Raw genomic sequence first — 57,671 nt, forward strand, 5'->3', positions numbered from 1 at the left:
ACAGGCGTCGAGGAAGCGGCCATCTTCCTCGAAGCCGTGCGGTTCACGGCCCAGGATCGTCGCGAGATCGAAGCGAAAGCCGTCGATCTGAACCTCTTGCGCCCAGTATCGCAAAGAATCCGTGACCATCTGGAGTACACGAGAGTGGCTGAGGTTCACGGTGTTCCCGGTTCCCGTATCGTTGATGTAGTAGCGTGGATCAGGGGCGAGGCGGTAATAGGAGGCGTTGTCGATGCCCCGGAAAGACAGGGTTGGCCCCAACTCATTGCCTTCGGCGGTATGGTTATAAACCACATCCAGGATCACCTCGATCCCGGCATCGTGGAGATGGCTCACCATCTCCTTCACTTCGTTGATGAAGGGTGTTGCGAGGTAGCGCGGCTGCGGCGCAAAGAAGCCGATCGAGTTGTAGCCCCAGTAGTTCTTCAGCTTCTTCTCGACCAAATAGCTGTCATCCACGAAAGCATGAATTGGCAGCAGTTCGACTGCTGTGACGCCGAGATTCTTGATGTATTCGATCACCTCATGCTGCATGAGACCCGAGAACGTGCCACGAAACTCCTTTGGCACCGCCGGATGCTGCATGGTGAAGCCGCGCAGATGGGTCTCGTAGATGATAGATCGCTCCCACGGGATCTGTGGCCGGCGTGCCCGCGCCCAGGTGAAAGCCGACTCGACAACTCGACATTTTTGCATGAAGGGCGCGCTGTCGCGTTTGTCGAAGGAGAGGTCGGCGTCAGGCGAGCCGAGAGTGTATCCAAACAGGGCCGGGTTCCACTTCAGGTCGCCGATGAGCTGCTTGGCATAGGGGTCGAGCAGGAGCTTGTTGGGATTGAATCGGTGGCCGGCCGTGGGTTCGTAGGGTCCATGAACCCGGTAGCCATAGGTCGCTCCCGGCCGCGCGTCTGGCAGATAGCCGTGCCAGACCTCGTCGGTATATTCCGGGAGTTCGACCCGTTCGATTTCCCGCTCTCCGTCCTCGTCGAAGAGGCAAAGCTCAACCTTCGTGGCATTTGCGGAAAAGATCGCAAAATTCACACCCAACCCATCCCAGGTGGCTCCAAGGGGATACGGAAGTCCTTCCCGGACGCGGGAGGTGCGCCGCACGTTCGGCGCGACGATCTGAGGCGGCGATTGCTCACGGGTATTGACTTTGTCATTCATTGGAAATCTCGGAAGCCAAGCGAGGCAAAATGTCTGTGCTCGTCAACGCGCAAGCCCGCAGGAAGTCCCCGGCAAGCTGAACTATATGTTCAGCGTGTCATCCACACAGGAGAATTTTGTCCCTTATGAGGGGCCCCGCCTTAGAATGGCGAAGGGAATCTCCTTCATCAGATTGGAGACTTTTGCCCGATCTCGTTCGATGAGGATCTCGTCTCCGGTTAACACATTCAGCCAAGTGCCCTGGGCGAGCTCAATGCTTGTGTCGCTCCAGATTGCGGCGTCGACGGATGGGTCATTGCTCTTGATCAGGTTCGCCCAAAGACGCGGAACGACGATGGCAAGAGCATCGGTCCCATGCCGCCTGACATAAGACAGAAGATGGTCTGTGTGAGCACCTTCAACTTCGAGCGTCTGATAATCGCCTTCGGCATAGAGCGCCGGTGATTGGGCTCGGTCTTGCAGCAGAACAGCAATAATCCTCTGCTTGATCCGCCCATCGCTCCAAGTCCCCATCAAGGAGTTAAGTGTATCAGCCTTCTCCAGAGCCTTTGCCCGGGCCGTATAATCCACGGGACGCCGGTTGTCGGGATCGACCAGGGAGAAATCCCAGAACTCCGTACCCTGGTAGATGTCAGGCACCCCCGGCAGGGTTAGCTTGAGAACCGTGCGGGTCAGCCCTTTCAGCATCCCCAATGTGGAGAGGCGCCGGATCAGGTCGCCGAAGCGTTCCAGGAACAGGCTCTTCGGGTCGAGTACAGCTCTCAGGAGTCCAAGAGCAGCATTCTCATAGGCTTCGTTCGGGGCAACCCAATTCGTATGCCGCTTGGCTTCACGGAGCGCCTTGATGAGGTATCCTTCCATTCGCTCTTGGAACGAGGCCAATTCTTTGCGACCGGCTTTCTCCATGATTTCCAGAGGCCATGCGCCGAGAAGGGCTTGGAGCAGGATGACCTGATCATTGGCATCCGGTGCAGGAATGCCGTCGATCTCAGATAGGTGGAGTGATACTAACTCCTTCCAAACGCTTAGGGCATTCGCCCATTCTTCTGGCATCTCGGAGAGGGCGAGAAGTCGGGCGCGCGCATCCTCGCCGCGCTTCGTATCGTGCGTGGCGGTGCCGATCATGGCGTAAGGCCAGTTTCGGGCACGGTCCATGTTTGCCTGATGAAAGGCAGCTGGCGTCAGCCCGAAGTGACTAGGGTCGCCGCCAACCTCGTTCAAGGCGATCAGGCGTCCATAGCGGTAGAAGAGCGTGTCTTCCAGGCTCTTGGCCATGACCGGACCCGTGAGTTGCTGGAAACGGCGGCAGAAGCGGCGCACGTCTTCCGGATTGCTATCTTGAGACCGCCCGAGAAGAACAGAGGCGATAAAGTCATGCACGGTTTGATCGGGGAGGGTGCTGGAGGTCCTGGCAGCCTCAATCGTTTTCTCGATCAGCCGCACATCCTCGGCCGCAGGCTCACCGTCCTTCAGGTAACTGCGGTAGACAGGAAACGTGGCGACGATCTCCACCAGAGCCTGACGCAGGGCAGACGTCGTGTAGTCGCGTGTGCGGCGGCTGGCATCGGCGATAGCCTTGATATCGGATACCAGAACTCCGAGTTCGCTGGCGAAATTCTTCTCCGTGATCTCGACCTTGGCTTCCTTAAGGAGATCTTCATATGAGCCCTGTAAGCCCGACGCCTCGCGGTAGATCTTCTCGAAGGCATCGCCTGCTCGTCCGTCCACCAGCACGCCGTCAACCAGATTGAGCGTGTCGTAGCCCGACGTTCCGGCCACGGGCCAGGGACGCAGCTCTTCGCCAGGCTCAAGGATTTTCTCGACCACCACATAGAAACCGGGACCAACCTTCTCTTGAAGGGCACGAGCGTAGCCCTCCGGATCGGCGAGACCGTCGATGTGGTCGATCCTGAGACCATGAACGAGCCCCTCGTTCACGAGGCGGAGGATCAGCTCATGGGTCTTCTCGAAGATGTGCGGGATTTCAACACGAATACCGGCCAGGGTATTAATGTCGAAGAACCGGCGATAGTTGATATCGCTGGATGCCACCCGCCAGTAGGAGAGGCGGTAGGCCTGCGCCTCCAGGAGGCGATGCAGGGCCTCGAAGCTCTCCGGATCGTCCGCGTTGCCGTTGATGGATGCGATGGCCCTGTCGATGGCTCTCTGCAGATCCGGCGAAGCAGCAACTACCTGTGCTAGATCATGCTGCAACCCCTCTGCTTCCTTCGGAAGTGATGAGGAACTCTTGCTAGAGGCCTGCTCTCTCATGGCTCGCAAGCGCTCGGTGATACTCCGCAGCTTTCCAGCTTTGTCGGGATTGCTCAGCGATGCCAGCGCGTGGTCCAGGATCTCGGGATAAGTCGCGGGGCAGATTGGGAAGCGATGCTCCCAGTGCCACACGCTGAAAGAGCCATCCTCGGAATCGAATTTCAGCTGTAGTTCGCCCCTTTCGAGAACCTCGCCATAAAGGCCGCCCATTGACGGAACGATCAGCTTGCCGCCGGCTCCGGAGCGTTCCCAGTCGATGTCGAATGCATCGGCCACGGGGGAGAGACGCCCCCATTCCAGCACAGAGAGCCACCAGCCGTTGGACTGGCCACCGACACCCATGTGGTTCGGCACGATATCGAGCACGAGTTTGAGGCCGTGCTCTTTGAGAGTCTCCGAGAAGCGGCGGAACTCGTCTTCTCCTCCGAGCTCCGGATTGATCACGGAATGGTCGACGATGTCATAACCGTGGGTGGACCCGGGAGCAGCCGCCTGGATGGGAGAGGAATAAACATGGCTGATGCCGAGTTTCGCCAGGTACGGCACGATCTTCACGGCATCGTCGAACGTGAAGTCCTTGTGAAATTGCAGGCGGTAAGTGGCCCGGGGCGGCGGAGCCGCGAGAACGCTCCTGCGGGTGCGCACGTCCCGGCCCTCTTCGGTGAGGGCGACGGAAAGCTTCGCCAGCAGGCTGCCGGGGGCCGCCATATCTTCAATTGTGTTCGACAGCCTACGGCGCCAATTGGGATGACCGACATCCATGCCCGGCATGTTGGGCTGATTCAACTCGCCGGATGCGTCCTCGATCTGCACGGCCGTGAGTACCGAGGACGTGCGGGCGAGGTAACGGATGGTCGCATCCAGCGGCGGCTCCTCCGGTACCTGCGTTGAGGGCAGAAGGCCTTCCGCCGCAAGCGCCTCGACAAAATGGCCCTTGTCCATCTTGCGTGCGACACGCTCCCGATCAGAGGTCTTCCGGTCGAAGATGCCCAGCGTCTGGCGCAGGTCGACATCGAGGCTGCGCCACCACCCGGTGAAGGTCGGCAGGTCGTGGGTGGTAATCACGGCAAGAGCCGAACGCGGATACTGGTCCGGCTTCTTGAAGGCGGATTCACTCCGCTCGAAGGGGAGCACCCTGTAGCTGAGGACACCGGATTCCATGATCGCGTCGGAAAAGCCTTCCGGAGCCGTGCCAAGGTCTTCCGCGATTACCAGACAACGGGCGCGGTGGCTCTCGATGCGCAACACCCCCATCATGGCCTCGAACGGGTAATCCACGTAGGCTCCCTGCGAGGCGGGAGCGCCGGACGGGATCAGGAAGAGACGCTGGAGCTGGAAGGCGTGGTCAATGCGGATCGCGCCAGCATGGCGCATATTGGACGAGACTAGATCGCGGAAGGCGGCAAGGCCCTGCTCCTCAAGGGTGAGCGGGTTGAATGGCGGTAGGCCCCAATCTTGTCCTTGTGGTCCGAGCGGATCCGGTGGTGCTCCGATGGATAATCCTGGCGCATAGCGTTCCGGTGTCGACCATATCTCGGATCCGCCGCCATCAGATCCAACGGCGAGGTCGCGGTAGAGTCCGATGGGAAGTCCGGCAGCGCGGGCCCGTTCGGCCGCCTGACCCAACTGCCAGTCGGTCTGCCATTGCAGCCAGGCGTGGAAGGCGACACTCTCCGCTTCCTGCGACCGGAAGTGTCTGACGTCGTCCGAACTGACAGATCGAAAGGCTTCGGGCCACTCACCGATCCAGGATCGTCCTTGCGCTCGGAAATGCTCGGAGAGCGCCTCGAAGGTGGCGTGCGCCTCCAGGGCCTCACCGCCCTCTTGGCGAAACGCCTCGAAGGCAGCCTTGTCCCCAGAGGCTTGGAACCAGGACCAGAGTGCATCGAGGACGGGGCGCTTGATGGCCCAGACTGCGGCGTAATCGATAAGCGAGGCGCCACGCAGTTTGTCGAGATGCTGCTGCACGTCCGAATTCTCGAGCAGCCGCTGCGCGCCGCACGCCGCATAGCCTTCGACAATTGTTGGGTCGATGTAGAGAGACTCGAGGAACAGGCGTGAGGATGGCGAATAGGGGGAGATCTTGGAGCGATCAGCTGCGAAGAGTGCGTGAACCGGACTGAGGCCCAGGAACGCGCCACCAAAGCGGCCAACGGCTTCTGCGGTGAGAGCCACGTCCGAGTAATCTCCGATCCCGAGGTCGCGCTCTGAGCGCAAAGAATAGACCTGGGCCGTCAGCCCCCAAAGCCTTGTGTCCCCTTTCATGGCATCGGGCTCCCAGCACTTGCCAGGAGCGGCGATGATCGTCGTCTCATGATCGCCCAACCGAAGCCGGTGATAGCCCATCGCCAGGGAAGGGAGATCGAGGGTGCGGCTGGTTTGGGTGAGGCGGCCTTCGTGAGTGGTTCCACCTTCCTCAATCAGGGTCCATGCCGATGCACCGGTAGCGCTGCGCAATTTGCCTGTCGCAGGCACCTCGGCTTCCACTGTCAGGACTGCAGGCAGCGGGCCTGACTTCAACCGCTCCAGTCGCTCGAGACTCTCCTGCGCCTCTTTTATGGATGCGACGCCGATCCCAAGAGCGGCGAGCAGGGCTTCTCGCGTGTTGGAACTCGTCTCGACCCTCTTTCCGAAGGCATCGCTGTAGTCCGGGGAAATGCCGACGAGCGCGGCCATCCGCTCCAGCAGAGCGTCCAGCTTGCTCATGCTGAAATTCCCTTCATGACGACTGCTGACCACGGTGGAAGCTTTAGGCGACCGTCTGAAATCTTGGCTCCCCCGCTCGACCAGAGCAATCGTGTGTTTTCATCCATCATCCCGCCTACGATTCCGTCGCCGAAATTGGCCAGCACGCGAAGCGTGCCGGCCGAGAAGGTCCAGGTTACGTCGAGGGATTTCTCTGATGAGATCGCATAGTTCGAACCGCGATACTGGCTCTTCAGGAGGAGCACAATCTCCGTCTGTCGCAGGTCGAGCAAGTGACGGGTTTGCGCGAGAAACTCCTGATGAGGCGATTGCGGAATCTCTGACCAGTTGATCTTGGACCCTTCGAACGTCGCGCGATCAGTCGGATCGGGAATGCGCTGCGACATCTCCGGATCCGTGAAGGCCCTGAAACGCTTGAACTCGCCGCGTCGTCCGTCACGTACGGCCTTGGCCAGATCCGGCTCGCTCTCGAAATCCACGAAAAACTGGAATGGCGTCGAGGCGGCCCATTCCTCACCCATGAAGATCAGCGGGATGTTCGGCGAGAGGAGGAGGATACCTTGCGCGAGAGCCAAGCGCTCGGGTGAAATCAAATGCGAAAGACGCTCACCGAAGGCACGATTGCCCACCTGATCGTGGTTCTGAAGGAAGGACACGAAAGCCGTTGGAGTCAGATGGCCCGAGGGCTCGCCACGGACGACACCATCCTTATGCGGTGACGGGTCGCCTTGATAGGCGAAGCCTTCCGCCAAAGCCCGTCCAAGATGCTCAAGAGGGCGATTGGCATAATCCTCGTAATAGCCTTCGTTCTCTCCGGTTAGAAGGGCATGCCACGAGTTGTGGATGTCATCGGCCCATTGCGCCGTGTGGAGTGTCGGCTGCCCCCCGGAATTGCGGCCGAGCCAGCGCGCTTGGTTGGCTTCGTTCTCAAGCACCAGATGAACGTGGCGATCTGGGATGGTCTCACGAATTCTGTTTGCCAGCTCCTCGATGAAGTGCGGCTTGCTGTCATCCACGATGGCATGGACGGCATCGAATCTAAGTCCATCGATATGGAACTCTTCCAGCCAGTAAAGCGCGTTGTGAAAGAAGAAGTCGCGTACGTTCCGGCTGCCTTCTCCATCGACGTTGATCCCTGCTCCCCAGGGCGTCGGGTGGCGATCCGTGAAGAAGGTCTTGGCATAGGCGTGGAGATAATTCCCTGACGGGCCGAAATGGTTGTAGACTACGTCGAGGAAGACCATGAGACCGAGCGCATGTGCGCGCTCCACGAGGCGTTTCAGGTCGTCGGGGCTGCCATAGGCTGCATCCGGCGCGTATGGCAAGACGCCGTCGTAACCCCAGTTGCGCCGTCCCGGGAACTCACCGATGGGCATGAGCTCGATGGCCGTGATGCCGAGATCGCGCAGGTCTTCCAACTTTGCCATCAGGCCCGCATAGGTGCCCTCCGGCGTCGCAGTTCCCACATGCACCTCATAGAGGACGGTCTCTTCCCATGCGCGTCCGGTCCAGGCTGTGTCAGACCACTGATATGTTCCAGGATCGACGACGAGGCTCAGGCCGTGGACGTCATCAGGCTGAAATCTGGAAGCTGGATCGGGCACTGCAAGGGTTCCGTCGATCCGATAGCCATAGCGGCTGCCTGCACGGGCCTCTTGTGAGACAAACCGATACCAGCCATCGTCACTGGTGGTCATTTGAAGCTCGGCAGTATCGAGCACGAGCTTCACGTCCTTGGCAGTAGGCGCCCACAGGGCAAAACGAATACCCTCGGGGGCTATCTCAGCCCCAAAGGGCATGGAGTGAACGCGCCGCATCTGAACTCCGGAAAACATGGGGAGGCACTTGCGAACGAACATTGCAGGGCAATGTTCCGGAGCAAAAGCAAAAACAGCCAAGCTGTTGCTGCAGGTCTTCCATCGAGCACCGTGCTTAGCCAAGCTGGCCGAAAGAGTTAATCAAAAATTTTGCAAATTTTCAGTGGAACCACACCCAGGGTGAGTGAGTTAAAAGCCCGACTGCCTATGGCGCGGGGAGTCGATGGGGATCGCGCCTCTGAGCTAATATGCTGGACTCATCTCAACTGGACACTGTTTCAGGTGTCTCGACCTTGGCGCATGCCGAACTTCTGAACGGCTCCCAAGCTTCCGTTTCCATTAAGCGCCGTCAGTCAATTCTTTTCGTTACATCCGAGATCGCCGATTACATCAAGGCTGGCGGCCTGGGTGAAGTCTCGGCAGCGTTACCGCGCGCGCTTCGCCATCATTACGATGTACGCATTCTCATTCCAGGTTATCGTCAGGTTCTCTCACAGATCGGCGACCTGGAGGAGATCGCCCGTCTACCGGCTTCATTCGGCATACCGGCCTGCGGCCTTGGACGGGGAACGACTCAGGACGGCCTGACCGTCTATGTGCTTCTGTGCCCGGACCTCTACGACCGTGACGGGTCACCCTATGTCGACACCTTTGGTGCCGATTGGAGTGACAACGACATCCGCTTTGCGCGTCTCGGCTTGGCGGCGGCCGACATCGCCTGCGGTAATAGCGATCCGTTATGGCGCGCCGATCTTCTGCACCTCAATGATTGGCCATCAGGACTTGCGTCAGCCTATCTTGCCTGGCGCGGGCAGCGCATCCCGACAATCCTGACAATTCACAATCTTGCCTATCAGGGGAACTTTGACCGCAATCGCTTGTCTCATCTCGGCATTCCCGATGCTGCCTTTCAGATGAACGGCGTCGAGTTTTACGGCAAGCTCTCATTCCTGAAGGCAGGCATATACTATTCTTCTCATATTACGACTGTGAGCTCCACCTATGCCCAGGAGATCACGCGACCTGAATTCGGGTGTGGTCTCGATGGCCTCCTCAGAACCCGCGCCGAGGAAGGGCGTCTCGACGGCATCATCAACGGCATCGATGCGAGTTGGGATCCGAGTACGGATCCTTACTTGGTCACCCGATTTTCCTCCGATAATTTCCGAGGCAAGCGTGCGAACGCCAATATTGTGCGCAAGAACTTCGGCCTTGACCTGTCCTCCGGGCCACTCTTTGCCGTGGTGTCGCGCCTCGTTCACCAGAAAGGTGTCGACCTTGCCATTTCGGCGGCGGAAACCATCGTTTCTCAAGGGGGACAGATCGCGGTCATCGGGCAGGGCGAGGCTCGGTTCGAGGCCGAACTGAAGGCTCTGTCGAGCCGCCATCCCGGTTCCGTCGGCGTCAAGATTGGGTATGACGAGGGCGACGCCCGTCGCATGTATGCGGGCAGCGATTTTCTGCTCATGCCATCCCGGTTCGAGCCTTGCGGTCTCAGCCAGATGTACGCCCAGCGCTTTGGCTCCTTGCCGATCGCGCATAAGACAGGTGGATTGGCCGACACGATTGAGGACGGCGTCACCGGCTTCCTGTTCGGTGAGCCCTCGCTCAACCGTTTCAAGGACGCGATTAGACGAGGTCTTGAAACATTCCGTTCTCGTTCACGCCTCACGAATATGCGTCGCGCTGCGATGAACAGGCCTCACGGTTGGGACCGTTCAGCTTCCCGCTATCACGAAGTCTACGAGCGAGCCTGCCAAGCGGCTCTGGTTTAATCACCCTAAAACCGATCTGAGTGTGCTCCGCTTTTATGATCTGAATGTCATTCAACTCCTGGTGTCGGGTGATCAGGGCGGTGATGAGCAATCATCGTTATGATACCAGAAAGAAAAACCCCGTGGCTGGATCGCAGCCACGGGGTTTTGTTGAGGTTCGATCAGACTAGTTTAATCCTTGCCGCCGCGCCCGTTTCCGTTGCCGCCGCCATTGCCATGGCCGCCACCGTTCCCGTTTCCGCCGCCGGCTGGGCCGTCCGCGTCCGTTCCATCACCGTTGTTCGAGCCGCCTGGGTTGGACGAATCGTTTCCGTCAGGGTCATTGCCGTGGCCGTTGTTGCCATGGCCGCCACCATTGCCGTTTCCTTTGCCGCCACCGTTTCCGCCGGAGCCATCCTGGTCGGTGCCGTCGCCGTTGTTGGAGTTGCCTGGGTTCGACGAGTCGTTACCGTCGGCATCATTACCATGGCCATTATTGCCGTTGCCCGATCCGACGCCTCCATTGCCGCTCGTGCCACCATTATTCCCGGTTCCACCAGTGCCGCCGTTGCCGCCGTTGCCGCTGGTTCCGCCATTGCCACCAATGCTGCCCGTACCCCCAGGGGTCTGACCATTGTCGACAGACCCGCCGACGCTGCCGGTACCGGAGTTGCCGCGATCCGCAACAGCGCCGCCGCGGCTGGGGCTACGTCCGTCGTTAACGCCGGAAGGTGAACCAACCACAGGATTTCCGGCACCGGGCGCGATAGCAGGATTGCGGCTGATTGAGCCGGTCATAGCATCGGTCTGATTCCGGTCACTGGTCGGATCCATTCTGCGGAGTGCCTGAGGACGGACGGCACAACGGCAGACTTCTTGGCCCTGCACGACATGCAGGCGGCAGTTGCCGTACATGGATGGATTGGCAACAGCCGGGACACATTGCGGCACAGGTCTGAGATTTTGGGCAGAGGCTGGGGAGCCGACAGCGAGGAAGAGGGCTGCGCTAGACAATGCAAGAGCGTGTGAGCGCTTCATGTGTTCACCTACAAAATTAGCCAATTGTGATGTTTAGCTGCCTCATGACAGCCTGCTTGGCTAATAGACGCATGTATATGAATAACGTTCCTGGGTTATGATAAAAATCTATTCATTCCAAAAGGGGAACTTTCCTGGGTCATGCGCTATGTTAGGCTTAAATAGCTCTGCTTCATGTGGTTGCAGGTTGGTTATTCGTTGCTTGTAGCTTGACCATTGTGGCTTTAACCCGGAGCGCAGGATATTATTCTGAGAAGATCACAGGGGCTGGTAGGCCTCTGCCATTGTCCGGATATCTTCAAGTTTGGTAGCAAAAAGCGACCAGTCGTCCTCAGCGGCAATAGGTGCCCATATGGCCTCGACGTCATCGATAAGCATTGTGCAAGGCGTAGGCCGCTCGAAGTAGGAATGTCCCAGCCGGATGTCATGCGAGGGTGAGAATTCACTGAAAATCGTTCTGAAAGCTTGAAAGGCCTCGTGCGAATAGAATCTTGCTGAACTGCTCTTCTCAGCACGTCTAATGCTCAGGGTGCCTCCATACCAGTCGAAGAACGTCTGCTCGAATGGAGCGCGAGTCTCGTGAAGGAAGGTCCAAAGAGCTTTGGCCAAAGCTCCGTCGTGTTCGTAGCCTCTGGATTGGAGACCCAGGCGACGCAGGATTGCCTGTGCGAACTCTCGGTGGAGGGCAGGCTCGAAAGAGGCGAGCGCCTGCTCCAGCACATCCTGCGGAGCTAGGGGAAGCAGGCACTCAGCCAAGCGGTAGAGGTTCCAAAGCAGTGCATCGGGCTGCCGTCCGAACGCGTAGAGGCCGGTCTCGTCGAAGTAAGCGGCCGTGAAGCCGGGATCGTAATGGGGCAGAAAGCGCCATGGTCCGTAGTCGAAGCTTTCTCCAGTGATGTTGATGTTGTCGGTATTGAGCACACCATGTACGAAGCCCGCGGCCATCCACTGCGCGCCCATACGGGCCACGCGTTGGCTGACCTGCTCGAGAAAGGCGGCCGCACGGGCCGGCTCCCCGTCGCGCCAAGCCTCGGGCAGGTAGATTCGAACGCTGTGGTCGAGCAGTTTTCGGAGATTGTCGGCCTCATTGAGATAAAGAAATCGCTGAAACGTTCCAATGCGGATATGGGAATGGCTGAGGCGCACCAGAACTGAGGAGCGGGTGGGGGATGGCTCGTCGCCTCTCTCGAGTTCCTCGCCCGTTTCGATCAGGCTGAAGGATTTGGAGGTTTCGACTCCGAGAGCCTCCAGCATCTCGGTTGCCAAGACCTCTCGCACGCCGCCCTTGAGCGTGAGTCTGCCGTCCGCATGACGCGACCATGGGGTCTGCCCGCTCCCCTTGGTTCCAAGGTCGAGAAGCCGTCCATCCTCAGCGTCCTTCAGTTGCGCAAAGAGGAAGCCTCGCCCATCGCCGAGATGAGGATTGTAAGTCCTGAACTGATGGCCGTGATAGCGCAGGGCCAGCGGCTGCTCGAAGCTTCCAGGCAATGGCCTGAAACGGCCAAAATGGTCGATCCATTCCTGATCGGACAAAGCGTCGAGACCAACCCGCTCTGCCCATCGCTGGTTTCGGTAGCGCAGAACATGCTGCGGAAAGCTTGCTGGCTCGACGATATCGTAGAAAGGAAGCCCAAGCTCCTCGTGATGCTTCGAGGGAGAAAAGGAAGGCGAGTAGGGCATTCGAGCAATCCTGTTCAACCAATGATCAAGTCCAACAAGGCTGAATTGTTCACCTGATCAGTCGGGGTGAGGCAGCGCAGCATGGGTGAGAGGGTTATCAGAGCCGCAGGTTCGAATCTTCAGCGAAACTTTTCAATACATTGTTGCATATGATGCGGGCGGGGGCACTGTTCGCACCTGAACCCAAAAATTTTTACGGCAAGGGTCCGATTCCGAAACTGCTTTGGTTGCCGTATGTTCGGGCAAATTGCTTAGGCATTAGCATTCGCTGTTCGAGCGATCTTATGCTTTAGCCTATTGGCGGCAATGGCACCGTCTTCTAAGCTTCATCCAACGAAGCAAGCGGGAGGCGAGTCCATGTCATTGAGAGATGTGCTGAGCCTTTGTGGCCGAATAGGCTTGATCGTCATTGCATTCACGTTCGTAGCCGGGATCGTTGCCGGTCCTATCCTTGAAAAAATTCTGTTCTCCCCAGTTGCGTTCACCGAGCGCAGTATTCAGCCCGCATTGTCTCCAGCTGGCACTCCTCCTGAACGCCAGATCGGAAAGCCAGGCTAACACCTTATTAGAGATCGGTAGGGCATAACGCCCTTCATCGCCCTTTCAGGCAGGAATGCAGCTCCATATCCGGGGACGCGCGATGAGCAGTGATACGGTATTAAGGCAAGAAATTCGTTACTCGCTCGGTTACATCCGCAGCATGATCGATAGCTATTCAGGCTTGTACTCGGGCGAGAATCTTGCACGCGATGTTCTGCGTTTCTGTGACGAGATGACCGGTGCCGAAACATCACATCCGCGCCTGCAGGAGGCGAAGCGCCTTGTGGAAGATCGTTGCAGGCGGCTTGTTCAGGACACAGATCGTTTCGCCCTGCGCGATCCTACCGCGATCGCGGCCTCACGAGCCCAAGCCATAGCCGCCATTGACATGCTTCAGGATGTAGTTTTCGAATGGCGTAAGGCCAGGGTAACAGTGCCGTCGTCAGGAGGCCTGTTGCGCCGAAAAAGCTTGTGAGACATCAGAAATCCTGCGCTTCGAAGGCTTCACAGGCGTTTGGTTTTGATGGATGCAGTTGCTGGCACGTCGATAGCCTCCTGTTCAGATACAGGATCTGTTCTCGGCATATCGAGCCCATACACATCGTTCCGGAAATGCACCGTGCCATCGGCCGTTGCGTACCCGGTCAGATAAACCCAGGCAACCGGAACGGGCTTGTCGAGGCGAATGTCCTGACGCGCTGTGCTGGCGATGGCTGTGTCGATATCTGCTTTCGTCCACGCACCTGAGGATCCGTTGGTGCCGCGCAGCAGCCACTCGGCAAAATCGCCCACATCGGCTACACGGACGCAGCCCGAGGAATGGAAGCGGATGTCCTGAGCGAAAAGTTGCTTCTTAGGCGTGTCGTGCATATAGACCGCATGCTTGTTCGGCATGTCGATGCGGATTTGCCCAAGCGAGTTGATCGCTCCCGGATCCTGCCTGAGCGTGTAGTTGACGGCGCTCTGCGTCGACCAGTCAATCGCTTTCGGGTCGACCTCTTGTCCCTTCGCATCCAGGATGCGGATCTTCATCTTCTGCAGATAATCCGGATCGTTGCGCACATGGGGAATGATGTCTTTCTTGATCAGGGAGACCGGCACCGTCCAAGTCGGATTGAGATTGACGGCCGTAACGCGCGTTTCAACAGTAGGCGAGGGCCTGTCGACCTTACCGACGATAGCGACGTAACGCCGGGCAACCTGACCCTGCTCGACAGCTTCCACGGCAGCTGAGGGAATGTTGACAACCGCATATCTGTCGCCGAAGGAGAATGTGGAGCCCGCCAGTCGCTGCGCCGACGCGGTGAGCTGACGATGACGCGTTACTGCGGAAACGTTGAGAGCCTCCAACGTCCTTGCTCGCACTGCACCGGATTCTGAAAGACCGTGCCGCGCCTGAAACCGCTTGACCGCGCTGAGGAGGGCAGTGTCGAAGGTCGTCCCGCTCGCGAATTCGGGAGAGAGATCTCCTTCGGCGATAAGACGCTGCCTGAGAACTGGAACGAGTGGCCCCTTGTCGCCCACTTTCATGATTGTCCCGTCCGGGAGCGAGGGCCAGCCTCCGGCTTCGGCAATGCGCTTGTAGGTCCAAGCAGCCCGCATCGTGTTAATGAAAGTGTTGGCATCCAGCGTCGGCCGGGAATCCTGTGAGATCGTTGCCACCGGAACTTTTGGAAGAGGCGCTGGTGGACTGAGCTTGGTCTCAGCTGGAACTGCAGTCTTCTGTCGCAGATCCGGCTCCGATGAGGGCGCGGCGAGACTTGGCGATTGTCGGACTGCAGCGGTTGCAGGCGTGGGTTCGACCGCCCATGCGCCGCCCAGGCTGCTCAATGCCGAGCACGAGAGGATCAGGCTTACAGCGAGGTGGGTCGCATTCCGATAGGTCATGGGAGAACTATGGCCGAGGATGGTTTACAAAGTACTGCTCCAGAGCTGAGTATGACAGTCTGCAACTGGTCTGATGGCCTGGGCGTTGTCTCCGCCTCAGCCCTCTTGCCGCACGAGTTCCTGCATGCACATGAAGCCCGCTCCTTCCCAGGATATCCGGCGGATCGACCTGACCTTGCCGTCGTCCACAGGGCTTCATGCGGTTCACCTGATCGAGCAGGTATTTAACAAGGATCAGAGGCAGCTCATTTATCTGGCAGGAGGGGAGAGCAGGGCCGAGCAGATCGCTATGGCTTTGAAGGGACTAGCCCCAGACTTGGACGTTTACCTCTTTCCGCCATGGGATTGACTTCCCTATGATAGCACATCGCCCTCCCGGGAGGCGATGGGACGGCGGATGTCGATTCTGCGGTGCATGAGCGAGCCGGCGAAAGGCAAGCGGCTGCTGATCACGAGCAGCGCCGCCATTATCCAACGTGTACCCCCACGGAGCATCTGGAAACAGGCCTGTCTCCATCTCACGACAGGCGGAGCCTTCTCGCAGGATAGTCTAGAAGCATACCTTCATCACACTGGGTATATCCTGGACGAGAGGGTGGACGAGCCCGGCGAGGCTGCCATCCGCGGGCAGGTCATCGATCTCTTTCCAGCAAGCAGTCTCCTGCCTTACCGCATCGAACATGATGGACATTCCGTCACTGCCATCCGCTCATATGATCCCGTTTCGCAACGGACAGAGACGGAAATTGATAGCCTCCTGCTCGATCCTGCTTCCGAAATCCTGCTCGAAAGAGCGGACGATGGGTCTTTGCCAGAGCGTTTCGACGGAATGGAGCATCGGTTGCCGGAGCATTATGGATCTCTCGCAACGGTTTTTGACTACTGGCCGGATGCTCCCATTGTGATTGCCTCCGGAGCTGAGGAGCGCCGTCAGCTGGTCATGGAACAGGTTGCCGATGCTTATGAAAGTCGCATGTCGCTGCGAGGAGAAGTGAGCGGCAGTGCCTCTGCATTGGCAACCGAACGGTTGTTCATAGGCGATGACGAGTGGCAGGAGATTTTGCGTGAGCGCCGTCTGACCGTCATTCAGGCTCCATCGGAGGGAGAGGCCCAAAAGAGCACTGTTTTGTGCTTTGCCGCTACAGCAAGGCCGGCGAAAGCATTTGCAAGTTTCGTTCAGGCGCAGCAGGGAAGCGATCACAAACTCGTTCTGGCGGCTGCCACAAAAGAGGATCTAAGCCGTATGAGACGTCGGGCTCAGTCCCTGCAACTGAACTCTGTCATGATCGAGCGCTGGAGCGACGCAGTCGATGGCCCTCCGAAGGGAATCTTCGCCCTTCAGGCAGACATCAGAAACGGGTTTATCGATCACCGCAATGGCATTGCCGTTGTTACAGCGTTTGATCTCCTGGGTAGCCGCGCGTCGAGTGGACGGGAACAGGATATTAGATCCGCTGCCCATCAATCCACTGACATGCAGTTTCAAGTCGGCGATGCGGTTATCCACGTCGATCATGGCCTTGGACTTCTGCAAGGAACCGAAGCCATCAGCACAGACGAGGAAGGAACGAGCGATACCATTCGCCTCATCTACGCAGGCGACACGATACTCATGATTCCTGCAACTGATATGGGCCGAGTGTGGCGATATGGACGAATGTCCGAGTCGCTGCAACTCGACAAGCTGAAGAGTGATGCGTGGATCACGAAACTCGCAGCCATCGAGGTGGAGACACGCGAAACGGCCGCCCGCTTGAGCCAGTTGGTCAAGGATCGCGAAGCCGTGAAGCTGGAGCCAATCGTTCCTCTAGGACGCGACTACGAACGTTTCGTCGCCCGGTTTCCCTTCTCTGAAACGACGGATCAGTTGCGGGCTATAGAGGAGGTTCTTGAGGACTTGGCCTCGGGACATCCTATGGATCGGCTGATTTGCGGCGATGTCGGCTTCGGCAAAACGGAGGTCGCCCTGCGGGCTGCAGCAGCAGTGGCGCTTTCGGGCAAACAGGTTGCCGTGCTAGCACCTACGACGGTTCTCGCTCGTCAGCACGTGCGCAGCTTCCAAAGGCGCTTAGCTGGTTTCGGCCTCGAGGTCGCACATCTGTCCCGCCTAGTGACAGCATCTGAAGCGCGTGCCGTGAAGAATGGCCTGGCAGACGGATCGGTGCGGATCGTGATCGGCACGCACGCCTTGGCTGCTAAGGGCGTAAAATTTAAAGATCTTGGTCTCGTGATCATCGACGAAGAGCAGAGGTTCGGTGCCGCCCAAAAGGCGAAACTTCGCGCGATAGCTTCACGCGGACATATCCTTACGTTAACCGCAACGCCCATTCCGCGCACGTTGCAATCGGCCTTGGTGGGTTTGCAGGAACTGAGCGTGATTGCGACGCCTCCGGCCCGGCGACAGCCCATCCGTACCTTCTTGACGGAGTTTGATCCTGCGACTGCGCGGCAGGCTCTTATGCGTGAGCGCCGCCGTCAGGGGCAGAGCTTCGTGGTCTGCTCCCGCGTGGAGGACCTCGATCCAATGCGCGAGCAGCTTGCGAGAATCGTGCCCGAACTGAAGGTCATCGTTGCCCATGGACAGATGCCGCCGGCCGAAACCGATGACGTGATGGTTCGCTTCGCGGATGGGGAAGGCGACATCCTGCTCGCCACCAACATCATCGAAAGCGGTCTGGATGTTCCCCGCGCCAACACCATGCTGGTGTGGCGGGCCGATCGCTTCGGCCTGTCGCAGCTTCATCAGCTTCGTGGGCGCGTGGGACGTGGTCGTATCCGCGGGACTACCTATCTGTTGACGGAGCAAGGGCAGCAACTGCCGAAAGCGACGGAGAAGCGCCTGCGCACGCTGGAAGCGCTCGACCGGCTTGGAGCTGGGTTTGCCATCAGTGCGCAGGATCTCGATCAGCGTGGAGCCGGCGCCCTTCTAGGGGAGGAGCAGGCGGGGCATATCAAGTTCGTCGGCGCAGATTTGTACCAGCACTTGCTCAAGCGTGCCCTGCGTGGAGAGACTTACGCGGAGGATTGGGCTCCTGAACTTAATATCGGTCTGAAAGGCTGCATTCCGGCCGAGTACGTGCACGAACCTGAGGTGCGGATCAACCTCTACGCTCGCATTGCACGCATCGATGTCTCTGAGTCGATTGACGACCTTGAGGAGGAAATCGAGGATCGCTTTGGGCCGCTTCCGGAAGCTCTAAGGCATCTTCTGCGCTTCACGAGCATGAAGCAAATCTGTCACAGGATGGGTATTGGTCGCATCGATGCGGGACCTCAAGCGATTGCCTTGAGCTTCAGGCCGGGAATTGCGGATAATCTGCCCGTAAAGGACGTGATTGCAGAGGCTCAGGGAGCGCTTCGCTGGAGCGGGGAGCGACTCGTGTTAGCGGTCGCGGAGGAGCAGACGGATAAAAGGGAGAAGTGTGTCCTTGATCTCCTGGCCCGGCTCGAACAGTGAGACGGGCAATGCCGATCCGCTCATCCGTGAACGGATTGCCCCTGTAAGACTTATCCCTTGGAATGACTTTCAGCGTGAGGAGCCGATGACCTCGGAAGAGATCCAAGAGTTGAATGCAGCACGAGAGAGCCTCGTGAAGCGTCGCAGAGAAATGGCCAGGCAGTTGTCCGAGGCACCTCTCCCTTCCGTTGAAATGGCCGAGGAGCTGACGAAGATCCTTGTTGCCATCGAGGCTTTGGACCGCGCCCTCAATGAAGCGGGCCACCCCTACATGAGCCAGGGCGTAGTCGATCAGCTCAGGGCAGAAGACTAGATCCTAGAATCCTACGCGTCCGACAACATCAAAGCCCGAGCCTGCCCGTGGCCTGAGCACGAGCATTTCGCCCTCGCTTGGAAAGATGCCCGTCAACGCCGTGATGTTGACCTGATGGGTTACCAGCACCAGAACGCCGGTCGAGCGCCACTCTTCTATGATCCTGTGCAGGGCCCGCGTCTGGGCAGGTTCCTGTTCGCGCCCTGAGAAGAATGAATCCAGCGGAGCCGATGACTGTACCAAGGCCCCGAAGGCTAGGCGGGCCGTATCTAAAGCACGGCACCAGCGACTGGACAGCACGCGCTCAACTGGCACGTTTCGGGTTCTGAACTGATCACCAATGCGTTGCGCCTGTTGCCGTCCCTCTTCGGAGAGATTGCGCTGCGTCGAGCAATCATTCAGCCGGAAGTTGGCCGGGTCCCCCGTTCCTGGCGCTCGCGTGTGGCGAAACAGGGCCACTGTGCCTCCCTGCTGCAAGGTCTGCCAAGCCTCATCGGATGCCCGAGCGGCGTGGGTCCAGCCCGTCAGCATGATAATCACCAGAGCTACAGGCCAACGCATGGAAAGCTCCTGAGTCGAACAGCCAAGCTGCCTCAATGTTGTCTCATAAAACGGCTCTACAGGTAAGCAACAACAATCAGAACTGAAGCGGATCTGCAGCTTCGGTCGAATCCGACAAGTGGCACAGGGGCATGTTCAATGATTTCCAAAGCACAGAGAGCTGCGCTCGGCGTGGCTGCGAGTCTTATTATTCTGCCAGCTGCCTCTGTTCAGGCGAAGCCCAACCGTACGTTTGTTCTGACTGCTGACCGGATGTCGCAATTGCAGCAGATCAACAGTCATGTGAACAGCACCATCCGCGAAGTCTCGGACTTGGAGCAGTATGGCCGCGATGATGTATGGGCGCTTCCTACCAGCGGCAAGGGTGATTGCGAGGACTTCGCGATGCTGAAGCGCAAGATGCTGATCGAGCGCGGCTGGCCCTCCTCGGCACTTTCAATCTCGGTAGGCGCTACCGCACAGGGTGAAGCTCATGCCGTGCTTCTGGTGTCGACAGCCCAGGGACAATTCGTCCTCGACAATCTCACCTCGTCGATCCTCAGCCCGGAGAGAACGGGCCATGTGTTTCATGCCCGGCAATCGGGGCGCTCGTGGATCTCGGCTTCAGGGGAGAAGACCAGCGAGCCCGTTGCGGACCTGCCAGTTGCTCAGATTGTCTCGCGTGGACGACGCGGCTGATCCTAAAAGCTGAGGCGTCAGGCTTTAGCGGCCAATTCGTCGAGAATATCCACGAGAGGATCCGCCGGATCAGCAAGGCCGGCGATCACATCGAAATGGTTGGCGGCAGGCACTTCGTGGTAACGGGCCGTCACTCCAGCCTGACCCCATGCGTCCACGATGGAACGGGATTGACGCAGAAACTCGCTGCTTTCCGCTCCGCCGACAACGGCGACAAGGCTTCCAGAATTTGGTGCTGTCCATTCAAGCGGGCTCAGGCGACGCGCCTCATCGGTTGTGAGGCCGAGGGCCTTATTGATCGAAGTTCCTACAAGAGGAGGGAGATCGAACAGACCGGAGATTGGCATAGCTGCTCTGACAGGGCGCTGTTGCGGTACAGTGCGCACCATGAGGCAGGCGGCAAGGTGTCCACCGGCCGAATGACCGGTGGCTACGATGGAGCGTCCTGTTCTCTGCATGACGAAGTCTGCAGCGGCTCCAATTTCGGCGATAATCTCGGCCAATGTACCTGTCGGGGCGAGGGTGTAGCTCGGCACCGCCACTGTTAGTCCGCGCATATTGGCGCCACGAGCGAGATGGCTGGAGGACGATTTGTCGAAGGCCTGCCAGTAGCCGCCATGGATGAACAGCACGATGGGTCCGCGGCCATCGCCGTTCTCCGGATGGAACAGGTCGAGCCGGCGCCGTTCGCCAGGACCATAGGATAGGTCGAACTCGGCGCGAGCCGTCTCGCGATAAGCGGCGGCATCCCGTTGCCAGCCGGCGATATGAACGGGGTGATCAGGCACCCGCGCCCGGTTGTTGTACTCAGCCTCGAAATCGAGTTTCTCGGATGCCATGGTGCCTGTCCTTAGACGTGCAGATACCGGTCCTTGAGGCTGGCATCCGTCATGAGTTCATTACTGGTTCCCGTCCAGACCGAGCGACCTTTCTCGATGATCACGTGGCGGTCGGCAAAGGTCGCCAGAACGCCCACGTTTTTGTCGATGACCAGGATCGACTGACGCTCGCCCTTGAGACGTTTGAGGCAGGTCCAGATCTCGGCGCGGATGAGCGGCGCCAATCCTTCCGTCGCCTCGTCCAGAATGAGCAGCTTCGGGTTCGTCATCAGAGCGCGGCCAATGGCGAGCATCTGCTGTTCACCGCCCGAAAGCTGCGTCCCGAGGTTGCTCCGGCGCTCCTTCAAGCGTGGGAACAGATCGTACACCGCATCCAAGGTCCAGCGGCGCGAGCCGGTTCTGCTAGAAGCTGTGGCAACGAGATTCTCCTCGACCGTCAGAGTCGGGAAGATCTGCCGTCCCTCCGGCACGAGGCCGATGCCTGTCTGGGCAATGCGATAAGGAGCAAGTCCGGTTACGACGGCACCATTGAAGTGCACTTCGCCGCCGCGCGGGCGCAACAGCCCCATGATAGAACGCACCGTTGTTGTCTTGCCCATGCCGTTGCGCCCGAGCAACGTCACCACCTCCCCGGCGCCGACATCGAGAGAAATATCGAACAGAACCTGGGCGGCGCCGTACGATGCCTGAAGCTGCCGGACGGAAAGCATCAGACCAATTCCTCTTCGCCAAGATAGGCAGCACGGACATCGGGATTGGCTCTGACCCGTTCCGGCGTGTCGGTGGCGATTACGCGGCCATAGACGAGAACCGAAACGCGGTCGGCGAGAGAGAAGACCGCTTCCATGTCATGTTCGATGAGAACAATGGTCAAACGGCTCTTCAGTCGGCGCAGGGTCTCGACCACCCGCTGAGATTCGTCGTGCCCCGTTCCGGCCAGGGGCTCGTCGAGCAGGAGCAGCTTCGGGGCTGTTGCAAGGCCGACGGCAAGCTCCAGCTGGCGCTTCTCGCCGTGGGACAGAAGCCCGGCCGGGATCCGGGCGCGTGCGGCAAGACCGACCTCACCGAGGCACTCCATTGCCAAGCCGTTCAAGTCATTCTCCCGCGAGGCATTGCCGAAAAAGCGGAAGCTCGAACCGGAGCGGGCCTGAACCGCAAGCGCTACGTTCTCCAATGCGGAGAAGCCGGGCAGGATGGAGGTGATCTGGAACGAGCGCGCTAGCCCACGTTCTACCCTCTGCGGCATGGACAGTTGGCTGATGTCCTCACCGATGAATAGAATCTGGCCCGAATTGGACGGCAACATCCCTGAGATCTGGTGGATCAGGGTCGTCTTGCCTGCGCCGTTTGGCCCGATAATGGCATGGAGCTCACCCGGCTGGACCGAAATGTTCACGTCATCGGTGACGACAAGCGCGCCGTAGCTCTTCCGCAGGTTACGGAGTTCAAGCAATGGCTCAGCCATGGTGTGGCCTCCGCAGCAGGCCCATGATCCCGCCTCGAGCGAACAGCACGATCAGGATCAGCAGTGGGCCGAACACCATCTTCCAGTTCTCGGCAAGATGTGCCCTCGTCTCCTCTGCGAGAAAGAAGCTCGCCATATGCAGGATCTCGGGCAGAAATTCTTCAAGCAGCAGAAAGGCCGCCGCTCCGATGATTGCTCCATGTAGGGAGCCGAGCCCGCCGAGCACCACCATGAAGATCAACTCGCCAGAACGCTGCCACGTCATGAAGGACGGGCTGATGAATTCCGCCTGATTGGCCAAGAGGCATCCAGCGAGCCCTGCCATTATGCCGCTGATCACATAGGCAGCAAGCTGAAAGCGGAAAGGCCGGAAGCCGATCGCTTCCATGCGAACAGCATTCTCCCGTGTGCCGCGTAGGACACGACCAAATCGCGAGACAACGATCGACCGCGAGAGCGCATATGCACCCAACAGGCAGAGCAGGCAGATCCAGTAGAAGGTGAAATCATTTTTGAGCCAGGCTGATCCCGCAATGAGGCTACGGGATGCCAGGGTCATCCCGTCGTCTCCGCCATAAGGCGCAAGGGAAGTCGCGAGGAAATACAGCATCTGCCCGAAGGCGAGGGTGATCATGATGAAATAGACACCCTTCGTCCGCAGGGATATGGCGCCTGTGACAAAAGCGAATGCCGCCGAGGCAGCGAGCGCGATAGGAATCTGAACGAGGGCATCCTCGAAGCCGTGGCTCGCCAGGATGCCGACCGCATAGCCGCCAAGACCGAGGAATGCTGCATGGCCGAAGCTCACGAGCGCGCCATAGCCGAGGATGAGATCGAGCGCCATGGCGGCGATTCCGAAGATCATCACCCGCGTGAGCAGGGACAGGACATAGCCCTCCGCACCGGAGTAGGCCGCGAGAAGGGGTGCCGCTGCAAAGGCAGTGAAGAGCACAACAGGGACGATTTCGAGCCGCGTCGTAAGAGACGGAGCCGGAGCGGACGGGGTTTCAGCAATCTCGGTCATGACTCCGCCCTCAACGCTTTACAGGAAATAGGCCGGAGGGACGGAAGAACAGCACGGCAGCCATAAAGATGTAGATCAGCATCGGCGCAATAGCGCGCCCGGTCTGGCTTGCCGCTGCGGGGTCAAGGACGAGCCGCAGCAGGTTCGGCGCGAAGGACCGGCCGACCGTATCCACGAGGCCGATGAGGAGCGCGGCTAGGAACGCGCCCCGGATCGACCCAATGCCGCCGATGACGATCACCACGAAGGCCAGGATGAGGATGTTGTCGCCCATCCCAGGCTCAACGGAAAGGATCGGTGCAACCATGGCACCGGCGAATCCCGCCAGCATGGCGCCGAAGCCGAACACCACCATGAACAGCCTCTGAATGTTGACGCCAAGCGCCGAGACCATGGACGCGTTGCTAGCGCCTGCGCGCACCAGCATGCCGACGCGTGTGTGGTTCACAAGGACGTAGAGCAGGGCTGCGATCAACAAACCAGCGGCAATGATGGCAAGCCGATAGACCGGATAGAGCAGGCCGTTTGCGATTTCCACCGATCCCGAGAGCAGTTCGGGCACGGAAACGCTTAAAGGCGCCGCACCCCACACGAACTTCACGCCCTGGTTCAGGAACAGGATCACGCCGAATGTGGCAAGAACCTGGTCGAGATGATCGCGGTCATAGAGATGGCGGAAGATCAATACCTCGAGCAGAAGTCCGAAGACCAGCGCCGATGGAAGTGCAAGGAGGAGGGCCCAGCCGAAGCTTCCGGTCCAAGCGCTGAATGCCGCGACCAAGTAGGCGCCGACCATGTACTGCACGCCATGTGCCAGATTGATAAAGTCCATCACTCCGAAGACCAGTGTCAAGCCTGCGGCGATGAGAAAGAGTATGAGGCCGAACTGAAGACCGTTCAGAGCCTGGACGAAAAAAAGAGTTGCTGTCATCGGCGTGTCACTGGCTGCAGGCCTCCGTCAACCGAGCCTCCGCTCGCATGCCCTCAAGCGAAGGCATCATGAAAAGGTGCATCGAAAGAGACGGCCTGCCCCAGAGGTCTCCGAGACAGGCCGGGTCAGCTCAGTGAACTTAGTTCGTCGGCGCGCATTCCTTGGCATAGGCGTCCGTGTAGTTGTCGAACACCTTTTCGGCGATTTCCGTCTGCAGTTTACCGTCGGGACGCTTGACCGCTTTCACGAGATAGAAGTCCTGGATCGGGAAGCCGTTGGCGCCGAACTTGAAGTCGCCGCGCAGGGACTTGAACTCGGCCTTCTGAATGGCTGCGCGCAAAGCCTCCTTGTTATCGGTCATGCCGCCTGTTGCCTTGAGAGCAGCATCGATCAGGAGAGCCGCGTCATAGGAGTGCATGGCATAGGAGGCCGGCACCGTGTTGTATGCGGCTTCAAAGGCAGCGACGAACTTCTTGTTTTCCGGCGTATCCATGTTCGGAGCCCAGTTCGAGCCGCTGAGCATGCCGATGGCGGCATCCTGCTGAGCCGGTAGGTTCGTCTCGTCTACCGTGAAGGCGGAGAGGAACGGGATGCGGTCGGCCAAGCCCGCTGCGCGGTACTGCTTGACGAGGTTCACACCCATGCCGCCCGGCATGAAGGTGAAGATGGCGTCCGGCTGCATAGAGGCGATCTTCGCAAGCTCGGACTGAAAATCGAGGGTGTTGAGTGGGGTGTAGGATTCCTCGACGATCTCGCCCTTGTAGTGACGCTTGAATCCTGCCAGAGCGTCCTTTCCGGCCTGATAGTTTGGCGCCAGCAGATACACCTTCTTGTAGCCGCGGTCCTGCGCCACCTTGCCGAGAACCTCATGGTTCTGGTCATTCTGGTAGGAGGTGGCAAAGAAGTACGGGTTGCAGCTCTTGCCAGCGAGGTTCGACGGGCCGGCATTCACGCTGATGTAGAAGGTCTTGGAATCCACGATCGGTTTGTGAGTGGCGACCGCCACGTTCGAGAAGATCGGGCCGACCACGAAGTCGACCTTGTCACGCTCGATGAGGCCTTTGACCTTCGTGACGGCGACATCGGGCTTCAGCTCGTCGTCGACGACAATCACTTCGACGTCGCGCCCACCGAGCTTGCCGCCGAGATCCTTCATGGCGAGCTGGAATCCGTCTCTCGCATGCTGGCCGAGCACAGCGGAAGGGCCGGAGAGGGTGAGGAGAAGGCCGACCTTCAGCTTCTCCTGTGCCATGGCCGGTGCTGCAGCCAGAGTCACGGCCGCTGCAAGGCCAAGGGTCTTAATTGTTGCGTTCATTATGGTCTCCCGGGGGGCTGTTCCCTGCGCACGTTTGCCGTGCTTTACGTGATTGTTCCCGGCGGGACGGAAAGCGCCTCGACGGAAGGGGCGGCGCTACTCTGCCGCAAAACGTTTGTGGCGAACACTCCCTTTATCGGGGTCCTCGCGCTGGCATCCCCAAAATTGGGATTGCCAATGATTGTTTTAAGTTTAAAATAATTTCTGTCTTCTTCAAGTGGATTGTTTCGCAGGGGAAGGCGAGTGGGATGACAGCTACGTGAAAGGCGGGACAAGGGAGCCTGAGGAGCGCGTTCGTGTGCTCCGTACGGCTGGTTCGAAGCTCCCCAGGCCTGCGCGACATTGCTCTCCTGCTCCATAATCGAACGGAGGTGCGGACGATGGCGGACACGGCACATGTGGATACCTTCGCGAGAGACAACCTTCCGCCTCGGGACCAGTGGCCGACATTCCTCTTCACCCGGCCCGAACTTCAGTATCCCGAGCGTCTGAACTGCGCCGTTGCCTTCCTTGATCGCTGGATCGAGGAGGGTAGGGGCGACGAGCCCTGCCTCATCAGCCCAATCGAGACGCTCACCTACCGAGCACTTCAGGAGCGGGTGAATCGGATCTGCAACGTGCTGGTCCAGAGGCTAGGCTTAGTTCCCGGCAGCCGGGTTCTCCTGCGCTCAGCCAACAATCCGATGATGGTGGCGGCCTATCTGGCGGTGCTGAAGGCTGGTGGCATCGTTGTCGCCACCATGCCTTTGCTCCGCGCCCGGGAGATTGCCTATCCGCTCACCAAGGCCAAGATTACCATTGCGCTCTGCGACCACCGCCTCTCGGAGGAGATGGAGCGCGCCAGGGCTTTGGCGCCGGATCTACAGCACGTCGTTTATTGGGGTGCGGACAGGTTGGACAGCTTGGAGGCCATGATCGTCACAGCTTCACCGGATTTTGCAGCCGTGGACACGGCCGCGGACGATGTGTGTCTGATCGGCTTCACCTCAGGCACCACAGGCGAGCCGAAGGGCACCATGCATTTCCATCGCGATATGCTGGCGATCTGCGATGCTTATTCGCGCAATGTGCTGCGACCCGAGCCGAGCGACCGCTTCATCGGCTCGCCCCCGCTCGCCTTCACATTCGGACTCGGTGGCATCGTACTGTTTCCGATGCGGGTGGGCGCCTCGACCGTGCTGCTGGAGAAGGCCGGTCCTGACGATCTCCTGCCAGCGATCGTGCAATACAAGGCCACGATCTGCTTCACAGCGCCCACGGCCTACCGCGCTATGCTGTCAACGCTGGAGGGCTATGACATCTCATCCTTGCGCAAATGCGTCTCGGCCGGCGAGCCTCTGCCAAAGGGCACTTTCGAGGCATGGCGGAGCGCGACGAACATCCGGTTGATGGACGGAATCGGTGCCACCGAGATGCTGCACATCTTCATCGCTGCCGCCGAGGAGGAGATCCGGCCTGGCGCCACCGGCAAGCCTGTTCCCGGATACGAGGCGAAGGTCATCGACGAGGAAGGTCGCGACCTGCCGCCCGGCAGCATCGGCCGTCTGGCTGTGCGCGGGCCGACCGGGTGCCGATATCTCGCCGACGAGCGGCAGGGTAAATACGTTCAGGATGGCTGGAACGTCACCGGAGACACCTACCTCATGGATGAGGACGGGTACTTCTGGTACCAGGCCCGCTCTGACGACATGATCATCTCCGCGGGTTACAATATCGCGGGACCTGAGGTGGAGGCGGCGCTCCTTACGCACCCTGCAGTGGCTGAATGCGGTGTCGTCGGGGCTCCGGATGACAGACGCGGTACGGTGGTGAAGGCTTATGTGGTCCTGCGCCCGGACTATGCTCCCAGCGCAGAGCTCACAAAGTCCATTCAAGACCACGTGAAGCAGGAGATCGCACCATACAAATATCCGCGCCTGATCGAGTTCGTAGAGGTCCTTCCGCGGACTCAGACCGGCAAGCTCCAGCGTTTCGAGCTGCGCCGCATTGCCCAAGAGGTAGCCAATTCACCTGAGGTCGTAAGTGCTTGATCATGCCCGACTTCTGGAGAGCGGCTTTCAGGTTGATCAAAAATTACTTTAAGCTTAAAACAAATTGAAATCACCCGGTAGGAAACCAATGAAGACGGCGATCATCGGCGGCGGCCCAGCGGGGCTTTACTTCGCGATTCTGCTGAAGAAGCTTCGGCCGGAATCCGACATCACGGTCTATGAGCGCAACCGGGCCGACGAGACCTTCGGCTTCGGGGTTGTCTTTTCCGATGCGACTCTCGACAATTTCGAGAAGTACGATCTGCAGAGCTACCAGCGGATCATCCGCGAGTTTGCCTATTGGGACGACATTGCCATCCACTTCAGAGGAACCGAGCACCGGATCGGCGGCAACGGCTTCTGTGGCTGCTCACGGCGCATGCTTCTCCTGATCCTGCAGGATCGGGCGGAGGAACTCGGTGTCACGTTGCTCTACGAAGCGGATGTCGATGACGAGCGCGTGTTCGCGGATGCGGATCTTGTGGTCGTGGCAGATGGCATCAACAGCCGCTTCCGTGAGCGCAATGCGGATCACTTCCAGCCCGAAGTTGACCTGAGGCCCAACAAGTTCACCTGGATGGGCTCGACCAAGCCGCTCGACGCCTTCACGTTCATCTTTCAGGAGACGGAGTGGGGTCCCTTCATCGCCCATGCCTATCAATATGAGGCAAACCGCTCGACCTGGGTGTTCGAGACCGACCCGGAGACGTTCGAGCGGGCCGGGCTGAAGGACAAGAGCGAAGCGGAATCCGCCGCGCTCATGGAGCATATTTTTGGCTGGTTCCTCGGGGGGCACCGCATCCTCACCAACCGTTCGATCTGGCGCAACTTCCCGATGATTCGCAACAAGCGCTGGGTCATGGGCAACAAGGTGCTGCTCGGCGACGCCAAGGCTTCGGCGCATTTCTCCATCGGCTCGGGCACGAAGCTCGCCATGGAAGATGCCATCGCGCTCTATGAAGCCATCCGCCGCGAGCCGAGCGTCGAGGGAGCCTTGGTGCTCTATGAGACGGGACGGCGCGAGGAAGTCGAGAAAACCCAGCATGCGGCTGACGTGTCGCTGGTCTGGTTCGAGCATGTGGCCCGCTTCTGGGACTTCGACCCGGTACAGTTCGCTTTCGGCGTGATGACACGCGCCAAGGCGATCACTTACGACAATTTGCGCCTGCGAGCCCCCGATTTCGTTGCCGCCGTCGACCAGACCTTTGCGAAGAATGTGCAGCGACAGGGTTTCGATGTTTCGGTGGAGAGTCCCGCGGTCCCTATGTTCCAGCCCTTCCGGCTGCGCGACATGACGTTCGCGAACCGTGTCGTGGTATCGCCGATGGACATGTATTCGGCCAAGGACGGAGTGCCGAACGACTTCCATCTCGTGCATTATGGCTCGCGCGCCACAGGCGGGGCAGGGCTCGTGTTTACGGAGATGACCTGCGTGTCTCCGGAATCGCGCATCACCCTCGGCTGCACCGGATTGTGGAACGACGAGCAGGAGATCGCTTGGAAGCGGATTGTCGACTTTGTTCATGCGAACTCGGCCACAAAGATCTGTCTGCAACTCGGGCATGCGGGTCGGAAAGGCGCCACCAAGCTCATGTGGGAGGGCATCGACCGGCCGCTGGAGGAGGGTGCCTGGGACATCTGCTCCGCGTCGCCCATCCCGTATTTCCCGGACAGCCAGGTTCCGCGTGAGGTGACACGGGCGGAACTCGACACCATCAGGACGCAGTTCGTCGAGGCTGCCATCCGTGGCGAGCGTGCCGGCTTCGACATGCTCGAACTCCACTGCGCTCATGGATACCTGCTGGCGAGCTTCATCTCGCCGCTCACCAACCAGCGCACGGACGAGTATGGCGGCTCCATCGAGAACCGCCTGCGCTATCCGCTGGAGGTGTTTGACGCCATGCGCGAGGTCTGGCCTGCGTACAAGCCCATGTCGGTCCGCATTTCCGCAACCGACTGGGCCGAGGGCGGTGTCACCGGCGATGATGCGGTGGAAGTCGCGCGCGCCTTCGCCGAGCACGGGGTCGATCTCGTCGATGTCTCGACCGGCCAGACCGTGCGCGAGGCGCGGCCCATTTATGGACGCATGTTCCAGACGCCGTTCTCCGACCAGGTGCGCAACGAGGCACGCGTTGCAACCATGTGCGTCGGCAACATCACGACAGCCGATCAGGTGAACACGATCCTGGCCGCAGGACGGGCGGATCTCGTCGCCCTCGGTCGCCCGCATCTCGTCGACCCGTTCTTCACCATGAAGGCTGCGGCCTGGTATGGTGCTGCCGGCATCCATTGCCCACCGCAATATCATGCGGGACGGGATCAGATCTTCCGAAACTCCGTGCGCGACCGGCAGGATCTGGAAGAGCTCAAGATCAAGGCCAAGCCCAAGACCCGGGCCGAGTTGAAGATGGAGGCCAGAGAGAAGCCTCTCGCGGCAGAGTGAGATGATCATGACAACTCTCAAGGGCCGGCATGCACTGGTTACGGGCGGTGGCCGCGGGATCGGCCGGGCCATCGCAGCTTCGCTCGTCAAGGCGGGGGCGACGGTGACCATTGTCGGGCGCAACCCCGCGACGCTCGAGCAGGCCATCATGCAGGGCGATGCCCACGCTGCTGCCGTGGCGGATGTCTCGGATGCCCAGAGAGTAGGGGCCGCCGTGCAGGAATCGGTTTCTCGTTATGGGCCGGTCGACCTGATGATCGCCAATGCCGGAGGGGCGGTTTCCGCGCCCTTCATGAAATCCGGCCCTGATGTTTTTCGGCAGATGCTCGACGTGAATCTGCTGGGCGTCACGAACATGGCTCATGCAGTGCTGGATTCCATGACGAAGCGAGGTTTCGGGCGCATCGTTGCCGTTGCTTCGACGGCGGGTCTGAAAGGTTATCCTTATGTGAGCGCCTATTGTGCCGCCAAGCATGCGGTCATCGGCTTCGTTCGCGCCCTGGCGCTTGAGACAGCCAGAACCGGCGTGACCGTCAATGCCATCTGTCCGGGTTTTGCCGATACCGATCTCGTGGCAGAGAGCCTCGGGACTATCATGGCAAAGACGGGCAGGACCCGGGAAGAAGCCTTGGGAGAGTTCGTGAAGCATAACCCTCAGGGCAGATTGATCGACCCAACGGAGGTGGCCGGTGCAGCGCTCTGGCTCTGCAGCGAGGAAGCACGGTCCGTCACAGGACAGGCCATCGTGGTGGCCGGGGGAGAAATCTAAAGATGGACGATCAGGCGATTCCGCTCGATGCCGAAACCAAGGCTGTCGAGATGCCGGACGATCACCGGGAGGAACTGCGCCTCTGGCTGCGCCTTCTCACCTGCACCACCCTCATCGAGGGAGAGGTGCGTAGCCGCCTGCGCGAACAGTTCGGTGTCACCTTGCCGCGTTTCGACCTGATGGCGCAGCTCGACAAGGCGCCAGGCGGCATGACCTTGTCCGATCTCTCGAAACGCATGATGGTCTCGAATGGCAATCTCACCGGGCTCGTCGACCGGCTTGTCACATCCGGCCATGTCGTACGCACGGCTTCTCCGACGGACCGCAGGGCCTCGGTGATCAGCCTGACGGAAAGTGGCCGCGCTGAGTTTCGCGCCATGGCCACCAAACATGAGCACTGGATCGCCGATCTGTTCGGCGATCTGACAGAGAGGGATCGCGGCGAGCTCATGCGGCTTCTTGGTAAAACCAAGCTGTCGGCGCGGCGCGCCATCCAAGGAGAAGGCTAGTGATGCAGGTTGCCAATTCCGTCACGCTACCGCTCGCAACTTATCAGCCGCGCCATTTTCTCCTCACAGTCGACGGACCCGTTGCGACGGTCACGCTCAATCGCCCGGAGAAGAAGAACCCCCTCACCTTCGAGAGCTATCGCGAGCTGGCGGATTTCTTCCATGCCTGTGCGAAGGACGAGGACGTCAAAACTATTGTCATGGCAGGCGCTGGCGGAAATTTCTCGTCGGGCGGCGATGTTTTCGAGATCATCGGCCCGCTCGTCGAGATGGACACGAAACGCCTCACCGCCTTCACGCGCATGACCGGAGAACTGGTGAAGGCCATGCGGGCTGCGCCTCAGCCGATCATTGCAGCCGTGGAGGGCATCTGCGCGGGCGCGGGCGCCATCGTCGCAATGGCGTCGGATATCCGTCTTGCCGCCCCTGGTGCGAAGGTAGCATTCTTGTTCAACAAGGTGGGTCTCGCAGGCTGCGATATGGGCGCCTGCGCGATTCTTCCCCGGATCATCGGTCAGGGACGGGCCTCAGAGCTGCTTTACACGGGCCGCTTCATGAGTGCCGAGGAAGGCGAGCGCTGGGGCTTTTTCAGTCGCATCGTCGATACCGGCGAGCTGCTGGGCGAGTCCTATAACCTTGCTCGGATGATCGGCACCGGACCGACCTATGCCAACACGATGACAAAGCGCATGCTCGCCATGGAATGGGCGATGTCGGTCGAGGAAGCCATCGAGGCTGAGGCCGTGGCGCAGGCGCTGTGTATGACGACCGAGGATTTCGCCCGGGCCTATCGCGCCTTCGCGGCCAAGGAAAAGCCGGTCTTCAAGGGAGATTGACGTGGTCGATACGAGCTTTCTCTCCTGGCCTTTCTTTGAGGCCCACCATCGGCAATTTGCCGAGGGTTTGCGCGACTGGGCTGCACGGGAAATCCACCCTCTTATTGATCACCATGACGTTGACGAATCCTGCCGCCATCTCGTCCGCCGCCTCGGCGAAGGCGGATGGCTCAAGGCCGTCGTGCCGCAGGCCAATGGCGGCCTATCACCGACATTCGACGTTCGCACCCTGTGCCTTGCTCGCGAGACACTGGCCTATCAGGACGGTTTGGCGGATTTTGCCTTCGCCATGCAGGGACTGGGCACGGGTCCGATCACCCTGTTCGGATCCGAAGCTCTGAAGGAAAAATACCTGCCGCCGGTCGCCCGCGGCGAAGCCATTGCGGCCTTCGCGCTGTCGGAACCGGAGGCAGGTTCGGATGTCGCCGCCATGAGCACGACGGCGACCCCAGATGGGCCTGATCATGTGCACCTCGATGGCGTGAAGACATGGATTTCGAATGGCGGTATCGCCGATCACTACGTGGTGTTCGCGCGGTCCGGCGAGGCTCCTGGGGCGAAGGGTCTGTCGGCCTATATGGTCGATGCGCAGACGCCAGGGCTGACGGTCGAGAACCGGATCGATGTCATTGCGCCCCATCCCTTAGCAACCCTTCGGTTCGAAGGCTGCCGGGTGCCGCTCTCGCAGCGCGTCGGAGGGCCAGGTGAGGGGTTCAAGGTGGCCATGGCGACTCTCGATGTCTTCCGCTCGACGGTGGGAGCCGCGGCCCTTGGCCTAGCCCGCCGCGCACTCGACGAGGCGCTGCAGCACGCTTCCTCCCGCAAGCTCTTCGGGGCTCCCTTGGGCGAGCTTCAATTGACGCAAGCCTCCCTGGCCGACATGGCAACCGGGGTCGATACCGCTGGACTGTTGGTCTACCGCGCAGCATGGACCAAAGATCAGGGTGCGGAGCGCGTCACCCGCGAGGCTGCCATGGCGAAGATGCATGCCACGGAAGAGGCGCAGCGCGTGATCGACCGGGCGGTCCAAATCTTCGGTGGCCTTGGCGTGACCAAGGGTGTGAAGGTCGAGGAGCTCTATCGCGAGATCAGGGCTTTAAGAATCTACGAGGGAGCGACCGAAGTGCAGAAGATCGTGATTGCACGGGAGCTCCTGAAGATGCACGCACAGCAATCCAAGCATCGAGAGGGAGGATGCCGATGACAGCCGCTGTTGGAGGGGCTCCCTTGCCCGCCACCGATGATGGTCCCGAAGTTCTCAACCCGAAGCACTGGCCGACGCCGAAGGGCTATGCCAACGGCATGATGGCGGAGGGCAGGATCGTGGTCACTGGCGGCATTGTCGGGTGGGATGAGACCTATGCTTTCGCCGATGGCTTCGTGGCTCAGGCGCGTCAGATCTTCGAGAATATCCGGGCGATCCTGGCGGAGGGAGGGGCTGAGCCCCGGCATCTGGTGCGGCTGACCTGGTATGTCGTCGACATCGATGAATACCTTACGAATCTGCGCGAACTCGGTCGCGCCTATCGCGATGTGTTCGGCACCCATTATCCGGCGATGGCGCTCGTCCAGGTCGTGCGTCTCGTGGAAAAGGTTGCTCGCATCGAGATCGAGGCAACCGCGATCGTGCCACGTCGGACAGCAACCTGACTTCCGTCCTTAGGGAGGAGTGAGGTCCTGCAGCCGGTTGGAAGATCCTGCCTATTGGACTAGGATGGCGGGCCTTGGATCCCCATGGCCAGGAAAGCGCAATGATCGGCTCCTTGCGACAAGCCCTGCGCGAGATGGCAGTCCCGCTGATCGGCGCAATTCTAGTGGCCCTGTTCATGGCCTTGCAGGTTCTCGGGACGCAGCAGGCACTCGGAGGGCTCGTCTTTCTCTCTCCGGCTCAGACCTCGAGCCCCCGGAGGACACTGGAGGGCTTCCGCGTCGACGCATCTCGTGCGACGGCTCTGCTCATGGGGGCTTATCGGGAGAGCCGGTCCGAGCCTGGCTTGTTCTTGAGTGAACGCGTCACCCGAAAGGCCGCAGAGGCCGATGCTCTACTGGCCAGAGCCGCCCAAACTCTTGATCTGCGGGAGATTCCCCCGGTCGAACTGGAGCATCGGCGGCTTGAGTCCGTCATTCTCCTGAAAGAGATTCTCGACCGTATCCCGTTGCCGGACTTAAGTGTCATCCCGGGTGACAACGAGGTCGCGACGAAGACGCCGGCAAGCTGGAATGTACCCGGTACGGACCTTCGGATCGTGCGCATCCCTGAGGGGCCAAGAGCGGGAGAGTATCTGTTCTCGAGTGGAACGGTCCTGCGGCTTGAGAGCATCTATCAGGCTATCCGCAACCAACCCAATCTGAGCGGCGCGGAGACCGATTTCTACAATTTCTTCAGTCAGTCTCCTGGCCATCTGCTGCCGCCGAAATGGTTCAGCGTGATCGAAGCCCTTCCGGCATCCCTGAAGGTGGAGATCGAGGGGCAGGCGGTCTGGCAATGGATCGCGTTCTTTCTCGTGGCAGGCCTCGCCACTGGGGCGGTCGTGCGAGTGCGCTCCCTGGCACGCAATGCCGCCTCCTCTCAGAGCGGAACGGTGCAGGTCCTGTCGGATGTGATTGTGCCCGGCGCGGTCGCAGTGGCTGCTTTGTTTGTGCGCTACATGAGCGACAACCAGATCAACCTGACAGGCCAAGTTAACGACGTTGTGGAGCAGGTTGCCGAAGGCATCGCCTATATCGCCATGATCTGGGCCGTCATTGCCTTCTCCAACGCCGTTGCCGGAAGGCTCTATCTGTCTGCGACCAAGAGTATTGACGCTCATCTGGCACGAGCTGCCATTCGCATTGGCGGCCTTGCCGTCGCCATATCACTTCTCATCTATGGCGCCTCTCATCTGGGCATTCCGCTGGCTGGCCTCCTGGCAGGCCTGGGGGTCGGCGGTCTGGCGGTTGCGCTTGCGGCCAAGCCGACCCTGGAGAACTTCATCGGCGGCTTGATCCTCTATGCGGACCGGCCTGTCCGGGTCGGCGATCTCTGCCGGTTCGACAAACTCGAAGGCCGGGTCGAGGAGATCGGGATCCGCTCGACCCGGATCAGGGGGCTCGACCGGACCCTGATCACGATCCCGAACGCAACCTTCGTGAACATGAACATCATCAACCTGACCAACCGGGACAGGATGCCATACGACCGAGTCCTTGGGTTGACCGCTACGAAAACCACTGCGATCCGCCACGAGATCGAAGCCATGGCCGCCCTTGTAGCGGAGCACCCGAGGATTGAACGCGGTTCCGTGCAGGTGAGGTTGCGGGAAGGGCATGAGGAGAAGCCGAAGGTCGAGATCTGCGCCCTGATCACGACCTCAAGATGGAGCGAGTTCCTTGAGATCCAGCAGGAGCTCGATCTCATGCTGCGGGACAAGCTCCTGGCTTCTGCATCTGCCGACGAGGCTGCCCCTGGTGCGGCGGGCAATGTGGTGCCGCTCAAGGATCCGGCATGAACGAGGATTAAATCTCAGGTAGTGATCGAGACGATCTCGGCCTGACCTTGCCCGACGGTGATGGTATCCCCGACCTCCTTGCCCATAAGGGCCTGAGCCAGGGGAGAGACGTAGGAGAGGCTGCCTTTCGCCGGATCGGCCTCATCCTCGCCGACGATGCGGTAGGTCTGCCGCCGTCCATCCTCGCGCTCGAAAGTGACTTCGGCTCCGAAGCGAACATGGGACGTGTCGGTGGGCGGAGGGACCACCTCGGCCGAGACCCTGCGGGCGGACCAGTAGCGCAGATCGCGGGAGAGGCGGGCGACCTCGGCCTTATCATCCCTGACCTGGGCGTCTCTTAGGCGCTTCTCAAGCGACTCGATTTCAGCGTCCATGCGGGCCAGACCCGCCGGCGTGACGAGATGGTGGGGGCTGATCGACCGGTCAGGCAGGTCCTCGAAGGCTTCTCCGCCTTCGGCTTCACGAACAAAGGCACGACTCATGGCGTTTCCTCCGCCTGGGAGGAGAACGTCCGAAACCGGCTAAGTTTCCCTGCTTGGCCTTTAGGGCTTGCCTTGCCTCAGGCGGCCGACGATTCCGCCAGGAAAGGCATAGACGCTGATGATGAATAGAGCACCGAGCCACAGCAGCCAGCGATCCGGATGAATGAGGTTGGGCAGGAGCGGGATTCCCGCGAGTGCAGCGCTTCCGGCACCCATGAGCACCTGCAGGTAACTCTGGGCCAGCACGAACACGGCCGCCCCGATGACGGCCCCGTACATGGTGCCCATGCCGCCGATTACGACCATGAGCAGGATGTCGATCATGATCGCGAAGGACAGGGTGGTGTCCGGCCCGTTATAGCGCAGCCACAAAGCCATCAGCGCGCCGGCGATCGTCGCGGCTAGTGCCGAGATGACGGAAGCGACCGTGCGGTAGGCCACGACCCGGTAGCCCAGGGCCTCCGCCCGGAACTCGTTCTCGCGGATCGCCTGGAGCACGCGGCCGAAGGGCGAGTTCACGATGCGCAGCAGGAGCAGGAAAACGATGAGCGAGACGACGAAGACCAGATAATAGGCGAGCAGCCGTCCGTTGATCATGGTGCCGAAGACCGGCTCAGAGAAAAGCCGGAAGGCCGGGCGAAGGGCCGGCGGCAGCTGGAACGACAGGCCGTCCTCGCCGCCGGTGATGTCGGACAACTGGGAGGCCAGAACGGCCGCCGCGGAGGCGACCGCCAGGGTGATCATCGAGAAGAAGATGGCGCGCACCCGAAGTGACAGCAGACCGATGGCAATTGCCAATACGGCTGATAGGGCGAGGGCTGATGCCAGGCCGATGGCGACCGAACCCCAGGTGGGGCTGACGCGCTCCAGCGCGATGGCGATGCCATAGCCTCCGATGCCGAAGAACATGGTGTGGGCGAATGAGACGATGCCGGAATAGCCGAGCAGCAGGTCGTAGCTCGCGACCAGAACGATGAACACGCAGATCTTCGCCGCCGTGCCCACGGGCTGGCTGCCGGAGAACAGGAACGGGGTCGCGGCCAGAAGAACGAAGATGGCAAGCAGGATGAGGCTCAGCGCCCGCGAGCGGGGCAGGTCGGAGGACAGGAGCCCGGTCAGGATCCCGCCGCGCCGGCGGGTCTCGTCGAAGGCCAGAGGGAGGGCGGGAGAGGTGCTCATCGGCGTGCTACCGGAAACAGGCCCTGAGGACGCCAGATGAGGACGAGGGCCATGACGAGGATGTTGGAGATCAGCGCCAGCTTCGGTTCGATGAAGCCGACATAGTTGGCAACGAGCGCCACGAGGATGGAGCCCACGAAGCAGCCGCCGACGGAGCCGAGACCGCCGATGATGATGACGATGAACACCAGCACCATCACTTCCATACCCATGCCGGCGGTGAGCGTCTGGCGGTAGAAAGCCCACATGACGCCGCCGAGACCGGCAAGGGCCGAACCGGCGATGAAGACGCTGACGAAGAGGCGGCGGATGCGGTAGCCCAAAGCCTCGACCATCTCCGGGTTCTCGACACCGGCGCGGATGAGCAGGCCGATCCGGGTGCGGTTGAGGATCAGCTGCATACCGAGAAACACCACGAGCCCGATCACGACCGCGATGACCCGGTATCGCTCCATGACGATGTCGCCCAGCACGAAGGCGCCGCGCAGGGATTGCGGCAGCGGGATCGGGATGGGCGAGGCGCCCCAGATGGCGTGGATGAGCTGCTCGGTGACGATCAGGCCGCCCATGGTGACGAGGATCTGCTTGAGATGGCTGCCATAGACCGGACGCACGATCACGCGCTCGAACACGGCTCCGGCGAGGGCCGTCACAGTCATGGCGACCAGGATGCACAACCCCAGGAGAGCCAGGTTCAGCCCGATGGAATCCGACAAGGCCCAGCCGGCCAGGGGACTCAGAACGAGAAGGGTCGCGTAGGCGCCGAGCGAGATGAAGACCCCGTGCCCGAAATTGATGATGTCCATGAGGCCGAACACAAGGGTGAGCCCCGAGGCCATCAGGAAGATCATCATGCCCATGGCGAGCCCTGCCACCGTGAGCGTCACCCAGGTCGAAGGATTGCCGACGAAGGGCAGCGCCAGAAGGGCGAGAGCCGGAACGAGCAGCAGAGGCAGCCAGTCGGTCTTGGTGCGGGGGAGTTCGGCCGGAGCCGAGGGTTGGGCAGCCATGTCACTCATTGGTGGGCATCCAGAGAGAGGCCGAGCAGGCGCTGCTGCATGTCCTTGTCCGCCACGAGGTCGCTCATGGCCCCGGAATGCACGATGCGTCCATCATCCATCACGACCACATTGTCGCCGAGCGCCGAGGCTGCATAGAAATTCTGTTCCACGAGCAGGATCGTCTCGCCTGAAGCTTTCAGCGATTTGAAGGCCTCGATCATGCTGCGCACCATCACGGGAGCGAGGCCCTTGGTGGGCTCGTCGATGAGCAGCAGGCGGCGAGGTTCTGAAATAGCACGGGCGATCGCCAGCATCTGCTTTTGCCCCCCAGACAGATTGCCGGCGGGCAGGTTCCAGAAGCGCTTGAGGGCAGGAAACAACCCGAGGAGCCAATCGAGGCGGCTTTTATCGACCGGGCCACTGCGGGCGGCGAGCACGATGTTCTCGCGCACTGTCAGGTCGGTGAAGATGCCCATGGATTCCGGCACATAGGCAATGCCCGCGCGGGCGATGTCCGGCGTCGACCGGGTGGTGATATCGCTGCCATCGAAGCGGATGTTGCCCGAGGAGGCCTGCCACAGGCCCATGATGGTGCGCAGGGTCGTGGTCTTGCCGGCGCCGTTGCGGCCGAGCAGCATGGTCAGTTCGCCGGCCGGAACGGCGAAATCCACCCCGTGGAGAATGTGATAGGGGCCGATATGCGTGTGCACGCCGGAAAGCTGCAGCAGAGGCTCAGTCACGGGCGACCTCCACGCCGAGATAGGCTTCCTGCACCACCGGCGAGGCGATGACCTCGGCGGGATCGCCGTCAGCCACGAGGGCGCCGTTGTGCAGCACGATGATGCGGTCGGAGAGCGAGCGCACCACGTCCATCTTGTGTTCGACGAGGAGCACGGTCGCGTCCCCGCGCTGCCTGATGTCGTTGATCAGTTCGAGCACGGTCGGCACCTCGTCCACGCTCATGCCGGCCGTTGGCTCGTCGAACATGAAGACCTTGGGCTCCATGGCGATGAGAAGAGCAACCTCGAGCTTGCGCTGGTCCCCGTGCGAGAGCGCTTTCGGCGCGACGTGGCGCTTGTCGGCCAAACGCACCCGCTCCAGAACAGCTTCTGCCTGCTCGATCAGATCGCGGCGGGTGTTCCACACCTTGAGCAGCGACCAGCCCGCATCGGCACGGCTCTGCACGGCCAGGCGCACATTCTCGAGTGCGGTGAGCTGCGGAAAAAGATTGGTAAGCTGGAAGGCGCGTCCGAGCCCGCGCTTGGTGCGAGCCGAGGGCGCAAGGCCTGTGATGTCCTCGCCGCCGACGATCACCTGACCCGATGTGGCGCGCAGCTGGCCAGAGATCAGGTTGAAATAGGTGGTCTTGCCGGCGCCGTTGGGGCCGACAATGGCCGTGAGCGTGCCGGCGGTGAAGCGGCACGACACGTCGTTGACGGCCACATGGCCGCCGAAGCGAATCGTAAGCCCGCGCGTTTCAAGCGCGGGCGTCGTTGTTGCGGATGTGGTCACTGGTCTGTTTTAGCGCTTGTTCCGAACCGGGACCGGCATCTTGTCGGCCGGGATGGTGGCTACGAGATCGAGCAGGTCGTTCGCGTCCTTGCCGTTGGCCTTAACCTTGAAGTGATACATCTCCTGCATGGCCTGGTGATCTTCCTTGCGGAAGGTCATCGGACCCTTCGGCGTCTCGAAGGTCATGCCCTCCATGGCCGCGATCAGCTTCTCGGTGTCGGTACCGCCGGCCTTCTGGATGGCCGTGACGGCAGCGGAGGCCGCAGCGAAGCCGCCCGCGGTGAAGAAGTCCGGCGGCGCGTTGAAGCGCTTCTGGTGCTCGGCCACAAGCCAGTCGTTCATCGCATTCTTCGGGAACGCGTAGTAGTAATACACTGCGCCTTCCATGCCGGGGTAGTTCTTATAGATCTGCATGGCCGGCAGGATGTTGCCGCCGGGCGCGATCTCGATGCCGAAGCGCTCAGGCTTCAGGTCGGCGATCTTCGGCAGCGGATGCTGGCCGGCCCAGATGATGTTGATGATCTTCTTGCCCGGCTTGTCCTTCAGTGCGTCGAAGATGCGCTGAGCTGAAGCGGTGAAGTCGGTGGCGTTCTGCGGAGCATATTCCTCGAACACGACCTTCGCGTTCGGACGGATCTGAGCGAGCGCGTTCTTGAGCGCCGCAACGCCGTCCTTGCCGAAGGCATAATCCTGCGCGAGCGTCGCGATGGAGACATCGCCGCTGGTCGGAACGGCTGCCGCCGCGCCATAGGCGTCCTGCGTCGAGTTGCGGGCGGTACGGAAGATGAAGCGGTTCCATTTCTCGCCGGTGATCGCATCTGCCACGGCGGGCTCCACGATCAGAACCTTGCCGTTCTCCTCGGCGACGGGGAGCATGGCGAGAGCTGCGGCTGACGAGGTGGTGCCGACCGCGAGGTCAACCTTGTCATCGTTGTAGGACTGCTCCAGCAGGGTCTTGGCGAGATCCGCCTTGAGCTGATCGTCCTTGACGATCACGTTGATCTTGCGGCCGTTGATGGCCATCGTGCCCTTGGTCAGGTACTCGAGGCCCATCATGAAGCCGGCTTCGGTCTGCTTGGCGTAGGCCTCCAGCGGACCGGTCTTACCGGCGATCAACGCGATCTTGATGTCTTGAGCAAAGGCTGAAGATGCAAAGAAAATTCCTGCCGTAGCGGCAGCGATTTTGAGTCCCAGGCGCATCGGTCTCCCCGTTCTGTTATTGCGCCATTGACGGCTTTGCGGTGCAGCCTGTCAAGCGCTGGTCCCGCGCCGTCCCTAGTCAGAAAGGATGATGGAACAGCCCTGGCTCAAGCTTCCGGCAGAACCGGCGTCTCGATGTCCTTGGCCTCGCGCCCGCGCCGGGCCGCCTCGCGCTCAAGCAGCAGAAGAACCAGTCCTGCGCCGCAGATCACCGCTGCACCCACGAGCGTCCAGAACCCCACGACATCGCCGAAGAAGATGTAGCCGAGCACGATCGCCCAGACGATAAGTGTGTACTGATAAGGGGCGACGACGGATGCCGGCGCAATCTTCAAGGACCGGTTCACGCAGACATGCGCCGCCATGGACACGATACCGAGCAGGAAGAGGCCGGCGAGATCGAGCGGGCCGGGCGTCACCCAGTCGAGCGGCGCCGCGACGAGGCCGAAAATCAGGGCTCCGAGGATCTGGCCGAGCACCAGGGTGGCATCGTGGGTGTCCCGCAGCTTGCGGGTCGTGATCATGAGAAGCGAGTAGAAGAGACTTCCCGCGAGCGCGATGAGCGCGGGCAAGGACAGGGTGGCGCTCGACGGGCGCAGGGCGATCAGCACGCCGACGAAGCCGCAGGCGATGACGAGCATGCGCGGCTTGTCGATCTTCTCGCCGAGCCAGAAGGCCGCAAACGCCGCCACATAGATCGGCCCGGCCAGGTAATAGGTCATCACGTCCGCGAGCGGCAAATAGGTGACCGCCCAGTAGAAGCAGGCGACCTCCAGGGTCGAGAGGGTGATGCGCAGTGCGTGCAGCCCCGGCTGCGGCGGGATCTCGAACGGAACCTTCTGCCGGCGCATGAGCGGAAGGAGAACCATGAGGGCCGCGACGCTGCGCAGGAGCAGGACCTGGCCGACGGAATAGGTGGCGACGAGCCACTTTCCCATGACGTCGTTCATGGCGAACATGAAGACGCCGAGCAGCATGAGGCCGATGCCGACGAGGACGCCTGACCGAACCTTGTGGGCGGGGGAGGAACCGGAATGAGACATGGGCCGCATTCATGAGCGAAGCGGCCTTAATTCACAAGCTCCGCGCCTGTAACTTTCAAAAGGTTTTCGCCCCGTTCACGGGCAGCATAATGGAATAAAGCGACGTCGTGGCGCAGATGTAGAGCCGGTTGCGCTTCAGACCGCCGAAGACGACGTTTGCCACCGCTTCGGGCACAAGAATTTTGCCAATCAGCGTGCCGTCGTTTTCGTAGCAGTGCACGCCGTCCCCGGCGCTCGTCCAGATCCGCCCGGCCTCATCCAGCCTGAAGCCGTCGAACAGGCCTTGCGTGCAGGTGGCGAAGACATTGCCGCCCGAGAGGCCTCCTTGGTCGTCCACATCGAAGACCCGAATATGGCGGGGGCCATCCTTCACATGGGTGGCGCCGGTATCGGCCACATAGAGGCGCCGCTCGTCGGGCGAGAAGGCAATCCCGTTGGGGCGCACGAAATCATCGGCGACGCTGCGGACATCGCCCGTGTACGGATCGATGCGATACACATGGCAGGCGCCGATCTCGCTTTCCGCCTTGTGCCCTTCGTAGTCCGAGTCGATTCCATAGGCCGGATCAGTGAACCAGATCGAGCCGTCGGACTTCACCACCACGTCGTTGGGGCTGTTGAAGCGCTTGCCCTGGTGATGGCTGGCGAGCACCGTGATCGAGCCATCGTGCTCGGTGCGGGTCACGCGCCGGTTGCCGTGCTCGCAGGTGACGAGCCGCCCTTGTCGGTCGACGGTGTTGCCGTTGGAATAGCCCGATGAATGGCGAAAGACACTAACAGTGCCCGATGTCTCGTCGAAACGCATCATCCGGTCATTGGGCACGTCGCTCCAGATCAGGTAGCGGCCGGCCGGGAAATAAGCCGGACCTTCCGCCCAGCGGCATCCCTCCGCCAGCTTCTCCAGGCGTGCGGATCCGATGTGCAGGCGCTGGAAGCGATCATCGAGGACGACGGCGACATCCCGAAACATAGCCAGAGCAATATCCTGTCAGTGAGCCATCAGGACGGGTATGGTCGTGTTGCCTAGGATATGGCTGGTTGCCCCTCCGAAGAACATCTGCCGCAGGCGGCTCTGGGTGTAGGCACCCTTCACCAGCAGATCGCAGCCAAGAGCGGCCGCCTCCTTCAGGATCGCTTCGCCCGGCCTGTTGGACGGGTCCGCTACCGTGATGGCTTCCGCCGGCAGGTCGTGCATCCGAAGATGGCGGGCGAGTTCCGAGCCGGAGGGGCCGGGAACGCCCCAGTCGTCGAGTTCGAGAACGACGATTCGCTTGGCCTTGCGGAGCAGTGGCATCGAGTCCAGCACCGCACGGGCCGTTTCCGTGCTCCGGTTCCAGGCGATGACCGCCGTCTCGCCGAAGCTGCGGGTCGGGACAGGCGGAGCGATCAGGACGGGCCGTCCGGCCTCGAAGAGGGCTGCCTCCGCCGTGGACAGGCGGGTCTGGCCGTTCGATCCATCGGGGCGTCCCACGACGATGATGTCGAAAACCCGGCCATAGGCTCCCAGGAAGGCATCCTCCATCAGCCCATCCTGCCGCCAGCCGGAGCTCAGACCCGCCAGACCGGCTGCAGCACGGGAAATCTGCTTTGCGGTCATGAAAGCCTCGAAGCGCTCGCGGCATGCGCGGGCCATTTCCAGGCGGTTCTCGGGGGTGATCGGGGAGGGAACGCCGATGGCGATGTCCACCGGCAGGACCACCGGATAATCCGGCGTGATGGCGATCCCCTCGATATAGCTGTCGAACAGCTGGGCGAGCTGCAGCGCAGCTTCCAGCTGGGGCTCAATGACGCCGTGGTCTTCGATCGGGACAAGGATGCTTTTCATAAGGATTATTGTCGCGCTTTAACGCCCCGTCGGCAAGACCATTCGAAAGTTCATCCCTACCTGTGGACGGGATCGGATTTGACATCCGGTTGTCGGCGGCTCCAGCTTGAACGCGCCGGCAAATCAGGGAGCCTCCATCATGCGTAAGATCGCAATACTTGGCGCAGCCACGTTCCTCAGCCTGTCCACATCCTTCGCAGCGAGCGCCTTCGAGCCGGGCAATACGGGCCGGATCAAGACCCTCGTGGATACGGGGATGCAGTATTACTGGTCCGGCGGCGACGTGAAGAAGGCGGAGGCCGAGGTTTTCAAGGGCATCACCCTGCACGGCCGCTACGATGTGGTGGAGAAGGCGTTCGCCGAGGCTTCCTCATTGGCGCCCGAGCGGCTGGACTTCCGCTTTGCAGTCGCCTCGTCTCAGATCCTGCAGAAGAACCTCACGGGCGCCCGCGCCACCTACGAGGACATCCTTGGCAAAAGCCCCGCATCCTTCGACGCTCAGGCCTGGCTCGCCGCTCTGGCTCGAATCGAGGGCAATACCGACGAAGTGTCCTTGAGGGAGCAGGCTCTCGCCGGTCTCGACCGGGCGCGGGCGGAGGCTTACCGCCAGCGCTTCGCTCGGGCCGAAGCCATCATGGCCGAGCGTCCCAACACCGAGGTGCCGACACTGCCGGGTCGGGTGATGATCGTCACCCTCGGCTATGCGCTGGCGAAGGACGGCACAGCCGAAAAGCCGCTCCTCGACCGCCTCGATGTCGCTCTGAAAGCCGCGCAGGCTAATCCGACCGCCCGGATCATGGTCACCGGCGGCCAGCCTCAGGCAGGCGTCACCGAGGGCGACGTCATGATGAAGTGGTTGGTGGAAAAGGGCATCGATCGGGACCGCATCCTGATTGAAGACAAGTCGAAGGACACAGTCGGCAACGTGCTCAATGTCGCCAATCTCCTGAAGCGCCATACAGCCGACGCGGTCATCCTCGTGACCAGTTCCAGCCACATGCGCCGCGCCCGCACGCTGCTCGAGGACGCTTTCCGGCAATACGACCTGAGCGCACAGATCGTCCCTGTGGTGGCGCTCGATGCGCCGTCAGTGGAAGAGGCCGCCAAAGTCTCGAAGGATGAGCGCATGGTCGTGTATCGTGACCTCATGCGCGTCTCGGGGCTCTGGGCCTATCCAGGCATCCAGCAGTAATCCGCCGCTTCATTCGACGTGGAAATCTCCTGGATTCCAGGAGACTTTCGGATATTGCGGGTTCATCTCCTCAAGGGTCGCCTTGACGATGTTGGCGATGGCGGCGTTACGAACCCATTTGCGGTCGGCCGGGATGACGTACCAGGGCGCCCAGTTGGTCGAGCAGCGATGGAGCATCGTCTCGTAAGCGTCCTGGTAATCGTCCCAGTGCTCCCTGTCCTCCAGATCGCCAGGATTGAACTTCCAGTTCTTGGTGGGATCGTCGAGGCGGTCCTGCAGGCGCTCCTTCTGCTCGTCCTTCGAGATGTGAAGCATGAACTTGAGGATCGTGGTGCCATTCTCGACCAGCATCTTCTCGAAGGCGTTGATCTGTTCATAGCGCTGCTCAATCGCCGCCTCGGGCGCGAACTTCCTGACCTTTCCGATCAAGACATCCTCGTAATGGGAGCGGTTGAAGATGCCGATCGTACCGCGCCGGGGGCAGACAGCGTGCACGCGCCAGAGATAGTCATGCTCCAGTTCAAGCTTCGTCGGCGGGCCAAAGGCATGAACCGAGACGCCCAGGGGACCCGTCGCATTGAAGACGCTGCGGATCGTGCCGTCCTTGCCCGAGGTGTCGGTGCCCTGGAGGATCACGAGGAGTGCCCGCGAGCCTTCGGCATAGAGCCGATCCTGCAACGCATCGATCTCCTTGGCGAGAGTCGTCGTGTCCACCTTGGTCTGCTGCTCTTCACCAAAGAGGGACTTGTCGCGCGGGTCGCGATCCCGAAGGCGAGCCTTTTCGCCGGGGCTGACCCGCAGCTTCTCGATCAAGGTCTTGGCCAGATCCGTCATCGACATCTCCCGTTGCCTTCAGGACGATAGGGCATAACAGCCCGAAAGGAAGGCTGGGATTGTCTACGGAGCGCTCTTTACGACCCGCGCGACCCCATCTACCAAGAGAATGCCAACAGCAATTCAGGGGCTCACGATGCTCGCTCTCTACTATTATCCTGGCAATGCCAGCCTTCTGCCGCACATGATGCTGCGCGAGATCGGGGCCGAGTTCGAGCTGCGCCTCGTGGATCGTGGGCAGAATGTCCAGAAGAGCGCCGAGTATCTCAAGCTCAATCCCAACGGCCGCATTCCGGTTCTCGTGGATGGCGATCTCGTGCTGTTCGAGACGGCCGCCGTTGCGCTGCACCTCGCCGACAAGTTCCCGCAGGCTGGCCTCGCGCCTGCTGTCGGCACGAGCGAACGGGCCGAGTTCTACAAGTGGATGATCCATCTGACGAATACGCCGCAGGCGGAATATCGGGCTTGGTTCTATCCGCACGAGCACGTGAGCGACGAGGCTACCGCGCCGGCTGTGAAGCAGGCCGCCAATGAGCGCCTCACGCGCATGTTCGACGTGATCTCCGAACAGCTCGGCGACAAGCCCTGGCTTCTCGGAGATAGATTCTCGGCCGCGGACCTCTTCCTGTTCATGCTGATCCGCTGGGGCCGGGGCATGCCGAGGCCGCCGCGCAACCTGCCGAACCTGAATGCCCTGGCCGAGCGCGTTCTCGCCCGGCCTGCCGTGCAGAAGGTGCTCGAGGCCGAAGGCATCAAGGCCCCGGTCTTCTAAAGACTACTTCTTGCGCGACACGCGTTTTGCAGGTTTTGCGTCCGGCAGAACCTGATCGGTCTTGCCAATCTCTGCCCAAGGATCCTTCTTGAGCGAGATGAGGCGCTTGTCGAGATTTTTGACCGTGAAGCCGTTGGGCTTGAGATCGGGGGAAAGCTCTTCCCAGGCAATCGGCGTCGCCACCGGTGCGCCGGGGCGGGAGCGGGTGGAGTAGGGCGCGACGGCCGAGGCCTCGCGGTTGTTGCGCAGGTAGTCGATGAAGATGCGGCCCTCGCGCTCCTGCTTGACGGACGTGGTGGTGTAGCGATCCGGCTCGTCCGCCGCCATGGCCTCCGCAATCCCGCGCGAGAAGGCGAGTGCCTCCTTCCATTGGGCCTTTGGCTTCAGGGGCACGACCACGTGCAGGCCCTTACCGCCCGTGGTCTTGACCAAGCTTGCCAGTCCCAGGGCTTTCAGACGCTCGCGAACCGCAAGCGCACCCTCGATCACGCGCGGCCAGTCCACGCCCTCGCCCGGGTCGAGGTCGAGGATGAGGCGGTCAGGACGTTCCAGATCGGCAAGGGTCGCGCCCCACACATGCATTTCCAGGACGCCCGATTGCACGAGGGCGATCACGCCCTGGATGTCGGTAACCGTCAGGGCCTCCTGCGTGCCGCTGTTGTCCGGGATCGTGGTGCGATGGATGAGGTCGCTCATGCCGGCCCAGGAATGGCGCTGGACGAAGCACTTCTTCTCCCCGCCTCCCGGGCAGCGGATGAGGGTGAGAGGACGGTCGACCAGATGCGGCAGGAGCCACTCGCCGATGTCGAGGTAGAATTCCGCCAGCTCCTGCTTGGTGAGCCCCTGATCCTCCCACAGCACGCGATCCGGATGGGTGAGAGGCACGCCGGCCACTTGGATATCACCGGCTTTTGCTTTCTTCGCGCTTGAGGCCCGCTTCGCAGGCTTTGCCGACGATGCGCGCTTCGAGGCGGCTTTCGGTTTCGACGGCTTCTTAGCGGAGCGTCCAGGGGCGATCTCGTCCAGAGAACGCCCGGTCTTCACCGAGAGCGGCGCCTCCTCGAGGATATCCGGATCGTCTTCGGTCCTTGCATGCGCATCGTCGGCTTTGATCAGCAGCCAGGATGGCTGGCGCTCGCGCGGGCGCTTTGCCATGCGCACGAGATGCCACGTGCCTTCGAGCTTCTCGCCGTCGAGGCGGAAGGTGAGGCGGCCTTTCTCGTAAGCCTCGTGGGGATCGCCCTCCGGCTCCCAGGTCCCCCGATCCCACAACAGGACTGTGCCGCCGCCATATTGGCCATTGGGGATGGTGCCCTCGAAGTCGCCGTATTGCAGCGGATGGTCCTCGACCTCGACTGCCAGACGCTTCTCGCCTTTGACGAAGCTGGGTCCCTTCGCCACCGCCCAGCTCTTCAACACGCCGTCGAGCTCAAGGCGGAAGTCGTAGTGCAGGCGGGAAGCGTCATGCTTCTGTACGACAAAGGAGGCGCCGGGGTGCCGGGAGGCCTTGCCTGCCGGCTCCGAGGTTTTCGTGAAGTCGCGCTTGGCGCGATAGGCTGCGAGCTTTGCCATGGTGCAGAGTCAAATCCGCGCCATGGGCTCCGGTTCCAACCCTAAGAGGCCAGGGGCTGAACCGCCGCTTCGTTCCTGTCGTCCTTGGTGAGGAAGGCGGCGGCGATCAGGTCGCGGGTGTATTCCTCGCTTGGCCTGTCGAAGATCTCCTCGGCATTGCCGCGCTCCACCACCTTGCCGCTCTTCATGACCATGATCTCGTCCGAGAGTGCCCGCACTACGGCAAGGTCGTGGCTGATGAACACATAGGCGAGGCCGTGGGCCTTCTGGAGGTTGCGGAGCAGCTCGACGATCTCTTTCTGCACCGAGCGGTCGAGCGCAGAGGTCGGCTCGTCGAGGACCACGAGCTTGGGATGCAGGATGATGGCGCGGGCAATGGCAATGCGCTGACGCTGGCCGCCCGAGAATTCGTGCGGGAAGCGGTTGCGCCACGCTGGATCAAGCTGCACCTCCTCGAAAGCCTGTGAGGCGCGCCGGTCGCGCTCCTTGCGGGAGATGCTCGGCTCATGGACCAGAAGGCCCTCGGTCACGATCTCGCCTGCCGTCATGCGCGGGGAGAGGGAGCCGAAGGGATCCTGGAACACGAGCTGCAGGTGCCGCCTCAGGGGCTGCATGCCACGGCGGTCAAGGGGCATGAGGTTGCGGTCTTCGAAGCGGACCATCCCGGAGGCCGGCTGCAGGCGCAGGATGGCGCGGCCCAGCGTCGACTTGCCGGAGCCTGATTCACCCACCACGCCCACGGTCTCGCCGGCGCGAACCCTGAGGCTCACATCGTCGACGGCTCGCAGCACATGGGTGGACTTGCCGAAGAAGCTCTTCTCCAGGGTGAACTGAACCGAGATGTTCTGCGCGTCCATGATCATCGGAGCATTCGTCGCAACAGGTTCCTTGCGTCCGGTCGGTTCGGCGTCGATGAGCATCTGGGTATAGGGATGCTTCGGGGCCGCAAAGATGTCGGCGGTGCCGCCGCTCTCGACGACTTCGCCACGCTTCATCACATATGTGCGGTCGGCAAAGCGCCGCACGACGCCGAGATCGTGCGTGATGAACACGATGGACATGCCGAGCCGCTTCTGCAGATCGGCCAGCAGCTCGAGGATGCGGGCCTGCACCGTCACGTCGAGAGCCGTGGTCGGCTCGTCGGCGATCAGCACGTCCGGGTTGTTGGCGAGTGCCATGGCGATCATTACGCGCTGGCGCTGGCCGCCGGACATCTCGTGCGGGTAGGAATCGATGCGGCGAGCCGGATCCGGGATGCGGACGAGTTCGAGGAGCTCGATGGCGCGCTTGCGCGCGTCGGCCTTGCTCATGCCGCCATGGGTGGTGAGCGGGAGGGCCAGCTGATCCCCGATCCGGTAGAGCGGATCGAGCGACGTCATCGGCTCCTGGAAGATCATGGTGAGCTTGGAGCCGCGGTAATGATTGAGCCTGCCGGGGGAAAGGCCCACCAGTTCCTCGCCGCGATACTTGACCGAGCCCTCAGCCCAGCCATTCGAGGCGAGAAGGCCCATGACCGCCATCATGGTCTGGCTCTTGCCTGAGCCGGACTCGCCCACGATGGCGACGGTCTCGCCCGGGTTGATGTCGAGGTCGATGCCCTTCACCGCATGGAGAATGCCGTCGCCGGTGCGGAAGCGGACGTTCAGGTTTCGGACCGAGAGAACGGGTTCGGCCATGTCAGCGGTCCTTCGGATCGAGAGCATCGCGCAGGCCGTCGCCGATGAAGTTCAGGCAGAACAGGATCGCGACAAGCGTGACGGAGGGATAGATCAGCATCCAGGTGGCACCCTGGATGTTCTTGGCGCCCTCGGAGATCAGAACGCCGAGGCTTGTATTGGGCTCCTGAACACCGAGGCCGAGGAAGGAGAGGAAACTCTCCAGAAGGATCACCTTAGGCACCAGAAGCGTCATGTAGACCACGACGGGTCCCAGAGTGTTGGGGATCACGTGGCGGCGGATGATGCCCTTGGTTTCGACACCCAAGGCCTCGGCCGCCTGGACGTATTCCTGACGCTTGATGGAGAGCGTCTGGCCGCGAACGATGCGGGCCATGTCGAGCCACTCGACTGCGCCGACCGCTATGAACATCAGCACGAAATTGCGGCCGAAGAACACGACCAACATGATCACGAAGAAGATGAAGGGCAGCGAATAGAGGATATCGACGATGCGCATCATCACCAGATCGACGCGTCCGCCGAGATAGCCGGATGTCGCTCCATAGATCACGCCGATGAGGATCGCCACGAAGGTGGCGAGCAGGCCGATGGCGAGCGAGACCTGTCCGGCTCTCATGGTGCGGGTCAGAAGATCGCGTCCGTTGGTGTCGGTGCCGAAGAGGAAGTATTGACGCTTCAAAGGCACATCGACGACGAGCCGCTGACCGTCCTGCTGTTTCTCGACCACCTTGGCGGGGCCGAACAGATCCGAGCGCTCGAAATAGGCGAGAAGCCGCTCGTCGATCGGCCGGGTGCTGGAGCTCACGAGCGTCATGCGAGCGACGTCGTTGTCGATGGTGATGCTTTCAGCTTTCGCGCGAACGCGGGCGCCGATGCGCTCGATATTCGGCTCGATCTGATCGGCCTTGGGATAGGCCTCCAGGCTCGCGGGCACCTTCACGTAATCCGGATAGACCCGGTCGAAAGGGTGGCCCGTCAGGAACGGTCCGAAGATGCAGGCCAGTGCGATGAAGCTCAGCACGATGATGCTGGTGAAAGCCGCCCGGTTGCGGACGAGACGCCCGCGGGCCTCGGCCCAGAGGGAGCGTCCGGTGGTGACAGGTCCCGTCGTGGTTTCGACAGGAAGAACGGCGCCTTCAGCCATGGCGGACCTCACTCGTAGCGAATGCGCGGATCGATAAGGGCGTAGAGGATATCGACCACGAGGTTGAAGAGCAGAACGAAGACGGCGACCACCACGACCGTGCCCATGACGAGCGTGTAGTCGCGATTGAGCGCGCCTTCGACGAAGTAGCGTCCGATACCCGGCAGACCGAAGATGGTTTCTACCACCACCGATCCGGTAAGCAGGGCGGCGGCCGCGGGTCCGAGATAGGAGACCACCGGCAGGGCCGCGCCCCGCAAGGCGTGGGTGACAACGACCCTGGTGGGCAAGCCCAGCGATCGCAGGGTACGGATATGGTTCGAGCGCAGGTTTTCGATCATGGCGGCGCGGGTCATGCGGGCGACGACCGCAATCTGCGGCAGCGCCAGGACGAGCACCGGGAGAATGAGGTTGCGTAGATTCCCGTTGGCCCACCCGGCCACGGGCAGCCAAGCCAGCGCCAAGCCGAAGACGATCTGAAAGATCGGGGCGACCACGAAGTTCGGGATAGTCAGGCCAAGGGCGCCCACGCCGGTCACCATATAATCAATGGTGCTGTTCTGGCGCAAAGCCGCAATGGAGCCGAGAGTGCCGCCGACGATGATGGCAAAGGACAGCGCCAAAGCCCCCAGCGTCATGGAAACAGGCAGTCCCTGAGCGAAGAGCTCGGCAACCGAGAAGTCACGGAGGATGAATGAGGGGCCGAAATCGCCCCGCACGACGGCACCCAAATAAAGCAGGTACTGCTGGATGAGTGACTTATCGAGCTGATAGATTCGGTTCAGGTTCTCCATCACCTTGGCCTCGAGGGGCCTTTCCAGATCGAACGGCCCACCAGGGGCGAGTCGGATTAGGAAGAAGGAGATCGTGATGATGATGAAGAGGGTAGGGATAGCCGACAAGGAACGGCGAAGGATAAAGGAGAGCATGACGAGCTCCTCCTGCTGCTACAGCATAACAGTAAAAGAATAGGGCGGTCTGGAGAACAGACCGCCCCTTATCAAATTTATTTTTACTGCGTCTTCGACATGAACCGCGACGGATAGACACCGCGTGTATTCTGTACGAAGCCCTGGAGCTTCGGCGAGATCAGGTTGCTCTTGCCGTAGTACATGATCGGGATCCAGGGCATGTCCTTCATGGCGATTGTCTCGGCCTGCTTCATGATATCGGCACGTTTCTTCAGGTCGAGTTCGGTTGCCGCCTGCTCAAGAAGCTTGTCGAACTGCGGGTTGTTGTACTTGCCGTAGTTGAAGCCCTTGTTGTCGCTCTTCAGCAGGAACAGGAAGTTGCTTGGATCATTGACGTCGGCAATCCAGCCATAGCGAGCCACGTCGAAATCGCCGCCATCACGCAGGTGAGCGAAGTGGGTCTTGCCATCCGTGTTGATGAACGAGGTCTCGACGCCGGCCTGCTTCCACTGCTCGGCGATAGCGATCACCGAGTTACGGTTGTTGTCGGTGGTGTTGTAGCGGATCTCGACCTTCAGCGGCTTGCCGGGGCCGAAGCCTGCTTCTTTGAGAAGCGCCTTGGCCTTCTCCTCACGGTCGATCGGCGACATGTCCTTGTAGTCCATGTATGCCGGTGTGCCGTAGTTGCCCACGCCCGGAGGCATGAATGAGTAGCCCGGCTGCATGGTCTGGCCCCAGATCTGCTCGGCGACGAACTCTCGGTCGGTCAGCATGGAGAGGGCCTGACGCACCTTCACGTCGTTGAAGGGAGGCTTGGAGGAGTTCACGACGAAATACCAGGTGCCGAGATACGGACCGAGCCTAACCTGCTCCTTGAAGCGGTCTTTGAGCGACTTGATCTGGTCGGCCGGAAGCTCATCCATGCTGTCGAGTTCACCGGCTTCATAGCGGCGCACGCCGGCGGCGAGGTCAGAATGGGGGATGAAGTTGACCGTATCGATTTTGACGTTTTTGGCGTCCCAGTAATTCTCGTTCTTCACGAGCTTGATGTGTGAATTCGGAGCGAACTCGGCGAGCTTGTAGGCGCCGTTCGACACCATGTTGCCCGGCTTCACGAAATCCTTGCCGAACTTCTCGACGGAGGCCTTGTGCACCGGCAGGCTGGTTTGGTGGGTGAGCAACTCGATGAAGTAAGGGGTCGGCGACTCAAGGGAGATCTCGACCGTCTTCGCGTCGACGGCCTTCACGCCCAGTTCCTCAACCTTGGCTTGGCCCTTGTTGATCTTCTCGGCGTTCTTGATCGGGTAGAGGATGTTGGCGTATTTCGCGCCCGTCGCCGGGTCCATGATGCGGCGATAGGAATAGACGAAGTCTTCAGCCGTAATCGGATCGCCGTTCGACCATTTCAGGCCATTTCGCAACGTAAAGCGATAGGTCTTGCCGTCGTCCGCGACTTCCCACTTCTCAGCCTGACCCGGAACGGCTTCGGCCTTGGCGTTATAGGCCACAAGACCTTCGAGGAGGTCGCGCAGGATGTGAGATTCCTGAACGGTTGATGTCTTGTGGGTATCGAGCGTCTCCGGCTCTCCGGTGTTGCCGCGGTTGTAGACAATTTGAGCGACTGCGAAGCTCGAGAAGGCTACCGTTGCGGCAGCTGCCAGAGCGGTACGTTTCAACCATGATGACATTGGACGCGTTCCCTTTCTGATTATCTCAGGGTTTTTTGAAGGTTTCGGTCAAAGCCGGTAAGGCAGCAACCTTGTCCTATTTGTTGATCAATCAACTGTTTATGTCCAGTACTATCCAAAAAATTAAGGAATTCCTGGGATAACAAAGGGTTGAGCCTGTGGAGACAGCTCAGGCGCCGGTGTCGAAAACCATCCCGACCGCCTCGATACCGGCTGCAGCGGCGATTTCGTCGTTGTCGGACGTATCGCCCGAAACGCCCACCGATCCCAGGATCCGGCCCTGGCCGTCCTTGATCAGAACACCGCCGGGAACAGGCACGAGTTGTCCGCCAACCGCGTGGGTGGCCGAGGCGATGAAGTAGGGGCGGTCGGTCGCCATCTTGTGCAGTGCCCGCGAGCCGACTCCGAGCGCCAGGGCGCCATAGGCCTTGCCCATGGCGATCTCGGCCCGCTTGATGCTGGTGCCGTCCTCCGAGAGGAGGGCCTTGAGGGCGCCACGAGCGTCATAGACCACCACCGCGAGAGGCTTGAAGGATTTCTCCCGGGCGGTCTTGAGGACTGTGGCGACGATCGTTTGAGCCGCTTCCAAGGTGAGTTCGGTCACTCGGGTTCTCCATTTTGGGGTTACTGGCCGCACGATGCGGAATTCAGCGGGTGGCCGTGTCCTGTGCCGCCAGCCAGGTTGCCACAGCCCTGCGCTCGTCGAGGGTCATCTCGGTGATGTTGTTAGGCGGCATGGCATGGGTGAGCACGCTCTGAACCCGGATCATCTCCCGATGTCGCTCGATCTCCTCGGGCGTATCGAGGCGCACCCCCTTCGGGGCAATCGTGATACCGTCCCAGACCGGTTCCACCGCATGGCACATGGAGCAGCGGGACTGGATCGCGAGCACGGCCTCGTCGAAGGAGGCTGTCACAATCTCGGACGTCGCGGCTGATGGAGCCTGAGCCAAGTTGGCGTTACCCGGCTTGCCGATGATCGAGAGCCAAATCGCTGCCAAAATGCAGAGCGCCGCCAGGGCCCAAGTCCACCAGGGCGAGCCCTTGCCGGCATGCTGCGAGTTGAAGAAGTGCCGGATCACTGCGCCTGCAATCACGATCAGCCCCACGATGCCGACCGAATAGGCGGACGACCATGCCAGCGGGTAGTGGTTCGACAGCATCAGGAAGATGACCGGCAGCGTCAGGTAGTTGTTGTGGGTTGACCGGAGCTTTGCCTCCTTGCCGAGCTTCGGGTCGGGCGTTTGCCCGGCCAGGAGGGTGGCCACCACCTTTTTCTGGTTCGGAATGATGACGAAGAACACGCTTGCCGACATCCAGGTGGCGATCATCGCACCCGTGTGCAGGAAGGCGGCGCGGCCGTTGAACACCTGAGTGAAGGCGTAGGCTGCCACGAGGATGTAGGCGAAGAGCACGACACCCAGCAGCAGGCCGTTCCGGCCGAGCGGCGAGCGGCACAGGCCTTCATAGACGAGCCAGCTCAGGGCAAGGCCGCCGATGCCGATGGCAGGCGCCTGCCAGAGCTCGAGGGCGCGGACAGTTGGATCGATGGTGTAGAGATCGGCGTGGAGATAATAGACCCAGACGAGGAGGAAGAAGCCGCTGATCCATGTGGAATAGCTTTCCCACTTGAACCAGGTCAGCTCCTTGGGCAGCTCGGGCGGCGCAACGAGATATTTGCGCATGTTGTAGAACCCGCCGCCATGGACCTGCCAGGCCTCGCCGCCGACGCCCTCGGCCAAGCCCTCGCGCTTCTTCAGGCTGAGATCGAGATGGATGAAGTAAAAGGACGAGCCGATCCAGGCGATGGCCGTGATCACGTGGACCCAGCGGATGATCTGGCTGATCCATTCAGAGATTTGCGGGTCGAGCATGCAGTCACTTGGTGATTGAAGGAATGCTTAGCCTAGGGCGGCAATGGGGTTTGCGATAGGCCGTGCCTGCAGCTTTTTCAACAGGAACCCTGTCCGTGAAAGCCTGCCTTTCCGCGACAACGTCGAGGGATCGCTTGACGTGAAGCGCGCGGGCCCGAAAGAATTCCAGGCTCGTTCTGCCCTTTCTCCCATCCGCGAGGTTTCATGGGGCGCCTGTCCACCCACGTTCTGGATACCGCCAACGGCAAGCCCGCGCGCGGCGTCACCATCGAACTGTTCGCCATCGAGGGCGAACAGCGTCGCTCTATCCTGCGCACCGTCACCAATGCGGACGGGCGCACGGATGCGCCGCTGATGACCGGTGAAGCATTCCGTATCGGAACGTATGAGCTCGTCTTCGAGGTTGGGGCCTATTTCAAGGCGCTCGGCACGGCCATGGCCGATCCGCCGTTCCTGGATGTCGTGCCGATCCGCTTCACCATCGCCGAGCCCGATGGGCATTACCACGTTCCGCTCCTCGCCTCCCCCTGGAGCTATTCCACCTATCGAGGAAGCTGACCATGCCGACCTCCTATCCGCGCGACCTCGTCGGCTATGGCCGCAACCCGCCGCATCCACGCTGGCCGAACGGCGCCCGCATCTGCGTGCAGTTCGTGATCAACTACGAGGAGGGCGGCGAGAACAACATTCTTCATGGCGACCGGGCCTCCGAGGCTTTCCTGTCGGAGATCGTCGGGGCCCAGGCCTGGCCCGGCCAGCGCCACATGAGCATGGAGTCGATCTACGAATACGGCTCCCGCGCCGGCTTCTGGCGCCTGTGGCGGATGTTCACCGAACGCAGCATGCCGGTCACGGTCTATGGCGTCGCCACAGCCCTCATGCGCAACCCGGATGCGGTCGCTGCCATGAAGGAGGCCGGGTGGGAGATTGCGAGCCACGGGCTCAAGTGGATCGACTACCGGGACTTCTCTTCGGAGGAGGAGCGGGCGCATATGAAGGAGGCGATCCGCATCCACACCGAAGTCACGGGCGAACGGCCGCTCGGCTGGTACACGGGCCGGACCTCGGAGCACACCAACCGTCTCGTGGCGGAGGAGGGCGGCTTCCTCTACAGCGCCGATTCCTATGCCGACGAGCTGCCCTATTGGGAGCAGCACGGGAACCGGCAGCAGCTCATCGTGCCCTATACGTTGGACGCCAACGACATGCGCTTCGCCACCCCGCAGGGCTTCAATGCGGGCGACCAGTTCTTTGCCTATCTGAAGGATTCGTTCGACACGCTCTATGCGGAGGGCCAGACCGCGCCTAAGATGCTGTCGGTCGGCCTCCATTGCCGCCTCGTCGGCCGTCCCGGGCGGGCCGCCGCACTGGCGCGTTTCCTGGATTATTTGGCTTCTCATGACGAGGTCTGGGTAGCGCGGCGCATCGATATCGCACGCCACTGGATCCGAAATCATCGCCCGGCGAGCCTCAAGCCCAGTACCATGAACCGCGCGCTCTTCGTGGAGGCCTTCGGCGATATTTTCGAGCATTCACCCTGGATCGCGGAGCGCGCCTTCGATGCGGGGCTCACGACCGGGCAGGATACGGCCGAGGGGCTTCATGCCGCCATGGTGCATGTGCTCTCGGGCGCAAGCCACGGGCAGAAGCTGGCATTGATCAACGCCCATCCGGATCTCGCCGGGCGCCTCAAGCTCGCCGACCTGACAGACGATTCCCGCAACGAGCAATCCTCTGCAGGGCTGACCAGCCTGACGGAGGAGGAGCGCGACCGCTTCCTCGCTCTCAACGATCTCTACAAGGAAAAATTCGGCTTCCCGTTCATCATGGCGGTCAAGGGGCGCTCCAAGGACGAGATCCTGACGGCGTTCGAGGAGCGGCTTGAACACGATCCGGAGGAGGAATTCGCCAAGGCCATTGTCCAGGTCGATCTGATCGCGCTCCTGCGGCTCAAAGACAGGCTGCCCTCCCTGGCGGACGTGTTCTCGAGTCTCGGCTAAAGCGGAACCGTTCGAAGCCCCGCGCGTCTTCGTCTCAGCTTGGCTATGCAAGGTCGGGCATCATGAGAGGAGGACGGCATGGGTCTGTTCAAGTTCATTAAGGAGGCCGGGGCCAAGATCTTCGGCGGAAGTGCAGCCGCTGCCACGCCGGAGAAGCTGCAGCAGGAGGTCCAGGGGCACGGCTTCGATGCGAGCAAGCTCGGCATCCAGGTCGAAGGCGACAAGGTGAAGCTGTCGGGTCAGGCCAT

Annotated in this window: 48 protein-coding genes (2 of these 48 running past the window's edge); 18 read left to right on the forward strand and 30 right to left on the reverse strand. The window is 61.0% G+C overall.

From position 1 onward, the window contains the following. The 3 genes from glgX to treZ form a co-directional block, all read right to left on the reverse strand. A protein-coding gene (gene glgX / locus I2H36_RS01515) for a glycogen debranching protein GlgX (RefSeq protein WP_196262118.1) crosses the window boundary here: on the reverse strand, positions 1-1,164 show its 5' portion. 1,044 nt of this gene lie to the left of the window's left edge; 1,164 of the gene's 2,208 nt are visible here — the first part of the coding sequence; the start codon lies at positions 1,162-1,164; its stop codon lies off the left edge, out of view. Positions 1,165-1,287: 123 nt separating this feature from the next. Continuing rightward, positions 1,288-6,141: a malto-oligosyltrehalose synthase gene (locus I2H36_RS01520; protein ID WP_196262119.1), complete on the reverse strand. Its 4,854-nt coding sequence runs from the start codon at positions 6,139-6,141 to the stop codon at positions 1,288-1,290. After that, entirely contained in the window at positions 6,138-7,958 is a 1,821-nt protein-coding gene (treZ, locus tag I2H36_RS01525; protein WP_196262120.1) for a malto-oligosyltrehalose trehalohydrolase, read from the reverse strand. Before treZ ends, I2H36_RS01520 begins: the two co-directional genes overlap by 4 nt. A 248-nt stretch (positions 7,959-8,206) precedes the next feature. Here treZ and glgA point away from each other — a divergent pair, with 248 nt between their 5' ends. Then, on the forward strand, positions 8,207-9,733 hold the full coding sequence (gene glgA / locus I2H36_RS01530) for a glycogen synthase GlgA (protein ID WP_196262121.1): 1,527 nt from the start codon (positions 8,207-8,209) through the stop codon (positions 9,731-9,733). Positions 9,734-9,904: 171 nt separating this feature from the next. Here glgA and I2H36_RS01535 read toward each other — a convergent pair whose 3' ends face one another. Then, positions 9,905-10,510 (reverse strand): hypothetical protein, encoded by a 606-nt coding sequence (locus tag I2H36_RS01535; protein WP_196262122.1) that lies wholly within the window; start codon positions 10,508-10,510, stop codon positions 9,905-9,907. A gap of 498 nt (positions 10,511-11,008) precedes the next feature. Beyond that, positions 11,009-12,430: a protein adenylyltransferase SelO gene (locus tag I2H36_RS01540; RefSeq protein WP_196262123.1), complete on the reverse strand. Its 1,422-nt coding sequence runs from the start codon at positions 12,428-12,430 to the stop codon at positions 11,009-11,011. A 640-nt stretch (positions 12,431-13,070) separates the two neighbouring features. Here I2H36_RS01540 and I2H36_RS01545 point away from each other — a divergent pair. After that, positions 13,071-13,445: a hypothetical protein gene (locus I2H36_RS01545; RefSeq protein ID WP_196262124.1), complete on the forward strand. Its 375-nt coding sequence runs from the start codon at positions 13,071-13,073 to the stop codon at positions 13,443-13,445. A gap of 29 nt (positions 13,446-13,474) precedes the next feature. On the opposite strand, the gene I2H36_RS01550 is transcribed toward I2H36_RS01545, so the two are convergent. Next, positions 13,475-14,632: a L,D-transpeptidase family protein gene (locus I2H36_RS01550; protein ID WP_343234381.1), complete on the reverse strand. Its 1,158-nt coding sequence runs from the start codon at positions 14,630-14,632 to the stop codon at positions 13,475-13,477. 622 nt (positions 14,633-15,254) lie between these two features. Between I2H36_RS01550 and I2H36_RS01555 the strand changes: the two genes are divergently transcribed. Together I2H36_RS01555 and I2H36_RS01560 are read left to right on the forward strand one after the other, a co-directional pair. Beyond that, entirely contained in the window at positions 15,255-18,314 is a 3,060-nt protein-coding gene (locus tag I2H36_RS01555; RefSeq protein WP_196262126.1) for a DEAD/DEAH box helicase, read from the forward strand. A gap of 85 nt (positions 18,315-18,399) precedes the next feature. Beyond that, positions 18,400-18,627 carry a hypothetical protein gene (locus I2H36_RS01560; RefSeq protein ID WP_196262127.1) on the forward strand — a complete coding sequence of 76 codons (228 nt, stop codon included), beginning with the start codon at positions 18,400-18,402 and terminating at the stop codon, positions 18,625-18,627. Positions 18,628-18,630: 3 nt separating this feature from the next. Here the strand turns inward: I2H36_RS01560 and I2H36_RS01565 are convergent, their stop codons facing one another. Beyond that, positions 18,631-19,188: a histidine phosphatase family protein gene (locus tag I2H36_RS01565; RefSeq protein ID WP_196262128.1), complete on the reverse strand. Its 558-nt coding sequence runs from the start codon at positions 19,186-19,188 to the stop codon at positions 18,631-18,633. 138 nt (positions 19,189-19,326) lie between these two features. On the opposite strand from I2H36_RS01565, the gene I2H36_RS01570 reads away from it, so the two are divergent. After that, entirely contained in the window at positions 19,327-19,866 is a 540-nt protein-coding gene (locus tag I2H36_RS01570) for a transglutaminase-like cysteine peptidase (RefSeq protein ID WP_196262129.1), read from the forward strand. A 17-nt stretch (positions 19,867-19,883) separates the two neighbouring features. On the opposite strand, the gene I2H36_RS01575 is transcribed toward I2H36_RS01570, so the two are convergent. The 6 genes from I2H36_RS01575 to I2H36_RS01600 form a co-directional block, all read right to left on the reverse strand. Further along, on the reverse strand, positions 19,884-20,705 hold the full coding sequence (locus I2H36_RS01575) for an alpha/beta hydrolase (RefSeq protein ID WP_196262130.1): 822 nt from the start codon (positions 20,703-20,705) through the stop codon (positions 19,884-19,886). A gap of 11 nt (positions 20,706-20,716) precedes the next feature. After that, complete coding sequence (locus I2H36_RS01580) at positions 20,717-21,415, reverse strand: ABC transporter ATP-binding protein (RefSeq protein ID WP_196262131.1); 699 nt, start codon at positions 21,413-21,415, stop codon at positions 20,717-20,719. Next, positions 21,415-22,170, reverse strand: a complete 756-nt coding sequence (locus tag I2H36_RS01585; RefSeq protein WP_196262132.1) for an ABC transporter ATP-binding protein — start codon at positions 22,168-22,170, stop codon at positions 21,415-21,417. Before I2H36_RS01585 ends, I2H36_RS01580 begins: the two co-directional genes overlap by 1 nt. Next, positions 22,163-23,194, reverse strand: coding sequence for a branched-chain amino acid ABC transporter permease (locus I2H36_RS01590; RefSeq protein ID WP_196262133.1), 1,032 nt, complete (start codon positions 23,192-23,194; stop codon positions 22,163-22,165). Before I2H36_RS01590 ends, I2H36_RS01585 begins: the two co-directional genes overlap by 8 nt. A gap of 10 nt (positions 23,195-23,204) precedes the next feature. After that, on the reverse strand, positions 23,205-24,125 hold the full coding sequence (locus I2H36_RS01595; protein ID WP_196262134.1) for a branched-chain amino acid ABC transporter permease: 921 nt from the start codon (positions 24,123-24,125) through the stop codon (positions 23,205-23,207). Positions 24,126-24,264: 139 nt separating this feature from the next. Further along, positions 24,265-25,440, reverse strand: coding sequence for an ABC transporter substrate-binding protein (locus I2H36_RS01600; protein ID WP_196262135.1), 1,176 nt, complete (start codon positions 25,438-25,440; stop codon positions 24,265-24,267). A gap of 380 nt (positions 25,441-25,820) precedes the next feature. On the opposite strand from I2H36_RS01600, the gene I2H36_RS01605 reads away from it, so the two are divergent. From I2H36_RS01605 to I2H36_RS01640, 8 genes are all read left to right on the forward strand, one after another. Further along, positions 25,821-27,470 carry a benzoate-CoA ligase family protein gene (locus tag I2H36_RS01605; protein ID WP_196262136.1) on the forward strand — a complete coding sequence of 550 codons (1,650 nt, stop codon included), beginning with the start codon at positions 25,821-25,823 and terminating at the stop codon, positions 27,468-27,470. Positions 27,471-27,558: 88 nt separating this feature from the next. Then, a complete protein-coding gene (locus tag I2H36_RS01610) occupies positions 27,559-29,913 on the forward strand; it encodes a bifunctional salicylyl-CoA 5-hydroxylase/oxidoreductase (RefSeq protein ID WP_196262137.1) in 2,355 nt (784 codons plus the stop codon). Between the two features lies 1 nt (position 29,914). Continuing rightward, entirely contained in the window at positions 29,915-30,682 is a 768-nt protein-coding gene (locus tag I2H36_RS01615; RefSeq protein WP_210330886.1) for an SDR family NAD(P)-dependent oxidoreductase, read from the forward strand. 2 nt (positions 30,683-30,684) lie between these two features. Beyond that, positions 30,685-31,191 carry a MarR family winged helix-turn-helix transcriptional regulator gene (locus tag I2H36_RS01620; protein ID WP_196262139.1) on the forward strand — a complete coding sequence of 169 codons (507 nt, stop codon included), beginning with the start codon at positions 30,685-30,687 and terminating at the stop codon, positions 31,189-31,191. Positions 31,192-31,193: 2 nt separating this feature from the next. Continuing rightward, positions 31,194-32,027 (forward strand): enoyl-CoA hydratase family protein, encoded by an 834-nt coding sequence (locus I2H36_RS01625; RefSeq protein WP_210330926.1) that lies wholly within the window; start codon positions 31,194-31,196, stop codon positions 32,025-32,027. Between the two features lies 1 nt (position 32,028). Next, positions 32,029-33,231: an acyl-CoA dehydrogenase family protein gene (locus I2H36_RS01630; RefSeq protein ID WP_196262141.1), complete on the forward strand. Its 1,203-nt coding sequence runs from the start codon at positions 32,029-32,031 to the stop codon at positions 33,229-33,231. Next, positions 33,228-33,677, forward strand: coding sequence for a RidA family protein (locus I2H36_RS01635; protein ID WP_196262142.1), 450 nt, complete (start codon positions 33,228-33,230; stop codon positions 33,675-33,677). The genes I2H36_RS01630 and I2H36_RS01635 overlap by 4 nt, the downstream gene beginning before the upstream one ends. A gap of 101 nt (positions 33,678-33,778) precedes the next feature. Continuing rightward, positions 33,779-35,515, forward strand: a complete 1,737-nt coding sequence (locus tag I2H36_RS01640; protein WP_196262143.1) for a mechanosensitive ion channel family protein — start codon at positions 33,779-33,781, stop codon at positions 35,513-35,515. Positions 35,516-35,529: 14 nt separating this feature from the next. On the opposite strand, the gene greA is transcribed toward I2H36_RS01640, so the two are convergent. The 9 genes from greA to I2H36_RS01685 all read right to left on the reverse strand — a co-directional run bounded on the left by greA (position 35,530) and on the right by I2H36_RS01685 (position 43,757). Next, the gene (gene greA, locus I2H36_RS01645; RefSeq protein ID WP_196262144.1) at positions 35,530-35,997 is read right to left on the reverse strand and encodes a transcription elongation factor GreA; all 468 of its coding nucleotides are present in this window, start codon (positions 35,995-35,997) and stop codon (positions 35,530-35,532) included. Positions 35,998-36,057: 60 nt separating this feature from the next. Continuing rightward, a complete protein-coding gene (locus I2H36_RS01650) occupies positions 36,058-37,176 on the reverse strand; it encodes a branched-chain amino acid ABC transporter permease (protein ID WP_246718594.1) in 1,119 nt (372 codons plus the stop codon). Next, positions 37,173-38,195 (reverse strand): branched-chain amino acid ABC transporter permease, encoded by a 1,023-nt coding sequence (locus tag I2H36_RS01655; RefSeq protein ID WP_196262145.1) that lies wholly within the window; start codon positions 38,193-38,195, stop codon positions 37,173-37,175. Before I2H36_RS01655 ends, I2H36_RS01650 begins: the two co-directional genes overlap by 4 nt. After that, positions 38,192-38,917 (reverse strand): ATP-binding cassette domain-containing protein, encoded by a 726-nt coding sequence (locus I2H36_RS01660; RefSeq protein WP_196262146.1) that lies wholly within the window; start codon positions 38,915-38,917, stop codon positions 38,192-38,194. Before I2H36_RS01660 ends, I2H36_RS01655 begins: the two co-directional genes overlap by 4 nt. After that, positions 38,910-39,689, reverse strand: a complete 780-nt coding sequence (locus I2H36_RS01665) for an ATP-binding cassette domain-containing protein (protein ID WP_196262147.1) — start codon at positions 39,687-39,689, stop codon at positions 38,910-38,912. The genes I2H36_RS01660 and I2H36_RS01665 overlap by 8 nt, the downstream gene beginning before the upstream one ends. A 9-nt stretch (positions 39,690-39,698) precedes the next feature. Beyond that, positions 39,699-40,889: a substrate-binding domain-containing protein gene (locus tag I2H36_RS01670; RefSeq protein WP_196262148.1), complete on the reverse strand. Its 1,191-nt coding sequence runs from the start codon at positions 40,887-40,889 to the stop codon at positions 39,699-39,701. Between the two features lie 107 nt (positions 40,890-40,996). Further along, the gene (locus I2H36_RS01675; protein ID WP_196262149.1) at positions 40,997-41,932 is read right to left on the reverse strand and encodes a DMT family transporter; all 936 of its coding nucleotides are present in this window, start codon (positions 41,930-41,932) and stop codon (positions 40,997-40,999) included. A 55-nt stretch (positions 41,933-41,987) separates the two neighbouring features. Next, the gene (locus I2H36_RS01680) at positions 41,988-42,902 is read right to left on the reverse strand and encodes an SMP-30/gluconolactonase/LRE family protein (protein WP_196262150.1); all 915 of its coding nucleotides are present in this window, start codon (positions 42,900-42,902) and stop codon (positions 41,988-41,990) included. Between the two features lie 18 nt (positions 42,903-42,920). Then, a complete protein-coding gene (locus I2H36_RS01685) occupies positions 42,921-43,757 on the reverse strand; it encodes a universal stress protein (RefSeq protein ID WP_196262151.1) in 837 nt (278 codons plus the stop codon). A 139-nt stretch (positions 43,758-43,896) separates the two neighbouring features. On the opposite strand from I2H36_RS01685, the gene I2H36_RS01690 reads away from it, so the two are divergent. Further along, positions 43,897-44,949, forward strand: a complete 1,053-nt coding sequence (locus I2H36_RS01690; RefSeq protein ID WP_196262152.1) for a YdcF family protein — start codon at positions 43,897-43,899, stop codon at positions 44,947-44,949. 9 nt (positions 44,950-44,958) lie between these two features. Here the strand turns inward: I2H36_RS01690 and I2H36_RS01695 are convergent, their stop codons facing one another. Continuing rightward, complete coding sequence (locus I2H36_RS01695; RefSeq protein WP_196262153.1) at positions 44,959-45,783, reverse strand: polyphosphate kinase 2 family protein; 825 nt, start codon at positions 45,781-45,783, stop codon at positions 44,959-44,961. Between the two features lie 136 nt (positions 45,784-45,919). On the opposite strand from I2H36_RS01695, the gene I2H36_RS01700 reads away from it, so the two are divergent. Next, entirely contained in the window at positions 45,920-46,555 is a 636-nt protein-coding gene (locus I2H36_RS01700; protein ID WP_196262154.1) for a glutathione S-transferase family protein, read from the forward strand. Positions 46,556-46,558: 3 nt separating this feature from the next. Here the strand turns inward: I2H36_RS01700 and ligD are convergent, their stop codons facing one another. From ligD to I2H36_RS01735, 7 genes are all read right to left on the reverse strand, one after another. Then, a complete protein-coding gene (gene ligD / locus I2H36_RS01705; RefSeq protein ID WP_196262155.1) occupies positions 46,559-48,127 on the reverse strand; it encodes a non-homologous end-joining DNA ligase in 1,569 nt (522 codons plus the stop codon). A 41-nt stretch (positions 48,128-48,168) separates the two neighbouring features. Then, positions 48,169-49,803: an ABC transporter ATP-binding protein gene (locus I2H36_RS01710; RefSeq protein ID WP_196262156.1), complete on the reverse strand. Its 1,635-nt coding sequence runs from the start codon at positions 49,801-49,803 to the stop codon at positions 48,169-48,171. Position 49,804: 1 nt separating this feature from the next. Further along, the gene (locus I2H36_RS01715) at positions 49,805-50,950 is read right to left on the reverse strand and encodes an ABC transporter permease subunit (RefSeq protein ID WP_196262157.1); all 1,146 of its coding nucleotides are present in this window, start codon (positions 50,948-50,950) and stop codon (positions 49,805-49,807) included. An 8-nt stretch (positions 50,951-50,958) separates the two neighbouring features. Next, a complete protein-coding gene (locus I2H36_RS01720) occupies positions 50,959-51,879 on the reverse strand; it encodes an ABC transporter permease subunit (RefSeq protein WP_196262158.1) in 921 nt (306 codons plus the stop codon). 83 nt (positions 51,880-51,962) lie between these two features. Then, positions 51,963-53,549 (reverse strand): peptide ABC transporter substrate-binding protein, encoded by a 1,587-nt coding sequence (locus I2H36_RS01725; protein WP_196262159.1) that lies wholly within the window; start codon positions 53,547-53,549, stop codon positions 51,963-51,965. 169 nt (positions 53,550-53,718) lie between these two features. After that, a complete protein-coding gene (locus tag I2H36_RS01730) occupies positions 53,719-54,153 on the reverse strand; it encodes a heme-binding protein (RefSeq protein ID WP_196262160.1) in 435 nt (144 codons plus the stop codon). A 43-nt stretch (positions 54,154-54,196) separates the two neighbouring features. Beyond that, positions 54,197-55,423 (reverse strand): urate hydroxylase PuuD, encoded by a 1,227-nt coding sequence (locus tag I2H36_RS01735; RefSeq protein ID WP_196262161.1) that lies wholly within the window; start codon positions 55,421-55,423, stop codon positions 54,197-54,199. A gap of 204 nt (positions 55,424-55,627) precedes the next feature. Here I2H36_RS01735 and uraH point away from each other — a divergent pair, with 204 nt between their 5' ends. The 3 genes from uraH to lysM all read left to right on the forward strand — a co-directional run. Continuing rightward, on the forward strand, positions 55,628-55,981 hold the full coding sequence (uraH, locus tag I2H36_RS01740; RefSeq protein ID WP_196262162.1) for a hydroxyisourate hydrolase: 354 nt from the start codon (positions 55,628-55,630) through the stop codon (positions 55,979-55,981). 2 nt (positions 55,982-55,983) lie between these two features. Beyond that, complete coding sequence (gene puuE / locus I2H36_RS01745) at positions 55,984-57,423, forward strand: allantoinase PuuE (RefSeq protein ID WP_196262163.1); 1,440 nt, start codon at positions 55,984-55,986, stop codon at positions 57,421-57,423. Positions 57,424-57,501: 78 nt separating this feature from the next. Beyond that, on the forward strand, positions 57,502-57,671 hold the start of the coding sequence (lysM, locus tag I2H36_RS01750) for a peptidoglycan-binding protein LysM (RefSeq protein ID WP_196262164.1). 277 nt of this gene lie beyond the right edge of the window; the window shows 170 of its 447 coding nt (coding positions 1-170); it begins with the start codon at positions 57,502-57,504; its stop codon lies beyond the right edge, outside the window.

Source organism: Microvirga terrestris (genome assembly GCF_015694425.1).
Classification (GTDB): domain Bacteria; phylum Pseudomonadota; class Alphaproteobacteria; order Rhizobiales; family Beijerinckiaceae; genus Microvirga; species Microvirga terrestris.

Coding starts and splice junctions, on each gene's coding strand:
- I2H36_RS01520 (WP_196262119.1), bottom strand. CDS start 6,141: ATGAGCAAGCTGGACGCTCTGCTGGAGCGGATGGCCGCGCTCGTCGGC.
- treZ (WP_196262120.1), bottom strand. CDS start 7,958: ATGCGGCGCGTTCACTCCATGCCCTTTGGGGCTGAGATAGCCCCCGAG.
- glgA (WP_196262121.1), top strand. CDS start 8,207: ATGCTGGACTCATCTCAACTGGACACTGTTTCAGGTGTCTCGACCTTG.
- I2H36_RS01535 (WP_196262122.1), bottom strand. CDS start 10,510: ATGACCGGCTCAATCAGCCGCAATCCTGCTATCGCGCCCGGTGCCGGA.
- I2H36_RS01540 (WP_196262123.1), bottom strand. CDS start 12,430: ATGCCCTACTCGCCTTCCTTTTCTCCCTCGAAGCATCACGAGGAGCTT.
- I2H36_RS01545 (WP_196262124.1), top strand. CDS start 13,071: ATGAGCAGTGATACGGTATTAAGGCAAGAAATTCGTTACTCGCTCGGT.
- I2H36_RS01555 (WP_196262126.1), top strand. CDS start 15,255: ATGTCGATTCTGCGGTGCATGAGCGAGCCGGCGAAAGGCAAGCGGCTG.
- I2H36_RS01560 (WP_196262127.1), top strand. CDS start 18,400: ATGACCTCGGAAGAGATCCAAGAGTTGAATGCAGCACGAGAGAGCCTC.
- I2H36_RS01565 (WP_196262128.1), bottom strand. CDS start 19,188: ATGCGTTGGCCTGTAGCTCTGGTGATTATCATGCTGACGGGCTGGACC.
- I2H36_RS01570 (WP_196262129.1), top strand. CDS start 19,327: ATGATTTCCAAAGCACAGAGAGCTGCGCTCGGCGTGGCTGCGAGTCTT.
- I2H36_RS01575 (WP_196262130.1), bottom strand. CDS start 20,705: ATGGCATCCGAGAAACTCGATTTCGAGGCTGAGTACAACAACCGGGCG.
- I2H36_RS01580 (WP_196262131.1), bottom strand. CDS start 21,415: ATGCTTTCCGTCCGGCAGCTTCAGGCATCGTACGGCGCCGCCCAGGTT.
- I2H36_RS01585 (WP_196262132.1), bottom strand. CDS start 22,170: ATGGCTGAGCCATTGCTTGAACTCCGTAACCTGCGGAAGAGCTACGGC.
- I2H36_RS01590 (WP_196262133.1), bottom strand. CDS start 23,194: ATGACCGAGATTGCTGAAACCCCGTCCGCTCCGGCTCCGTCTCTTACG.
- I2H36_RS01595 (WP_196262134.1), bottom strand. CDS start 24,125: ATGACAGCAACTCTTTTTTTCGTCCAGGCTCTGAACGGTCTTCAGTTC.
- I2H36_RS01600 (WP_196262135.1), bottom strand. CDS start 25,440: ATGAACGCAACAATTAAGACCCTTGGCCTTGCAGCGGCCGTGACTCTG.
- I2H36_RS01605 (WP_196262136.1), top strand. CDS start 25,821: ATGGCGGACACGGCACATGTGGATACCTTCGCGAGAGACAACCTTCCG.
- I2H36_RS01610 (WP_196262137.1), top strand. CDS start 27,559: ATGAAGACGGCGATCATCGGCGGCGGCCCAGCGGGGCTTTACTTCGCG.
- I2H36_RS01615 (WP_210330886.1), top strand. CDS start 29,915: ATGATCATGACAACTCTCAAGGGCCGGCATGCACTGGTTACGGGCGGT.
- I2H36_RS01620 (WP_196262139.1), top strand. CDS start 30,685: ATGGACGATCAGGCGATTCCGCTCGATGCCGAAACCAAGGCTGTCGAG.
- I2H36_RS01625 (WP_210330926.1), top strand. CDS start 31,194: ATGCAGGTTGCCAATTCCGTCACGCTACCGCTCGCAACTTATCAGCCG.
- I2H36_RS01635 (WP_196262142.1), top strand. CDS start 33,228: ATGACAGCCGCTGTTGGAGGGGCTCCCTTGCCCGCCACCGATGATGGT.
- I2H36_RS01640 (WP_196262143.1), top strand. CDS start 33,779: ATGATCGGCTCCTTGCGACAAGCCCTGCGCGAGATGGCAGTCCCGCTG.
- greA (WP_196262144.1), bottom strand. CDS start 35,997: ATGAGTCGTGCCTTTGTTCGTGAAGCCGAAGGCGGAGAAGCCTTCGAG.
- I2H36_RS01650 (WP_246718594.1), bottom strand. CDS start 37,176: ATGAGCACCTCTCCCGCCCTCCCTCTGGCCTTCGACGAGACCCGCCGG.
- I2H36_RS01655 (WP_196262145.1), bottom strand. CDS start 38,195: ATGAGTGACATGGCTGCCCAACCCTCGGCTCCGGCCGAACTCCCCCGC.
- I2H36_RS01670 (WP_196262148.1), bottom strand. CDS start 40,889: ATGCGCCTGGGACTCAAAATCGCTGCCGCTACGGCAGGAATTTTCTTT.
- I2H36_RS01675 (WP_196262149.1), bottom strand. CDS start 41,932: ATGTCTCATTCCGGTTCCTCCCCCGCCCACAAGGTTCGGTCAGGCGTC.
- I2H36_RS01680 (WP_196262150.1), bottom strand. CDS start 42,902: ATGTTTCGGGATGTCGCCGTCGTCCTCGATGATCGCTTCCAGCGCCTG.
- I2H36_RS01685 (WP_196262151.1), bottom strand. CDS start 43,757: ATGAAAAGCATCCTTGTCCCGATCGAAGACCACGGCGTCATTGAGCCC.
- I2H36_RS01690 (WP_196262152.1), top strand. CDS start 43,897: ATGCGTAAGATCGCAATACTTGGCGCAGCCACGTTCCTCAGCCTGTCC.
- I2H36_RS01695 (WP_196262153.1), bottom strand. CDS start 45,783: ATGACGGATCTGGCCAAGACCTTGATCGAGAAGCTGCGGGTCAGCCCC.
- I2H36_RS01700 (WP_196262154.1), top strand. CDS start 45,920: ATGCTCGCTCTCTACTATTATCCTGGCAATGCCAGCCTTCTGCCGCAC.
- ligD (WP_196262155.1), bottom strand. CDS start 48,127: ATGGCAAAGCTCGCAGCCTATCGCGCCAAGCGCGACTTCACGAAAACC.
- I2H36_RS01710 (WP_196262156.1), bottom strand. CDS start 49,803: ATGGCCGAACCCGTTCTCTCGGTCCGAAACCTGAACGTCCGCTTCCGC.
- I2H36_RS01715 (WP_196262157.1), bottom strand. CDS start 50,950: ATGGCTGAAGGCGCCGTTCTTCCTGTCGAAACCACGACGGGACCTGTC.
- I2H36_RS01720 (WP_196262158.1), bottom strand. CDS start 51,879: ATGCTCTCCTTTATCCTTCGCCGTTCCTTGTCGGCTATCCCTACCCTC.
- I2H36_RS01725 (WP_196262159.1), bottom strand. CDS start 53,549: ATGTCATCATGGTTGAAACGTACCGCTCTGGCAGCTGCCGCAACGGTA.
- I2H36_RS01735 (WP_196262161.1), bottom strand. CDS start 55,423: ATGCTCGACCCGCAAATCTCTGAATGGATCAGCCAGATCATCCGCTGG.
- uraH (WP_196262162.1), top strand. CDS start 55,628: ATGGGGCGCCTGTCCACCCACGTTCTGGATACCGCCAACGGCAAGCCC.
- puuE (WP_196262163.1), top strand. CDS start 55,984: ATGCCGACCTCCTATCCGCGCGACCTCGTCGGCTATGGCCGCAACCCG.